Source organism: Streptomyces sp. NPDC096176, from assembly GCF_044763255.1.
GTDB lineage: Bacteria > Actinomycetota > Actinomycetes > Streptomycetales > Streptomycetaceae > Streptomyces.
Genome location: NZ_JBIWFV010000002.1, coordinates 554,040 through 610,590, shown reverse-complemented (window position 1 = coordinate 610,590; position 56,551 = coordinate 554,040). Strand labels below are relative to the sequence as shown.

The window sequence follows — 56,551 nt, the reverse complement described above, 5'->3', positions numbered from 1 at the left end:
TGTACATGAGTACTTCGACGAGTTCCTCCTGGCCGCCGACCCCGCCCTGCTCGGTGACGTGGCCCGGGCCCTGGCTCCCGCGATACCGCCGGGCACCGAGGTGCTGATTGGGCTGGAGCTGGGCGGAGTCCCGCTGACGGTCGCCCTGTCGGCCGCTTCGGGGATCCCTGCGGCCTTTCTGCGCCGCCGCCCGAAGGCGTACGGCACGTTCAAGCAGGTCGAGGGCCAGGCCGTTGCTGGCCGGAACGTCGTGGTCGTGGACGACGTGGTGCGTTCGGGCGGTCAGGCGCTGGAGGCGGCCGCGGTACTGCGCCGACTGGGGGCGACGGTCGGCGGAACGGTGTGCGTGCTCGACCGCGGCCTGGAGGGCAGGGCCCGCTTGGCTGCCGAGCACATCGAACTTCGGTCGCTGCTGCTGGCTCGGGACGCCGGCTTCCAAGAAGTCAGCCTGGCCGTCGTGTGACGGAACCGGACCGGCCTCGGCGTTCCTGGTGCGCTGCCGCACCGGAACGGCCGAGGCCGGTCCCTTGCTTCCGGTCAGGAGCCGACGGCCGCCTGCACAGCACGGACGATGTGCTCCAGAGCATCTGGGATGCCCTGCGGGTCGGTGCCACCGCCCTGGGCGATGTCCCACTTGCCGCCGCCGCCGCCCTTGAGGACCTTGGCGGCGTCACGGACGAGGTCACCGGCCTTCACACCGCGCTGCTTGGCGGGTTCGTTGAGCGCGGCGATGACGAGGGGCTTGTCGTTGGCGAGTGCGGCGACCGCGACGACGGCGGGCCCGCTGAACCGGTTGCGCAGATCGAGTGCGAAGGTCCGCAGCTCGTCCGCGCTGACGTCGTCCGTCACGTGGTGCGTGACCACGTGCACTCCGCTCACCACGACCGACTCCTGCACCAGACGATCAGCCTGGCCTCGCAGCTGGGCAGCCCGCAGTGCGCTCAGCTGCTTCTCGGCGTCACGGAGTTGCTTGATGAGCGTGGAGACCCGGTCCCCCATCTCCTCGACCGACACCTGAAGCATCTCCGACACGGACTGGGCCATTGCCCGCTCCTTGGCAAGGAAGCGGAAGGCGTCCATACCCACGAAGGCCTCGATCCGACGCAGGCCCGAGCCCACGGAGGACTCGCCGACGACCGTCAGCGGGCCGATCTGGGACGAGTGCGACACATGCGTTCCACCGCAGAGCTCGCGAGACCACTCACCGCCGATCTCGACGACCCGCACGACTTCGTCGTAGGTCTCGCCGAAGAGGGCGATGGCGCCCATCTGACGGGCCTCGGACAGCGAGGCGTACAGGGCCTGCACGGGCAGGTCCCTGCGCACGGCGAGGTTCGAGACCTCCTCGATCTCGCTGCGGGTCTCCGCTGACAGGCCCCCGGTCCAGGAGAAGTCGAGGCGCAGGTATCCCGGCTTGTTGTAGGAACCGGACTGAAGGGCGTTGGGGCCGAGTACCTCCCGCAGGGCGGCGTGGACCACGTGCGTACCGGAGTGGGCCTGGCGGGCGCCCAGACGCCACTCGGGGTCGACCTTGGCGAGCACCTTGCGGCCCTCGGTCAGCTCGCCCTGGCGGACGCGTACCCGGTGCACCCACAGCTTGCGGTTCACCTTCTGGACATCCACCACCTCGAGCTCGAGGCCGTCGGCGATGATCACGCCGGCGTCGCTGTCCTGACCGCCGGATTCCGCGTAGAGGGGTGTGCGGTCGAGGACCACCTCGACGATGTCACCCTCTACGGCCGCCTGGACCCGGCTGCCGTCACGGAGGAGACCGCGGACCACGGCCTCGCTCTCCAGCTCGTCGTAGCCGGTGAACTCGGTGGGGCCGGAGGCCAGCAGGTCTCGGTAGGCGCTGCTGTCGGTGTGCCCGCCGGCCTTGCGCAGGGCGCTGTCGGCCTTGGCGCGGGCACGCTGCTCGGCCATCAGCTTGCGGAAACCGTCTTCGTCCACGGACAGCCCGCGCTCCTCGGCCATCTCCAGAGTGAGGTCGATGGGGAAGCCGTAGGTGTCGTGGAGCTGAAAGGCCTTGCTGCCGGGGATGCGGGTGCTCTTCTGCTCCTGCGTCTCCCTGGCGGCCAGGTCAAAGATGGCCGTGCCGGCCTTGAGGGTCTGGAGGAACGTGGACTCCTCGGCGACGGCGATGCGGTCGATCCGGTCGAAGTCACTTGCCAGCTCCGGGTAGTTGGAGCTCATCACATCGACGGTGCGTCGCGTCAGTTCATGTACGACCGCGTCCTGCGATCCCAGGAGCCGGACCATGCGCACGGCCCGCCGCAGCAGTCGGCGCAGGATGTATCCACGGCCCTCGTTGGAGGGCGTGACGCCGTCACCGATCAGCATCACGCTTGCGAGGATGTGATCGGCGACGACACGAAGCGACACGTCGTCCTTGGGGTTCTTGCCGTAGGAGGTGCCGCTGAGTTCGGCGGCCAGGTCCAGGATCCGGCCAGTGGTGTCGATTTCGAAGATCGTCCGGACATCCTGGAGCAGCGCGGCCACGCGCGCCAGACCGAGTCCCGTATCGATGTTCTTCGCTGGCAGCTCACCAAGAATCGGGTAGCCCTCCTTGGCAGGGCCCTCACCTCGGATGTTCTGCATGAACACGAGGTTCCAGATTTCCAGGTACCGCTCGTCATTGGCCATGGGGCCACCGTCGCGGCCGAAATCCGGGCCGCGGTCGAAGCAGATTTCCGAGCTCGGCCCACACGGCCCGGGCACGCCCATGGACCAGTAATTCTCCGACATCCCGAGTCGCTGAATTCGGTCGGCGGACACTCCCACGTCCCGACGCCAGATTTGCTCGGCCTCATCGTCGTCAGTGTACACAGTAACCCATAGCTTGTCCTCGGGGAGCCCGAGTCCACCGTCTGCTACCGAGCTCGTCAAGAATTCCCAGGCAAATGGAATTGCCTGCTCCTTGAAATAATCGCCGAAGGAGAAATTTCCGAACATCTGGAAGAAAGAGCCGTGCCGCGTGGTCTTTCCGACCTCCTCGATGTCCACGGTGCGTACGCACTTCTGGACACTCGCCACCCGCGGGGCGGGAGGGGGGGCCTCGCCCAGGAAATACGGCTTGAACGGTGCCATGCCTGCGTTGATCAGCAGCAGGGTCGGGTCATCCGCGAGCAGGGACGCCGACGGTACAGCCAGGTGCCCCCGCTCCTCGAAAAACCGAAATGCTCGGCTGCTGATTTCTGCCGACTTCATGAGGCGCCTTCCAGATGGTCGCTCGTCTGAGTTACGAACAGCGCAGCGTTGCGCCATACAGACTCAATGGTACGTTGTCGTCCACTCATCGTAGGCAGTGCGGTGCACCGGGCTCCAGGGATTAGCGGGGCGACGAGGGCCCAGCCTACCGTTGCGTGGGCGGCGCCGTGTGCGGCTTTGTCAACAAATCGAGGGATGTGCGATGCGTCCACTTCAACTGGTGGTTCGACCATGCCGCGTGAAGTTCCAGGCGTCTTCGATCATCTCAACCATATCGGTCCGGGCGGGACGCCAGTCCAGGAGTCGATGAGCGCGCTCCGGTGAGGCGACCAGTCGCGCGGGGTCGCCTGGGCGGCGCGCGGTGATCTCCTGGGGTATCGGATGCCCGGTGACCTTACGGGCGGTCTCGACGACCTCATGAACCGAGAAACCCCGTCCGTGCCCGAGGTTGCATATGTCATGGCGGCCGGGGCGGGCGGCCCGGAGCGCGAGTACGTGTGCCTCTGCGAGATCTGCCACGTGAATGTAGTCGCGCACACAAGTTCCGTCCGCGGTCGGATAGTCGTCGCCGTAAATGGTGACGTGGCTCCGGCGATTTTGTGCCACTTGCAGGACGATCGGAATCAAATGCGACTCGGGATTGTGTCGTTCCCCCGTATCGTCCGTAGGCGCCGGCCACATTGAAATAGCGAAGAGAAACGGCTGCCAGGCCATGAGCGCGAGATTGACTCGAGAGCATGTGATCCACTGCAAGTTTGGAGGCGCCGTATGCATTGATCGGCCGGGTGGGTGCATCCTCGCAGATGGGAATCACGTCGGGCTCGCCGTAGACCGCGCACGTGGATGAGAAGATGAAAGTTCCGATCCGGGCTTTCGGGCGGCCTCCAGCAGGGCGCGCGATCCTTCCGTGTTGTTGTACCAGTATTTCTCCGGGGTTCGTACAGACTCCGCGACCTCGGCGAAAGCGGCGAAATGCAGTACGGCGTCGAACGAGGGGTCGAGTACCTCCTCGGCCCGATGGATCGTCCCCTCGACGAATAGCGCGCCGTCAGGCACTGCGTCACGGAACCCGTTGGAGAGGTCGTCCAGCACGGCGACCCGGTAACCGGCCTGCAGGAGATGTGCCGTAGTCACCGAGCCGATGTAACCCGCCCCGCCCGTGACGAGAACCTTTCTTGGGGAGACTTGGTAAGTCATCTCTACCTCCTGGTCCTGGAGTGGTGTCGTCCGCGGGGTGTGCGTCTCGCGTGGATGACTTGCCCAGTTCGCCTCGCTCGGCGGCGCGACGGACCACATACTACTTTCTGTCCTCCAGACTCCGTCGGCGGGCACTCTTGCCGTTTCAGGGTCGGCCGCCGAAGCCGCACGGCCAGGCCGCAAGGTCAAGGATCGCCCAGTAGGCGACTGCCACCGCAACCGTCCATACGCCTGCACTGACAGCATTTCACTGCGCACTACTGCGGCGCGAAGGCGAACTGGCCGTGCTCATTGGCGGCTTCGCCTACACCGTTACGATCCGGCAGGAGTTCCCGCAAGCCACTGAGCTTCTTCGAGTTGGCCACCGATCGGGTGATGGCCGTGAAGCGCAACGAGCGAGGCCCCCGGGCTGTTGATCGAGATGTCTGACGTCTCAATCACGTTGCTCGGGGGTCTCGTTGGTCATCCATCCTGCCGCACTCGACCTGCCGCATGCGCTCGTGGAGTGGGTCACCATGCTGATCATCACTCGTGAGGGCGACCGGCGCTGCAAGCTCCGCCCGTCCCAGCGCGCGATGGTGGCACTGGTGTACCTGCGCGAACACACCACTCTCGCGAAGATCGCCACCGGGTTCGGAATGAGCGAGTCCACCGCCCACGCCTACACCAGCGCGGTCATCGACCTGCTCGCCGCGCGTGCGCCGGGTCTGCTGAAGACACTGCGCGAGCACGAACCCGACTTCGTCCTTCTCGACGGGACCCTCGCCGAGTGTGACCGGGTCGGCGACGGCCGAGCCGACTACTCCCACAAACACCGGCGCCACGGCGTGAACAGGTCGTCACCGACCCCGGCGGCCGGCTGCTGTGGCTCTCGCCCGCCCTGCCGGGCCGCACCCACGACCTGACCGCCGCCCGTACCCACCGGATCATCCGGATCTGCGAGCGCCAGGGCGTTCCCATCGTGGCCGATCTCGCCTACCAGGGCGCAGGCCCGTGGCTGACCACCGGCATCAAGCGCAGGCCCCTGAAGGAACTCACCCCCACCGAAAAGACCCTCAACCGTGCCCTGGCCGCAGCACGAGCACCCGTCGAACGCGGCGTCGCCCGCCTGAAGTCCTGGCGGATCTTCCGCAGATCCCGCTGCAGCCCCAACCGCATGACGTCAATCGCCAAGGCCATCCTCACACTGGAGCTGCAACGCTGAAGAAGCTCACTGATCCGGAGCTCCGAGAAACTCGTGATCGAACTCGGCTACGGCCGGTCCGGCAGGCAGCGCCGCTGGGCTGATTGAAAGCGCTGGGTGCTGGAGGACATCCTGGGTGCTGTGCTCCGGGAGATCGAGACTCGAGCGGTGGAGGACGTCCAGCGCAAGGTTGTACCAGCGGCCGAGAGTTGCACACCTCCTGGACTGCACTGGCATGTCTTTCCCCGCAGCCCGCGCCTGTTGACTCAGCCAGGCACGCCGGGAAGGTGTCGGGCCACTCGGGCAGGTCTCATCCTGATGCCGCTGAGCCCTCGAGGAGTCTCCTGCGCTCCTGTCGTCCCACGACGAGGTGTCCATCGTGGCCGTTAGCATCTTCGCCGTCGTGCTGCTGGGCCTGCTCGTCTTCATCCTCGTCAGGAAGAGCGACCTCCATGTCGCCCATGCCGTCGTCTGCGGGCTGCTCGGTTTCTTCCTTGCCAGCAGTGGTACCGCACCCGGAATCAGGACCGGCGTTCAGAACGCCGTCCATCTGATCGGAAAGATCACCTTCTAGCGCCCCGGCGTCCGTGGTGGCGGGCATCTCGACACCCCGTGCCTCCTCTTCCGTCAAGGGTCGCCCGAGATTGGCCTCGATTTCCGCGTACTGGGTGTGGGTGTGCTCCAACGCAGCCCGCAACTGGGTGAGGGCGTCAGCCACGAGCCGGGTACCGCCTGCGGGAGCGGGGCAACCGCCTTGACCACAACTCCACCCGGTCGCCCCTGATCACCTCGGCGAACGTGGTCGGTCCTTGCTCGGTGTAATCATGAGTCAGCCGTAGCAGCCGGTCGATCGTATGATCCACATGGCCCAGCGTCGCGACCACGTGAAGCTGGCGGTCCGGCAGCCAGGAGCACTCCACGTCGCAAGGGCTCATGGCACGACCCTAGCGGCAGACTTCCCGATGCCCACGGCCATCTGACGGCTCGAGGTACGGGGGGCAGCCACCGTGTCCACGAACTTGGCCGGCTCGTCGAGCACCCCGATCGGGATTTCCGCTGCCCCGTCGGCATGACGCTTCACGAGGGCGCCCCGATCTCGGTGACGAGGTCAAGAGATGGGCCGCTGCCACACCGTCGTCATTGAGGCCGGTGTACTTTCCAGCCTGGCTGGCCGCCATGATCAGGTTCCCCAGGGACTCGACAGGGGCCTGGACGGCGCGGTTGTCGATCCGCACCGGGCGAACCGCATGCGGTGCGGCGGCTCCCTGATACTCCTCGGCCATCGCCTTCATGATGATCTCGGCGACGGCCTCCGGGGTCACCAGCTGGGCGGCTTGCTCGTGGTCCATGCCCACCTGCTGGGCCATGGTCTCGACGAGGTGAGCCTCGACACCCTGCACCGATGTCGACCCCACCACGACTCCGTGGGTCAGGAGCACGGCGCTCGTCTGCGTCACGAGGGTCTTGAACGGGAGGACGTCCATCAGATCTGCCACGACCCCCAGCCTAGAAGCGAGCGTTGGCGTGTTTCCACAAAACCGGTCTGCTCGCCAAGAAGCCTCGCGGGACCGTTCGACGGCGCTTCGGCGACTTCGCTGGAGCACCACTTTGCACAAGCTCTGCGCTCATGCGCTCCCCTCGCGCACCCCTTGGATTCGGTGGCACGAGCCGGGGAACTTCGTCGGCCGACGAAGGGGGGCGAGAAAAACAAAGCCCCAGGTCACGGTGAGTGAGTCCTGAGGCTTCTACAGAGCCGCCTTCGGGATTCGAACCCGAGACCTACGCATTACGAGTCAGCACGTGATCGTCCCGCTCTTGATCAACATGACCTGATTCTCGGGAACGTTGCAGGTCAGGGTGGGTGCGGGTGGCCCCCTCGCTCGGCCTTGCCGCATCGTTCCCGATCCTTCCGTTCCCACCAGGTTCCCATCCGTTCCGTGCGCTGGCCCCAGGAACGTGCTGAGCTGCAGCGTTGCTGGTCGGAGAGGGGGCCGAACTGGGGAGCTTCGCACCGGCATCGAGATGAACGCGGGCTCGCTTCCCCTGCGCCCGAGGTCGAGCCAGTGACCGTTTTCGCAGGTCAGCCGCGCACCGGTAGCTTAGCGTGCGCATACGAGCGTTGTGGCGGGTGCCACAGGAGCCACGTTCGGAGCGGCGACGTCAATGCGCCTCGGAAGGGGCGGCTGCCCGCGAGGGCGCGGGCAGGCGGTGAGACTCACTAGGGTGCTGGCACGCCGGGCACAGTTCGTGGCGGCCTTCCGTGGTGACCACGGTGCCCCATCCGCGGCACTCTTCGCAGTCACGAGTGAGGTCGATGTCCGCTCGTGGGGCTGGGGCGGGATCGATTCCCAGGGGTCAGTGGATGCCCGGGGAGATCCTGCGTCCGGCGACCCGTTTCGATCAGTCCGGTCCGGCGCCTACGCGTCGGTCCCGTAGGTCCCGTACTTCGGAAGGCCCGTCGACTCGTAGACGCGCACCGCAATTCCGCTCGGCGTCGTCTCGTTGTGCAGCAGGCGCAGGCCGGCCGGGGTGCCGCCGTCCGGGAACAGGTGTCGTCCGCTGCCCACGACCACCGGGGCGATCGCGAGCCGCAGCTCGTCGATCAGGCCGGCTGCCGGCAGGGACTGGCCGAGCCGGGCGCTGCCGTGGATCTGGAGCTCGCGGCCGGGCTGGCGCTTCAGTTCGGCGACCTGGGCGGGGATGCCGCCGGAAAGGATCGTGGTCGGCTCCCACCCAACCTTGGTCAGGGTCTGGGAGGCGACGTATTTCGGCGAGCCGTTCAGAATGCGGGCGTTCGGGTGGTCGGTCATCTCCGGCCAGTCCCGAGCGAAGTTCTCGTACGTACGGCGGCCGAACAGGAACGCGTCCGCCTTGCCGAGCGAGGTGGCGGCCACGCGGTCGAATGCCTCGTCCGGGTGCGGCACGAACCAGCCGCCCTGGGCGAACCCGTCGCTGGTGTCCTCGTCCGGGGAGCCGGGCCCCTGGGAGACGCCGTCCAGCGACAGGAACTCCTGCAGCACCAACCTCATTGCGCACCACTTCTCTCTCGGGCAGGGAGGCATCCGTCCCCGCCCTTTCAGACTTCGTGACGTGCGGTAACTCATCGGTCACCCCGCGGCGCATCCTCGGTCGATCAATACGACCGACGACCTGTTGAAGGAGCGTCCGGACCTGGCACCTCGGCGTCCGCCGGTCGGCATCGCACCTCGCCTGATTTTTCGTGGAGTACCACTGCTGAAGCTGACCGGACGGCCGGTGATTAAAATCGTCTCTCATGTCGAAGCCTGACGAACTGCTTGTTGACGTCGCCGCCCTGGTGGAGTCTGGGCACAGCAATCAGATGTCTCTGACAGTGGTCGCCGGTGGTGCTGTCATCACGGGTCGACTGGCTCCCGAAGTCGTCTGGAGGCAGCGGGTGTCGGAGGTTTTGGCGGACTCGGCCCGCCTGAGCGATTTCTCCGCCGTGTTCACCGCTGCGACGCACGGGGAGGGGCCGCCCAGGCATCTGCATTTCCATGTGGCGCGGATTTTGCAGGGTTCGGTGGGGATCCCGGAGACGGGCGGGATGTATCGCGTGGCGATCAAGGACGTCAGTGCCTGGACGATGGGCGACTTCAGCTACTCCGACCACTGACCCATTGCCGCACCGAGAAACCTCGGTACGCGGTGAGGGTCCGACCGGCGCACCCCGGTCGGACCCTCACCGCTGCTTTGACGCCGGCTCGCGCCCGCCCGTCGGTCAAGCGGCCACAGGGGCGCCGAGCATCGCGGAAGCCTGTTGGAGCGGGTCGAGAACGCGGGTGGGTGCGGGGGCCTGGGGAAGTTCGCGGCAGGTGAAGCCGAGCTGGGTCATGGCTCGGAGGACTTCGCCGGCGCTGAAGTCGCGGCGGTCCTGGCGTGTGATGACTTGGCCGACCTGTTTGACGGGGTAGGTGCGGCGGCCGATGATCACGGACTCGCCGGAAGCCTGCTCGGGCTTGATGCCCTTCATGGATTCCAGGACGCCGCTCTTGGTGAGGTCGAACGGGAAGCGGGCGATGACACAGCGCATGATGCCTCACAGGGAGAGGAACGAAGAGGGAGTGGTTCTGCCGCGGTTGAGGCGGTTCAGCGGGCAAGGGCGAGGACGCCCAAGGCGCTGCCGTGTTCGTCGACCACTGGCAGGGCATCGACGTGGCTGTAGCGCATCGCGTGCTCGGCTTCGGCCATGGTGGTCACGGGCGAGGTGAACGGTCCTCGGTCGCCGAGGATGTCCCGCAGCTGGATCCGGTCCGTGTACGTGGAGCCGTCACGGGCTGCGGTGAGCTGAGCCTGGGTGACCAGTCCGATACACAGGCCGCTGTCGTCGCAGACAAGCAGATGCCCGGTGCGGGCGCTTGCCATGACGCACAGGGCCACCTCGACGGTCATGTCGTCACAGACCTGCGGTCCGGCGGTGTTCATGGCGTCGGCCACCGTCCTGTGCACGGGGGTGGCACTCATCGAGCGGGGCTGCATCTGAACCAGCGTCAAAAGGTGCCTCCTGCAGTGGTGGGCCAGTTTCCTGATCACGAAGTTTCTAGGCCGCCGCGTCGAAGGAGGTCTGCCGCGCTGTCACGCGCCGGGCCGCCGAAGCGGGGCTGCGCCGGCCGCGTGAGGCCGCGCTGCGCTTACGCCGCTCGACTACCGGCGCGGTGATCGTCACGGGGATGCCGGAGGGGGCTTGGGCGCCGGTGATGCGGCCGAGTGCCTCTTCGCCGGAGCGGACCTGCGTGGTCTGGGGCACGATGCCGGCCGCGGCCATGAGGCGGGTCATGTCCCGGCGCTGGTTGGGGGTGACCAGGGTGACGACGCTGCCGGACTCCCCGGCCCGCGCGGTGCGGCCGCCGCGGTGCAGGTAGTCCTTGTGGTCGGTCGGCGGGTCGATATTGACGACGAGGTCGAGGTCGTCGACGTGGATGCCGCGGGCGGCGACGTTCGTGGCCACGAGCACGGTGACGTGTCCGGTCTTGAACTGGGTCAGGGTCCGGGTGCGCTGGGGCTGCGACTTGCCGCCGTGCAGCGCGGCGGCCCGCACCCCGCTGTTCAGCAGGTCTTGCGTCAGCCGGTCGACGGCGTGCTTGGTGTCCAGGAACATGATCACCCTGCCTTCGCGGGCCGCGATCTCGGTCGTCGTCCGGTGCTTGTCGGCGCCGTGGACGTGCAGCACGTGATGCTCCATCGTGGTGACCGCACCTGCGGACGGGTCGACGGAGTGGACGACCGGGTCGGTGAGGTAACGGCGGACCAGGCGGTCGACGTTGCGGTCGAGGGTGGCGGAGAACAGCATGCGCTGGCCCTCGGGGCGTACCTGGTCCAGGAGCGCGGTGACCTGGGGCATGAAGCCCATGTCGGCCATCTGATCGGCCTCGTCCAGGACGGTGATCGCTACCTGGTTCAGTCGGCAGTCACCGCGGTCGATGAGGTCCTTGAGCCGGCCCGGCGTCGCAACGACAACCTCGGCGCCGCCCCGCAGCACATTGGCCTGCCTGCCGATCGACATTCCGCCGACGACGGTCGCAAGCCGCAGCTTCACCGAGCGGGCGTAGGGGGTGAGTGCGTCGGTCACCTGCTGGGCAAGCTCACGCGTCGGCACGAGGACCAGGGCCAGCGGCTGGCGGGGCTCGGCGCGCTGCCCGGCGGTGCGGGCCAGCAGGGCCAGGCCGAAGGCGAGGGTCTTGCCGGAGCCGGTGCGCCCGCGTCCCAGGGCGTCGCGGCCCGCGAGAGTGTTGGGCAGGGTCGCACCCTGGATCGGGAACGGGACGCTCACGCCTTGCGCGGTCAGTGTGGCTAGCAGCTGCTTGGGCATGTCGAGGTCGGCGAACGCCTCGACCGCGGGCAGCGCCGGAGTGATCGTCTTCGGCAGGGCGAACTCACCCTGGACCGCGGCGGGCCGCCGGCCGTGGCCACCCGAGCGGCCCGGACCGCCGGAACGGGTCGGGGCGGGCGAGCCGAAGCGGGCGCCCCGCCTCGAACCGGCGCCGGACCCGAAAGCGGGGCCCTCGGTCCGGCGGGGGCGGGAGGAACGGCCGTTCGTACGTGTGGGGTTCATCGAGAACCTTCCTTGATACGGCGCGTATCAAGGAATTCCCGCAGCGAAAGAGCAGCGCGGGGAATCACAAGAACGAACCGAATGGAATGCGAAAAGGAATGTGGCTTGCAGTGAACCCGGTGCAGAATGCAAGCTATGAAATAGGTGACGTCATGTGGACGTGAAATCCCGGACGTCGACCGGTACAGCTCCGAAAAGGCGCGCACCCCTGAGGATGGAGCTGCGGGCAGTGTTGCCCCACAGGTGACACCGCTGTGGGAAATGTCCGTAGCTGGGGCCCGCACCCCGAGGGATGCGGGCCCCAGCTACGAAGTCCGCGTCGGCGTCAGGCGGGAACGATGTTCTCGGCCGTCGGGCCCTTGTGGCCCGCCGCGATGTCGAAGGTGACCTTCTGGCCTTCGAGCAGCTCACGGAAGCCCTCGGCGGCGATGTTCGAGAAGTGGGCGAACACGTCGGCGCCCCCACCGTCCTGCTCGATGAAGCCGAAACCCTTGGCCGCGTTGAACCACTTCACGGTGCCTGACGCCACGTCATATCTCCTTTGGGGCAGTACGCCGGGACCCGCGATGCGCGGATGCCGGGTCGCCGCGATGATGCCCCGTCCGGAAAAAGACCGGCAATACAAAAGCTTCCAATGGCCGGGAAATTCCGGCGAAGGAGCTTGCAAGTTTTTGGGAACCACAACTGCAACTGAGGTCGACGGTAGCACGAGGTAGCGGCCCATGTACGGTAAATAACTCCACTCCGTTGGCTGCCATAAAAACACTCCCCGCACTGCGGGTTAAACCCTCATCTCGCGGTCATAGATATTGCCCCACCCGGACCGTAGCGTTTCAGGAAAGGCGGGCGCTGCTCACGGCTCGGAGGGCACAACTGTCCCGGTGGCACCATCTCGCCCGGCGTCCGCCCGTGTAGCCGATCTCGACACAGATCGGGGGCGCGGTCAGGAGATGGCCAGAAAGATGGCGATGTAGTGCGCGGTGAAGGCTGCCACGGTCAGCGCGTGGAACACCTCGTGAAAGCCGAACCAGCGGGGTGAGGGGTCGGGGCGCTTCAGGGCGTAGACGACTGCGCCCGCGCTGTAGAGGAGACCGCCGGCCACGATCAGGGTGAGTACGGCCGCTCCGCCGGTATGCAGGAAGTCGGGCAGGTAGCGCACCGGTGCCCACCCCAGGGCCAGGTAGCACGGGGTGTACAACCAGCGCGGAGCTCCGACCCACAGGACCCGGAACGCGATGCCGGCCAATGCGCCCGTCCATACGATCCACAGCAGCATGGACCTCTGGTCCGGCGGCAGGAGAAGCACGGCCAGGGGGGTGCAGGTGCCGGCGATGATCAGGAAAATGTTGGCGTGGTCCAGACGTCGCAGAAGAGCCTCGCCGAGCGGCCCCCGGGTGCCGCGGTGGTAGAGGGCGCTCGTTGCGAACAGCAGCCAGGCGGTGACCGCGTACACGGCGCAGGCCCAGGCCGCCTGCGGGGTGCCGGCCAGGCAGATGAGTACGATGCCTGCGATCAGCGCGGTGGGGACCATTCCGGCATGGAGCCAGCCACGCAACCTCGGCTTGATCGGTTCTACCAGGTCGGCCGCCTGCTCCACCAGAGCGGCAACCGAGTGACCCTTTTCTCCTGCATCGTCACATTGTGGCCCGGGGGCCAGTCCGACTTCGCGGTGTTCTCCACACTCTGAGGCGACGTGGCCACATTCGACCTCAGCGGCGTCACGGCACATGGCTTCCCGTCCTCCCCCGGACTCCTGGGCGTCGCTGGCAATCATGCGCTCATGCTAAGAGACCTCACAGGACAGCCCCTTCGAGAGGTCGGCCTGAAATCCAGGCCCAAGACGCCGGGCCTGGGCTGTTTCTCCGCCGTGTGTACTCCGGTCTTCTTGGTCCCGCCGATGGGCCCCCGAGGCTGAGTAGATCGGCCGATCGTGGGAAAGATCAGGGCTTCCGAACGGGCACCACTGCTCGCCTAGCCGCAAGGATCGCCGATGCTTCCTGAAGTCCGCCCACACGTATCCGCCCCCCTCACAGACCAGTTGGAACTCCAGTTGGGTCTGGCTCCAGACCTCGAAGCCAGCCACCTCGATGTGGAGCGCGTCGCCGGCATCGCAGTCGTCGCAGCTGCTCACTCCGGTGGCTACGCGGCCATCGGTCATCTCCTCGGGCTGCTGGCCGCGCTCCCTGCTCCCACCGAGGCAGGCGAACGCTTCTGGTTGGACCTGTGGAGGTCTTCGGGTGCCGCCTACCTGCTACCCGCCAACATCAAGGCTGAGGTGCTTCAATCCCTGGCAGGCGAAGGAACCGCCCTGGCCCGACAGATCCTCTCGGCTGTCGATGAGATGACCCCGCCCCAACGCGTCGCGGCCGGGGAGGTGATCGGTCAAGCCCTCGCCGAGTCCGACCACCTTCCCGACCTCAAGACACAGGTCATCGGAGAACTATGGCTCCGAGATCTCGAACTCACCGCCTGGCGCGTGCTGCACGCCGACGGCAGGTCGGACGACCCCGCTGGACGCAAAGCCTTCCTCGAAGCCTGGAAGAGTGTCTGAACGTCTGCTCCGCCGTCCTGCGGGATGGAGCTGAAGCTCTTCTCCGCGTTGAACCCCTTCACGGTTCCCGTAGCCATGTCTCATGCCGTCCAGCCGGTGTACGCCTCCCGCACCGTGCGGGAGGCGGAGGTGATCGCCTTGGTTCCTGTGGCACGGACAGCAGAACGCCCACGCCGTAGACGTGGGCGAAGGGGACCTTCCGAACCATGACAGCCAGCCCGGACGGGACATGTCCGCACCCTGCCACCATGGGAGACGACCCTGCGTCACACCCTGACACGTGTGTGCGAGGACCCGCCGGTACCCGGCGGGCGCGCTGCCTCAAGCCACGGGCGGTCCCGCCGATTCGGCGGTGCGGCGGTATTCGGCGTTGATGCGCTGGGCTTCCTCGAGTTGGTCTTCGAGGATGACGATGCGGCAGGCGGCCTCGATGGGGGTGCCCTGGTCGACGAGTTCGCGGGCTCGGGCGGCGATGCGCAGTTGGTAGCGGGAGTAGCGGCGGTGGCCGCCTTCGGAGCGCAGTGGGGTGATCAGGCGGGCTTCGCCGACGGCGCGGAGGAAGCCCTGGGTGGTGCCGAGCATCTCGGCGGCCCGGCCCATCGTGTAGGCGGGGTAGTCGTCGTCATCGAGACGGCTGAATGAATCGTCTGCTGTCATTGCACCTCTCTGTGGAACGCGTGGAGGGGCCTTGGTGCCGTACTGGCACCAAGGCCCCGAAGGAACTGCTACACCATCTGCCGGCCCTAGTGCCGCGCCGGCCTTCTGTGTCCGCACGCCCACCCGGGAGAGGGCAGGGAATGCGGGGATCGCGGTTGCTTGACCGGAGACCACCTCACTATCGATGTCCTGCGGTACCCGGACTCAAGACTTCCGCCCGGGCGATCCTGATGGCGCCTGGCTCCTCCGTTCTTCCCTCGGTGATCAACTACTTACCAAGCAGGGGACTGCGTACTGCTGGTACTGCTCTACTGCGAACTGCTGGTGATGCGAACTACCCAGTGGCCTGCGACAGCGCCACTCTTCGGCAGCCAGCCCCGTCGCCCGTCCTGCGTCTGCTCTGGCTTAGAACCCCACTGCCGAACTTCCCGGTACGCGCGCCCGCAGCCGACGCCTTTACCGAGGTGCTGCTCACTGACTTCACTGCTGGGTACTGCGCACTGCACTTACGGGTACTGCACTTGCGTTAACTGCGGTACTGCTCACGGCGGCCCCTGATCACTGCGGGCCACCCGGTCCGGCCGTCAGTCCCGTCGCCGTCCTGCAACAACCCTGGCTTCGGAACTCCACCACCGCACCGTCCTGCGAACTGCAACTACGTACTGCTGCCCGGCAGTTCGTCTCTGCCAGGCCCTGCTGTCTCTCTGGGCTACGAGAGAAACCATAACCACACCGCCGCCCAATGTCTACTCCGGCCGACATAGATTTCCGCGAGTTCGGCAGGGAGGTAATCGACCTCGAACAGCGACGAGGGCAGGCGCGAGGCCGTCACTGCCGACGGGTTAACCGGCCGCAGGCCGGGGCACAAGCCCAGGCAGACTGGACCGGGCATTGACGACAGAGACCAGGGTGACCTGATGGACACGATGAGCGTCAGCGTCGCAACCGTCCGCTCCGCCACATCCGTCGCCGGGCGAACGCCGCAAACGCGGCCTCGGACCGGAAGCGGCCCGGGTGCGACCAGCTCACCAGGATCTGACCCGCGCTGATCGGACCCACGCCGGGCAACCGCAGCAGCTTGGGCGCCATCGCCTCGACCAGTACGACGATCTCGGCCTCCAGCTCCTCCGCCTCCGCTCACAACGCCTGGACCCGAACGGCGGTGGACCGCCACGCGCGGTCATCCGGGGCTCGATGGTCTGGATCTGCCGCTCCCGGAGCTTGGCGCAGTGCTATATCACCGCCTTGCGGCCCTCGCCGCGCAGCTCGGCCCGCAGGTCCTCGGGCGCGGACACGATCAGCGCCTTGAGGTGATTGATCGCCGTCGCGCACGAGGTGACGGCGCCCTGACGGGTGGCCAGCAGGACCCGCAGCGCCTCGCGTTCGCCGCGGCGACGCGGGTGAATCAGGCGCTCGGCGGTCAACGCCTCCAGTCGGCATCAGGCTACCCTCGGCCCGTCTTCGACTAGCAAGAATCCAGACATAGAAGACTTATCGGAGAATCGCCGCTCCCAGGGCGTTCCCATCTGGGCGCAGAAAAAGCCCCCCACGATCTTCGCGGGGGGCTTTCAAGGCTCTGACCTGGGCTTTCTTGAGCCGCCTTCGGGATTCGAACCCGAGACCTACGCATTACGAGTGCGTTGCTCTGGCCAACTGAGCTAAGGCGGCAAGCTGCGGATGCACGCGTCCTCGCGAGACACGCTCTCATCAGCAGCGGCGCCAAGTCTACAGGGTTCTTCAGGGTGCCCCGAACCACCTCCCGCGGCACCCTCCGGCACTCGTCAGCAGCGCTTGCCGTCCTCGGGGGCCTTGCCCTCCAGGAGGTAGGTGTTGATCGCCGTATCGATGCAGTCGCTGCCCCGGCCGTAGGCGGTGTGGCCGTCGCCGTCGTATGTCAGCAGCCTGCCCGACGACAGCTGGTCCGCCAGGCTCTGCGCCCACTTGTACGGGGTCGCCGGGTCGCGGGTGGTGCCGACGACCACGATCGGGGCCGCGCCCTTCGCCTCGATGCGGTGGGCCTTGCCCGTGGGCGGAGTGGGCCATTGCGAGCAGTTCATGGCGGCCCAGGCGAAGCCGCGGCCGAAGACCGGGGACGCCTTCTCGAAGTCGGCGATGCCGGCGCGCACCTCGGCAGGGGCGGTGAAGGCGGGTGGGAGATCGAGGCAGTTCACGGCCGCGTTGGCGAACATCAGGTTCGCGTACGAGCCGTCCGTCTGGCGCTCGTAGTAGCTGTCGGCCATGGCCAGGAGCGCGGCGCCGTCGCCGTTCTGCGCGGCGCCCAGGGCCGAGCGCAGCTGGGACCACGCGCCGTCGTCGTACATCGCGGCGATCACACCCGTCGTGGCCAGCGACTCGCCGAGTTCGCGTTCCTCTCCCGTCGGCACGGGCGACGCGTCCAGCTTCGCGAAGAAGTCCTTGAGGCGGGCCGTCGCGTCGGCGACCGACTCCTGGCCGAGGGGGCAGTCCGCCCGCTTGATGCAGTCTGCGGCGAAGGACTTGAACGCGGTCTCGAAACCGGCCGTCTGGTCACGGTTGAGCTCGCGGGCGGGGAGAGCCGGATCCATCGCTCCGTCGAGTACGAGGCGACCGACCCGCTCGGGGAACAGCTCGGCATAGGTCGCGCCGAGGAAGGTGCCGTACGAGGCGCCGACGTATGTCAGCTTCTCGTCGCCCAGCACCCCCCGCAGGACGTCCATGTCACGGGCGGCCTCTGTGGTCGAGACATGCGGCAGGACCTTGCCGGAGCGCTTCTGGCAGCCGGCGGCGAAGTCCTTGAAGGCCTTCTCCAGCGCGCCCGCCTCCGCGGCATCGTCGGGGGTCTGGTCGACCTGGGTGTAGGCGTCCATTTCGGGGCCGGTCAGGCATTCGACCGGTTCGCTGCGGGCGACGCCGCGCGGGTCGACGGCGACCAGGTCGTACTGGGCGCGGACCGAGGCGGGGTAGCCGATGCCCGCGTACCCCTGGAGATAGCCGATGGCGGAGCCGCCGGGACCACCCGGGTTCAAGAGCAGGGAGCCGAGACGCTTGCCCGGGCCGGTGGCCTTCACGCGGGCCACAGCGAGCTTGATCGCTTCGCCGTCCGGCTTCGCGTAGTCCAGCGGAGCCTTCATGGTGGCGCACTCGAAGCCGGGCACGCCACATGCCCGCCACTTCAGCTTCTGGCCGTAGTACGGCTCGAGGGCAGCGGCAGGAACAGGTCCGCCGGCTGCTCCCGCGGCGTCGGAGGCAGGCCCATCGGGCGACAGGCTTCCGCCGCTGCAGCCGGAGAGAAGCAGGCCGGCAGCGGCCAGCGGGATGGCGAAGGTGTGGAGCAGGCGCCTGGTGTCCATGCAACGGAGCGTAACGGCAGCAGGCTGTCGATGCCGGTAACCGCTCGTACGGGTGAGCCGGTCAATCCGATCGTGATCACGGTCGCGCCGGATGCGTCAACCCGACAGCCCGAGCGTGACCGCCGTCGCGCCGGATACGCCAACCAGGCAGCCCGGGCGTGACCGCCGTCGCGCCGGATACCTCAACCGGCCCGGAGTGCGACCGCCATCGCCTCGACCGCGAGCAGCGGCGCGACGTTGCGCTCCAGTGCCTCCCGGCAGGCGACAACGGACTCTATGCGGCGCAGCGTCGCCTCCGGCGTGGAGCTTCGGGCGATGCGGTCCAGCGAATCCCGTACGTCGTCGTTGGCGAGCGCGACCTGCGACCCCATCTGAAGTGCCAGCACATCCCGGTAGAAGGCGGTCAGGTCGGTGAGGGCCAGATCCAGGGTGTCGCGCTGCGTCCGGGTCTTGCGGCGCTTCTGCCTGTCCTCGAGCTCCTTCATCGCGCCGGCCGTCCCCCGCGGCATCCGGCCGCCCGGGGCTGCGCCGAGAGCAGCCTTGAGGTCGTCGGTCTCCTTGACGTCCACGTCGTCGGAGACCTGCTTGGCGTCCTCGGCGGCCGCGTCGACCAGCTCCTGGGCAGCCCTGAGGCAGCCGCCGATGTCCTCCACGCGCAACGGCAGTTTGAGAACGGCGGCCCGCCGGTCCCGCGCACGCTCGTCGGTGGCGAGCCGACGCGCACGGCCGATGTGGCCCTGTGTCGCACGGGCGACGGATGTCGCGAGGTCCGGCTCGATGCCGTCCCTCCTGATCAGCACGTCGGCCACGGCGGCCGCCGGAGGAGTGCGGAGCGTCAGGTGGCGGCAGCGGGACCGGATGGTGGGCAGCACGTCCTCGATGGACGGCGCGCACAGCAGCCAGACGGTACGGGGAGCCGGTTCCTCCACGGCCTTCAGGACGGCGTTGGCCGACTTCTCGTTCAGCCGCTCGGCGTCCTCGACGAGGATCACCTGCCAGCGCCCGTTCGCCGGCGAGGTGAAGGACTTCCGCACGGTGTCACGCATGTCGTCGACGAGGATCTGCGTGCCCACGGCGGCGATCGAGCTCACGTCGGCGTGGGTGCCGATCAACGCCGTGTGGCAGCCGTCGCAGAAGCCGCACCCGGGCACGCCGCCCAGAGCGCGGTCCGGGCTGGTGCACTGCAAGGCCGCCGCGAAGGCACGCGCGGCGGTGACTGTGCCGGATCCCGGAGGCCCGGTGAACAGCCAAGCGTGCGTCATCTTCGAAGCGGCGGGAACGGGCTCCCCCTGTGCATGGGCGGTGACATGCGCGTCGGCGTCACGAGCGGCGGCGGCCAGCTGCTCCTGCACTCGCTCCTGGCCGACCAGGTCGTCCCACACGGCCATGTGCCGTCACCGCCCTTTCGTGCTGCGATCTCCCATTGTGGGGGAGGCCACTGACAGCGCGGCCCGCGCCGGCCTTCCCGGTCTTCTCCGGAGTCGGGAGCCGGGCCCGACCGGCCCGGCACTGCAGCGCCCGCAGAGTCGCCGCCGAGGGGCCGGAGCCTCGCACCGTGCCGGTCGTCACCGACGACCGGCACTCCGGAACCGCGCCGCCCGAGTGTCAGCCGCGTCGGCCGCCCCGCCCGTCGCCTCGCTCGTCGTCCTCGTGCGGGCCGAAGAGTTCGTCCGCCAGAGTCGGCAGATCGTCGAGCGGCGTCTCCTCCGCCCAGTCGGAGCGGTGGCGACGGCGGTCCGCGGCAGGGTCGACCTGCGGGAGCTCCGCCGTACGCTCGTTGCGGCTCTCACCCGTCCCGCGCCCCGCGTGACGCGGCTCCTCGCGCTCGTCGCGGAAGATCCCCCGCGGCACCCGGTCCGTCGGAGCGGACGGCCCCGCGTCCCGTACCGGAGGCATGACCGCCGTCTCGTCTGCCGCACGGGCGTCCCGCACCGGCGGCAGCGTGGTGGTCTCGGCCTCGTCCGGAACCTTCGGGAGCACGCTCGTGGCATCGGACGACCCGCCCGGCATCGGGACCTCCTGCGTGATGTCGTCCGGCTTCACGACCGGGGTCGGCACCGTGATCTCGGACGCGGAAGCCGCCGACGCGGCGGCAGCAGACGCCGCGGCCGCCTCCGCCGCTGCCCGGCGGGCCTCCTCGGCGCGCAGCAGTGCCTCCTCGGCCTTGCGCTGCTTCTCCAGACGGCGTTCCTCCGCCTCGGCGCGCAGCCGGGCCTCTTCCTCGGCCTGCTTGCGGAGTCGTTCCTGCTCCGCCTGGCGCACCTTCTCCTCGGCCTCGCGGCGCAGCCGCTCCTCTTCGGCCCGTCGGCGTGCCTCCTCGGCGCGCTGCCTGGCCTCCTCGGCCTGCCGCTCGGCCTCGCGCTGCCGCGCCTCCTCCAGCTCGCGGCGTTTGCGCTCCTCCTCCTCGGCGCGGAGCTTGGCGAGCTGCTCCTGGCGCTCGCGCTCGAGGCGCTCCTCCTCGGCCTTGCGCGCGGCCTCTTCCTCGACCTTGCGGCGGGCTTCCTCCTCGGCCGCCTTGCGTGCCTCCTCCCGGGCCTTGATCTCGGCTTCGGACAGGGGCAGCAGCTGGTCGAGCCGGTGCCGTACAACGGTGGCGACGGATTCGGGCTCCTGGCCGGCGTCCACGACCAGGTAGCGGCCCGGGTCGGCAGCTGCCAGCGTCAGGAAGCCGGAGCGCACCCGCTGATGGAACTCCGCAGGCTCCGACTCCAAACGGTCGGGCGCCTCCGTGAAGCGTTCCCGCGCGGTCTCGGGCGAGACGTCGAGGAGCACGGTCAAATTCGGCACGAGACCGCCCGTCGCCCACCGGGAGATCCTGGCGATCTCGGTCGGCGACAGGTCGCGGCCGGCGCCCTGGTAGGCGACGGACGAGTCGATGTAACGGTCGGAGATGACGATGGCGCCGCGCTCGAGCGCCGGGCGGATCACCGAGTCGACGTGCTCCGCGCGGTCCGCCGCGTACAGCAGCGCCTCCGCGCGGTTGGACAGGCCGGCGCTCGACACGTCGAGCAGGATCGAGCGCAGTCGCTTGCCGACCGGTGTTGCGCCCGGTTCGCGGGTGACGACCACGTCGTGGCCCTTGGCGCGGATCCACTCGGCGAGGGCCTCGACCTGGGTGGACTTGCCGGCGCCGTCGCCGCCCTCGATGGCGATGAAGAAGCCGTTCGCGGCCGGGGTCTGCGCCGGGTCGGCTCCGCCGCGCAGGGCGTCGCCGAGGTCACGCCGCAGCGGTACACCGGACCGGTCGTCCGTCTTGGCGAGGACGATCGCGGCGACCGGCAGCAGCAGCGCGCCGACGAGCATCAGCGTGAACGCCGCACCGCCGTGCGCGAAGACGAAGTCGCCGCTGGCGAGCCGGTGCGGGCCGATCGCGGCGGCGAGCAGCGGGGCGGCGACAGCGGCCAGTGCGATCGACACGCGGACGACCGCTTGGAGGTGCGAGGTGATCCTGGGCCGCCGGAAGTCCTCGGTCTCCTGGTCGATGAGGGCGTGGCCGGTGTTCGCGGCGACACCCGCCGCGAGGCCGGCAACCGCCGCGATGAACAGCACGGTGGCCGTGTCCGGCACGAGGCCCATCGCGAGCAGCGCGACTCCGGTGACGGCCAGCGCGAGGACGAGCAGACGGCGGCGGGACAGCGAGGGCAGTACGGCTCCGGCTCCGCGGATGCCGACGCCCGTGCCACCGATGAGCGCGAGGATCAGCAGGGCGAAGGCCGCGGGTCCGGCGTTGAGGTCGACTGCATGCAGGACGGCGACGGCCGCAGCGGAGGCGATGGCGCCGGTGACCGCCGCGCAGGCAATGACGAAGAGAGGTATGGCGCCGGTGCGGCCCTTGTCCAGGCCATTGCCGGCGGACGGCCTGCGCAGGCCCTCGAGCGGCGAACGCGGCCTGGGTGTCTGCGAGCCGGGCAGTTCCACGAAGTACAGCGTCGAGACGGACGCGGCGAACAGCCCCGCCGCGAGGTAGGACCCGAGGGCCGCCTGGTGCAGCGAGAACCACTCGATCCCGGAGCCCAGCAGGTTACCGATGAGCGTGGTGACGAGCAGCACGGCGGCCGCGGCCGGAATGACGGCGAAGCCGGTGCGCAGCCACAGCCTGCGCAGCGCGTCGAGGTGGTCGGGGAGCGGCCGCACCGCCGCGCCCTCCAGCGGCGGGGCAGGCAGCAGGGCGGGTGCCGCGCCCTCGCGGGCGACGGTCCAGAAGCGCTCGGCGACGCCGGTGAGGAAGACGGTGACGAGCAGCACGGCGAGCGCGTTGTCGGGCGTCCAGTCGATCCACAAGGGTGCGACGACAAGAAGGGCCAGTCGCAGCCCGTCGGCACCGATCATGGTCCAACGCCGGTCGAACGGGCCGTTCGGCGCCGTGAGCGATGTCATCGGACCGAGGAGCACGGCCCCGAAGATCAGGGTGGACAGGACGCGGGCGCCGAACACGGCGGCGACCGCGAAGGCCGCCCCCCGGTATCCGCTCCCGAACGAACCCGATTCCACCGCCGCCTGCAACGACAGCAGCAGAAGCACAAGGACGGCGAGCGCGTCGCCGATGCCGCCGATCACCTGTGCGTTCCACAGGCGCCTCAGCGGTGGGTGGCGCAGCAGGGAGCGCACGGCCCGCTCACGTGAGTCCGCGGCAAGTGCGTCGGAATCCGATGCGTCTGAGGCAGTCTCTGAAGCGGTGCTCATGACCGCCTGCTGCTCGGCTGGCTGCTCGGCTCGCGTCATTCGGCCAGCCTATCCGGAGCGGAGTGCTCCTCGGAGGGGTGTCCGAACATACGGGCGCTTTGTGGCAAGGGTGTGAAGGTCCCCTGCCGCAAAGCGCCCGTGTGACAACCGGTCCCGCAGGCCCGTTCCCGGGCCCCGGTGGCTACTCCTCGGCCGACGCGGCCGTCTTCTTCGCCGCCGTCTTCGCAGTCGTCTTCTTGGCCGCGGTCTTGGCGGTCGTCTTCTTGGCCGTCGTCTTCTTGGCCGTCGTCTTCTTCGCGGCGGTCTTCTTCGCCGCCGTCTTCTTCGCCGGAGCCTTCTTCGCCGTCTTCTTGGCAGGTCCCTTGGCGCGCTTCTCGGCGAGCAGCTCGTAACCGCGCTCCGGCGTGATGTCGTCCACGCTGTCGCCGGTCCGCAGCGTGGCGTTCGTCTCGCCGTCCGTCACATACGGGCCGAAGCGGCCGTCCTTGACGACGACAGGACGCTCGCTGACCGGGTCCGTGCCCAGCTCCTTCAAGGGCGGCTTGGCGGCGGCGCGGCCACGCTGCTTGGGCTGGGCGTAGATCGCCAGCGCCTCTTCGAGCGTGATGTTGAAGAGCTGCTCCTCGTTCTCCAGGGAGCGCGAGTCCGTGCCCTTCTTCAGATACGGGCCGTAGCGGCCGTTCTGCGCCGTGATCTCGACACCCTCGGCGTCGGTGCCCACCACCCGCGGCAGGGACATCAGCTTCAGCGCGTCCTCGAGGGTGACCGTGTCCAGGGACATGCTCTTCAAGAGCGACGCCGTACGCGGCTTCACCGCGTTCTTGCCGGTCTTCGGGGTGCCCTCGGGCAGTACCTCGGTGACGTAGGGGCCGTACCGCCCGTCCTTGGCGATGATCTGGTTGCCGGTGACCGGGTCGGCGCCGAGCTCGAAGTCGCCGCTCGGCTTGGCGAGCAGTTCCTCCGCGTGCTCGACGGTGAGCTCGTCGGGAGCGAGGTCCTCAGGGACGTCGGCGCGCTGGTGGCCCTCCGCGTCCTTCTCGCCACGCTCGACGTACGGGCCGTAGCGGCCGACGCGCAGCACGATGCCGCTGCCGACGGGGAAGCTGGAGATCTCCCGGGCGTCGATGGCGCCCAGGTCGGTGACCAGTTCCTTGAGGCCACCGAGGTGGTCGCCGTCGCCGTTGCCGGCCTCCGAGGCGACGCCCGCGGCGTCGCCCTCACCGAAGTAGAACCGCCGCAGCCACGGCACGGCCTGCGCCTCGCCCCGGGCGATGCGGTCGAGGTCGTCCTCCATCCGCGCGGTGAAGTCGTAGTCGACGAGTCGGCCGAAGTGCTTCTCCAGCAGGTTGACCACGGCGAAGGACAGGAACGACGGGACGAGCGCCGTCCCCTTCTTGAAGACGTAGCCGCGGTCGAGGATGGTGCCGATGATCGAGGCGTATGTCGACGGGCGGCCGATCTCCCGCTCCTCGAGCTCCTTGACCAGCGAGGCCTCGGTGTAACGCGCCGGCGGCTTGGTGGCGTGGCCGTCGACCGAGATCTCCTGAGCGGACAGCGCGTCGCCCTCGGCCACCTGCGGGAGGCGCCTCTCGCGGTCGTCGAGTTCCGCGTTCGGGTCGTCGGCGCCCTCGACGTAGGCCTTCATGAAGCCGTGGAAGGTGATCGTCTTGCCGGACGCGGTGAACTCGGCGTCACGGCCGTCGGTGCCCCGGCCGCCGATCTTGACCGTGACGGAGTTTCCGACCGCGTCCTTCATCTGGGAGGCGACGGTCCGCTTCCAGATCAGCTCGTAGAGCCGGAACTGGTCGCCGGTCAGTCCGGTCTCGGCGGGCGTGCGGAAACGATCGCCCGAAGGCCGGATCGCCTCGTGCGCCTCCTGCGCGTTCTTGACCTTTCCGGCGTAGGTGCGCGGCTTGTCGGGCAGGTAGTCGGCACCGTAGAGCTGCGTGACCTGCGCACGGGCCGCCGCGACGGCCGTGTCGGACAGCGTGGTGGAGTCCGTACGCATGTAGGTGATGAAGCCGTTCTCGTACAGCTTCTGCGCGACCTGCATGGTCGCCTTGGCCCCGAAGCCGAGCTTGCGGGACGCCTCCTGCTGCAGCGTCGTCGTACGGAACGGCGCGTACGGCGAGCGGCGGTACGGCTTGGACTCGACCGAGCGGACGGCGAACGAGGCGCCCTCGAGCGCGGTGGCCAAGGACCGGGCGTTCGCCTCGTCGAGGTGGAGCACCTGGTCGGACTTGAGCCGGCCGTCGGAACCGAAGTCACGGCCCTGGGCGACGCGCTGCCCGTCGACCGTGTTCAGGCGGGCCGTCAGGGTGGAGGGATCGGAGGCGTCTCCGGCCCGGCCGGTCGAGAACGTGCCGGTCAGGTCCCAGTACTCGGCGGAGCGGAACGCGATGCGCTCACGCTCGCGCTCGACGACGAGCCGGGTCGCGACGGACTGCACACGGCCGGCGGACAGCCGCGGCATGACCTTCTTCCACAGGACCGGCGAGACCTCGTAGCCGTAGAGACGGTCGAGGATGCGGCGGGTCTCCTGGGCGTCGACCATGCGCTTGTTGAGCTCACGCGGGTTCGCGACGGCGTCACGGATGGCGTCCTTGGTGATCTCGTGGAAGACCATGCGGTGGACGGGAACCTTGGGCTTCAGGACCTCGAGGAGGTGCCACGCGATGGCTTCGCCCTCGCGGTCCTCATCGGTTGCGAGGTAGAGCTCGTCGGATTCGGCGAGCTGCTCCTTGAGCTTCCTGACCTGGGCCTTCTTGTCCGCGTTGACGACATAGATCGGCTGGAAGTCGTGTTCGACGTCGACGCCGAGGCGCCGCACCTCACCGGTGTACTTCTCCGGCACCTCGGCGGCGCCGTTCGGCAGGTCGCGGATGTGCCCGACGCTCGCCTCGACGACATAGCCGGGGCCCAGATAGCCCTTGATCGTCTTCGCCTTGGCAGGCGACTCGACGATCACGAGTCGGCGGCCGCCCTGTGCGGTCTCGCTGGTCGGGGACAACTTCGCTCTTCTCTCCGGTCGACGCTCGGTGTGCGCTCACGGTAGTGCGGCAGGCGGTGGTCCAAGCCTCGCCGTGCAGCCGTGACGCTGCTGTCGCTGCGGAGTGTGACGGTACAACCCGCCCCCGTGTCAAACGGCAAAAGCCCGCAACGGCCACTCGAACGGTAACCCGACTCCAGACATTCCTGCCGCCCGGACCCGGCAGGTCGCCATGCGGGCGCCGCGTCACAGGCGGCCGAAGCACCAGACCGCGAGGGTGAGGAACGCCGCGCCGAAGATCGTCCCGAAAGCGACGGCCGTGGCCGGGCTCACTCCGTGGGCGACGGGCTCGCGATGCATCAGGCGCATCCAGGTCCATGCCAGCAGCCCGCCCCCGAACAGTGCGAATGCCGCTCCGGCGAAGATCGCAGGCCCGCTCTCCATGCCCGTACCCGGTCCTTCCTGGTGCCGATGTCCCCCGTGCAGGGCGAGGCTGGCACCCCCGGGCGTCGTCGGCACGAACTCCGGGTGAACGCCGCATACGGTTCACCCGCGCGGTCGCCGGAAACGGGTCGCAAATCGAACATTGGCCGGATTTCGGTGCCGAATCCCGTCACCGTCCCGTTCACCGAGGGGTCGGCTCGAGGAAGCCCTCCTCCACCAACAGCCGTAGGGCCTGCGGCGTGCGGTCACGCAGCAGGACCGGGTCCTCCTCGATCAACTGGGCGATGGCGTCGAGAATCTGCCCCGCGCTCAGCCGGCCGTCGCACGCCCCCGAGAAGCCGGCGCCGACCGTGTCCACCTTGGTGGCGCGACGCATGCCTCGGTTCTGACGCAGGACCACATGCTCGGGGTCCTCGGCGCCGGGCAGGCCGACCTGCTCCTGCATGACCTCGTCGGCCAGCACGAAGTGGTCGGCGAGCAACGCCGCGTCGTCGTGCGAGCGCAGATACTCCTGCCGATCGAAATGCGCGACGACGCTCTCGCCGAGCGGCTGCTCGACGGGGTGCGGCCATTCCTCGGCGACGACCGAGGGGCGATCGGACCCGGACTTCCTCAGCGTGATCCACCCGAAGCCGACGGCCTTGGCCTTGCGCGCCTCGAACTCGTCCAGCCACGCGTCATACCGGGCGGCGTACTGTGCGGGATCGACGCGATGGTCCCCGCTGTCGCGCAGCCACAGCTCGGCGTACTGCGTCACGTCCTGCATCTCACGCTGCACGATCCAGGCGTCACAGCCGCGCGGCACCCAGGAACGCAGCCGCTCCTGCCAGTCCTCCCCCTCCACGTGCAGCCAGTTGGCGAGGAACTGGGCGTATCCCCCGTCGTTGAGCCTGTCCCCCGCCTGCTGAACGAGCGAGCGGCACAGATCGTCCCCGCTCATCCCGCCGTCCCGGTAGGTCAGCCGGGCTCCGGGAGAGATGACGAACGGCGGGTTCGACACGATCAGGTCGAACGTGTCGGAGCCGACGGGCTCGAACAACGAGCCCGCGCGCAGATCGGCCTCCCTCGCACCGGACAGGGCGAGCGTGAGCCGAGTGAAGTGCAGGGCCCGCGGATTCAGATCGGTGGCCGTCACGCGGGTCGCGTGCTGAGCGGCATGCAGCGCCTGGATGCCGGAGCCGGTACCCAGGTCGAGCGCGGACTCCACCGGCGTACGGACCGTGATCCCGGCCAGCGTCGTGGACGCACCGCCGACGCCGAGGACGACCCCCTCGCCCCGACCGCTCGCGCCGCCCGCTCCGCCGACCGCACACCCGAGGTCGGACACGATGAACCAGTCCTGGCCCTCCGGCCCGCCGTACGGACGGACGTCGACAGCGGCACGCACCTCGTCCCCGTCGTGTACCACCCAGCCGTCGGCAAGGCACTCCTCCAGGGGCAGCGCGGCTCTCGCCTGCTCCTGGGGGACGGCGCACTGGAGCAGGAACAGCCGCACCAGCGCCTCCAGGGCGCTGTCCCCGCGAGTGGCGCGCAGGGCGGGCACGGTCTCGCTGCGGGCGAGCGCCGCGTAGGCGGGCGCGCCGAGCAGATCGAGCAGCCCGTCGGCGGTGAACGCGGCGGCGAGAAACGCCTCGCGGAGCCGGGGCGAGTGGTCGGGCACGGGAAGGCTGGTCGTACTCACCCGCCCATTGTGGCCGCCGCCACTGACAATCGCCGCACGACCCGGGCTCGTAAGCCCTGCCCGTCGGCTGCCGGGCGGCTTGCGGCGTTCGGGCTTGCGAAGCGTCCCGCCGGTCAAGTCTCGCCGGAACCGGTCAGGCGTTGCCGTCGGACGCGGACGCACCACCGGCGGGGTTCGACGTCTTGGCCCGCTGGCAGCCGGGCTGCTTGGCCATGGCCTGGCCCAACTCACCGGACTGCAGCTTCGCCAGAGCCGCCTGGTCCATGCGCTCGATCTTCTTCAGCCCGTCCGCCACGGTCTGCAGACCGTCCGCGAACTTCTGCTGGTTCTTCGGGTCGAGGTCGTCGACCTTCTTCTTCAGGTCGAGGTAGGCGGCAGCGGTGGAGTCGAGCTCCTTGACCGCGTCCTGTTGGAGCTTCTCCCCGTTCTCGACCGGCGGCACGCCCGCGTCCCTGACCGCCTTGGCGAGCGCCTTGTCCGCTGCGGCGATGTCGGCGAACGCCTTGGAGTCGGCGGCCTGGATGTCGGCCGGCTTGCCGTCCGCCGCCGTCGAGATGATGGTCTGCTGGGCGTCGGCTCTCTTCTTGATCTGCGGCTGCGCCTGGTCGCAGACCTCCTTCGCCCAGGCGTTCACCTTCTCCTCGCCGTCGTCACCGCAGCCCGACAGCGCCAGTACCAGTACCGCACCGCCGGACAGTGCGGCTGCAAGCTTCTTGTTCACCGGATTGGTCCCTTCCAAGGCTCTCGGCCCCGGAACATACACGCCAACTGGGCGACATCCGCGTGTCGTGCGACCCATTCATGGGGTATTGAATCCATTTGTACCAAGGGAGACAAGGCTCACCCGCGCCCCCGGAACACACACGGACGGGCGGGCGACGCATCAATGTGCGCCGCCCGCCCGTCCGTTGATCCTGTGTCAGGAAACCACCGCCGGATCGGCCGGCTTCGCGTTGCGCTCAGCGGTTCCGCTTTCGTCGTCGACAGCGATGCCGCGCCGCTTCGAGATGTACACGGAACCGACGATCACGAGGATCGCCAGCACCGCGATCACGGCCCGCACTCCCGGGTTGGAATCGTCCCCGTAGCTGAACTGGATGATCGCGGGCGCGATGAGCAGCGCCACCAGGTTCATCACCTTCAGCAGGGGGTTGATGGCCGGGCCCGCGGTGTCCTTGAACGGGTCGCCGACGGTGTCGCCGATGACGGTCGCGGAATGGGCCTCGCTGCCCTTGCCGCCGTGGTGGCCGTCCTCGACGAGCTTCTTGGCGTTGTCCCACGCACCACCGGAGTTGGCGAGGAAGACGGCCATCAGGGTGCCGGTGCCGATCGCTCCCGCGAGGAACGAACCGAGAGCGCCGACGCCGAGTGAGAAGCCGACCGCGATGGGGGTCATCACGGCGAGCAGCCCCGGTGTGGTCAGCTCCCGCAGAGCGTCCTTGGTGCAGATGTCGACGACGCGTCCGTACTCCGGCTTCTCCGTGTAGTCCATGATCCCGGGGTGCTCGCGGAACTGCCGCCGCACCTCGTAGACCACCGCACCCGCAGAGCGGGAGACGGCGTTGATGGCCAGTCCGGAGAAGAGGAAGACGACCGCGGCACCGAGGACGAGGCCCACCAGGTTGTTGGGCTGCGAAATGTCCATCACCAGGTTCATCGGCGCGCTGTCGCCCAGCTTCTGGCCCACCTCGGCCGCGGCTGTCGAGATGGCGTCGCGGTACGAGCCGAAGAGCGCCGCGGCGGCGAGCACGGCCGTGGCGATCGCGATGCCCTTGGTGATCGCCTTGGTGGTGTTGCCCACGGCGTCCAGGTCGGTCAGGACCTGGGCGCCGGCGCCGGTGACATCACCGGACATCTCGGCGATGCCCTGGGCGTTGTCGGAGACCGGACCGAAGGTGTCCATCGCCACGATCACGCCGACGGTGGTGAGCAGACCCGTGCCTGCCAGTGCCACCGCGAACAGCGCCAGCATGATCGACGTACCGCCGAGCAGGAAGGCCCCGTACACGCCGAGACCGATCAACAAAGCGGTGTAGACGGCCGATTCGAGACCGATGGAGATACCGGCCAGGACCACGGTGGCGGGGCCGGTCAGGGACGACTTGCCGATGTCCCGCACGGGGCGCCGGTTGGTCTCCGTGAAGTACCCGGTCAGCTGCTGGATCAGCGCCGCCAGAACGATACCGATGGCGACGGCGACAAGTGCCAGGACCCGCGGGTCCCCGTCGTGCGCCCGGACGGCAGCGTCACCGACGCCGTCCAACTCGGCGTACGAGCCGGGCAGGTAGGCGAAGGCGGCGATGGCCACCAGCGCGAGCGAGATCAGCGCGGAGATGAAGAAGCCGCGGTTGATCGCGGTCATCCCGCTGCGGTCGGCGCGCCGCGGGGCGACCGCGAAGATGCCGATCATCGCGGTGACCACGCCGATCGCCGGGACGATGAGCGGGAAGGCGAGTCCGGCGTCACCGAACGCCGCCATGCCGAGGATGAGGGCCGCGACGAGGGTGACGGCGTACGACTCGAAAAGGTCGGCCGCCATGCCCGCGCAGTCACCGACGTTGTCGCCCACGTTGTCGGCGATGGTGGCGGCGTTGCGTGGGTCGTCCTCGGGGATGCCCTGCTCGACCTTGCCGACGAGGTCGGCGCCGACGTCGGCCGCCTTGGTGAAGATGCCGCCGCCGACACGCATGAACATGGCGATGAGGGCCGCTCCGAGGCCGAAGCCCTCGAGCACCTTCGGCGCGTCCGCCGCGTAGACGAGTACGACGCAGGAGGCACCCAGCAGGCCGAGGCCCACCGTGAACATGCCGACCACGCCTCCCGTGCGGAAAGCGATCTTCATTGCCTTGTGCGCGACGGCTGTCAGGTCCTTTTCCGGCTCGCCTTCCGCCGGTGTGGCCTCACGCGCGGCCGCGGCCACACGCACATTGGCCCTTACGGCAAGACGCATGCCGATGTATCCGGTGGCCGCCGAGAAAAGCGCACCCACCAGGAAGAACACCGAGCGCCCGGCCCGCTGCGCCCAGTCGTCGGCCGGGAGCAGCATCAGCAGGAAGAACACCACTACGGCGAAGATGCCGAGAGTGCGCAGCTGCCGAGCCAGATAGGCATTCGCACCTTCCTGTACGGCGGCCGCGATCTTCTTCATGGAATCGGTGCCCTCGCCTGCGCTCAGCACCTGGCGCACCAGGAGCTGGGCCACGACGAGCGCCGCCAGGGCGACGACCGCGATCACAATCACGATCAGTCGGTTGTCATCCGTGAGTACCGCGGCTGCGAGAGAAGTGGGGTGATCGATCAGTTCTGGAGTGAAGAGCCCCGCCATTCGTCCTCCTTGACGTTCAGAGCTCAAGATGTGGACGGATTGTAGGGAGCGGAACCTGATCAAAACAGGGCGCGGAAAATGTAATTGACCTTGACTTGCTACTCAGCAAATGATCGCGCCAATAAATCGGCCCCGAAAGCGGTAACGGGACAAAGGCATTGACGCCGGTTCGATGATCTAGAAAATAACAAAGAGGCCCTGCTCAGCAGGGCCTCTTTGCGACAAAATGATCAGAGCATGAAAAGATCGATTCCCGGGGCGGTCGGGCCCGTCAGCAGGATGCGTCCGGGACGCCGGCCCCCAAGACTGTCCGGTCCGGCACCGGTCCGGAACCGCCCGGACAAACCGGCGCGGGGGCTCAGGACGCGGTGAGCACCGACGACGGCCAGCTCATCCGGATCACCCCGCCGTCCTCGGTGGAGGAGACCTCCACGTCGTCGACGAGGCCGCTGATGACGGCGAGACCCATCTCGTCCTCGCCCTCCGCGTCGAAGTCCTCCGGCGCGTCGCCACCGTTGCCGGAGAGCGCCGCGGAGCCGGCGCCCGACGTCGGCACCTCGTCTCCGACCTCGATGGAGAAGGTCTTTTCCTCCTCCGACAGCACCACCCGTACGGGCGCGGTGATGCCGTGGCTGCGATGCAGCCCGACGGCCCGGCTGCAGGCCTCGCCCACGGCGAGGCGGACCTCGTCCAGCACTGCCTCCTCGACCCCGGCACGGCGAGCCACGGCAGCGGCGACCAATCGGGCCGTCCTGACGTGCTCGGGCTGGGCGCTGAAGCGGAGCTCAACGATGGCCATGCGGTCCCCCTCGGACGTACGGGCAGGCGTGCCTCTCAGGGGCCCGGGCTGGATGCCCGGTGCCCCTCTCTGCTTCCGGCAGTCTCCGGCCGACGTCAGTCGGTTGCGGCGACGGCTTCGTCGACCGTGGTGTGAATCGGGAACACCTTGGTCAGACCCGTGATCCGGAAGATCTTGAGAATGCGCTCCTGGTTGCAGACCAGGCGTAGGGAGCCCTCGTGCGCACGGACACGCTTGAGGCCACCCACGAGCACGCCGAGGCCGGTGGAGTCGAGGAAGTCCACGCCCTCCATGTCGACAACCAGGTGGTAGCTGCCGTCGTTCACCAACTCGACCAACTGCTCGCGCAGCTTGGGCGCGGTATACACATCAATCTCGCCACCGACCTCGACGACCGTACGGTCGCCACCAGGGCCGGACACATTGCGAGTCGACAGGGACAGGTCCACGGATCCTCCAGCACCTTGCTATCGAGCGGCCGCCCCCTGAGGTCTCCCCGACGGAGCCGGAGGACGATCGCCAGCCGCGATGGCATTCAATCACTTACCGGCAGCCATGCACGACGCCTTGGGACCATTGTCCGTCACGCCAGTGACACACTCGGTGCCGATGGCCAAGAAACACCGTCCCAGTCGACCGCCCGAGAGCGGGGAAAACCGCCCCTCTCCCGGCACGATTCTCGACCGGCTCGCCGCAGGTGCAAGCCGGGCTGCGCGCATCACTCATACGGAGCACCTGCCCCCTCGACCGGGCAGGCATGCCCTCTGGCCGGACCGCATCCGCACAGAAGTGATCAGCGCTGTCCGGCATGCCGGGATCGACCACCCCTGGGCCCACCAGGCGGCCGCCGCCGAGCACGCCTTGGACGGCGAGTCCGTGGTCATTGCGACGGGCACCGCGTCGGGCAAGTCCCTCGCGTACCTCGCGCCCGTTCTCAGCACCCTGCTCGACGGTGCCGAGGCGGCCAACGGCCGTGGAACCACCGCGCTGTACCTGGCACCCACCAAAGCGCTCGCCGCCGACCAGTGCCGCGCCGTCAAGGAACTGGCCGCCCCGCTGGGCAACCGCATCCGCCCGGCGGTCTACGACGGCGACACGCCCGTCGAAGAACGCGAATGGGTCCGCCAGTACGCCAACTACGTCCTCACCAACCCCGACATGCTGCACCGCGGGATACTTCCCTCCCACCCCCGCTGGTCCTCCTTCCTGCGCTCCCTGCGTTACGTCGTGATCGACGAGTGCCACACCTACCGGGGCGTGTTCGGCTCCCACGTCGCCCAGGTGCTGCGCCGTCTTCGCCGTGTATGCGCCCGCTACGGTGCGAATCCGGTCTTCCTGCTCGCCTCCGCCACCGCCGCGGAACCGGCCGTCGCCGCGGGCCGGCTCACCGGCCTGCCCGTCCACGAGGTCGCCGACGACGCCTCGCCTCGCGGCGAGCTGGTCTTCGCCCTGTGGGAACCGCCCCTCACCGAGCTCCACGGCGAGAAGGGCGCGCCGGTACGCCGCACGGCGACCGCCGAGGCCGCCGACCTCCTGACCGACCTGACGGTCCAGGGCGTGCGCAGCGTGGCCTTCGTACGCTCCCGCCGCGGCGCCGAACTGATCTCCGTGATCGCCAAGGAACGCCTCGCAGAAGTGGACCGCTCCCTGCCCGGGCGTGTCGCCGCCTACCGGGGTGGCTATCTGCCCGAGGAGCGCCGGGCCCTCGAGCGGGCCCTCCATTCCGGCGAGCTCCTCGGCCTGGCCGCCACCACGGCCCTCGAGCTCGGCGTCGACGTCGCCGGCCTGGACGCCGTTGTCATCGCGGGATACCCCGGCACGCGGGCCTCCCTGTGGCAGCAGGCCGGCCGGGCGGGGCGCTCCGGCCAGGGCGCCCTCGCGGTCCTCGTGGCCCGCGACGACCCGCTGGACACCTTCCTCGTCCACCACCCCGAGGCATTGTTCGACCGACCGGTGGAGTCCACGGTTCTCGACCCCGACAATCCCTACGTGCTCGCCCCGCATCTGTGCGCGGCCGCCGCCGAAATGCCCCTTACCGAGGCCGACCTCGAACTCTTCGGCTCCGCCACGGCCGACCTCATGCCGCAGCTCGAAGCGGCCAGGCTGCTCCGTCGGCGCGCCTCCGGCTGGCACTGGACCCGCCGCGAACGGGCCGCGGACCTCACCGACATCCGCGGCGAGGGCGGCCGGCCGGTCCAGATCGTCGAGGCCGCCACCGGCCGGCTGCTCGGCACGGTCGACGAAGGCGCCGCCCACACCGCGGTCCACGACGGCGCAGTTCACCTGCACCAGGGCCGCACCTATCTCGTCGAGCGACTGGACCTGGACGACTCCGTCGCCCTGGTCGCCGAGGCCAACCCGCCCTACTCGACCACCGCCCGTGACACCACCTCCATCTCCGTGCTCGAAACCGAGACCGAGATCCCCTGGGGCGACGGTCGCCTCTGCTACGGCTCCGTCGAGGTCACCAACCAGGTCGTCTCCTTCCTGCGTCGCCGTCTCATCACCGGGGAGGTACTCGGCGAGACGAAGCTCGACCTGCCTCCGCGGACCCTGCGCACCCGAGCCGTGTGGTGGACGGTCACCGAGAACCAGCTGGACTCCGCCCGCATCAACCCGGAGCAGCTGGGCGGGGCACTGCACGCCGCCGAACACGCCTCCATCGGGATGCTTCCACTCTTCGCCACCTGTGACCGCTGGGACATCGGAGGAGTCTCCGTACCGCTCCATCCGGACACCCTGCTGCCGACCGTCTTCGTGTACGACGGGCACCCGGGCGGGGCCGGCTTCGCCGAACGGGCCTTCCACACTGCGCGCGAGTGGCTCACCGCCACCCGAGAGGCGATCGCCTCGTGCGAGTGCGAAGCGGGCTGCCCGTCGTGCATCCAGTCGCCCAAGTGCGGCAACGGCAACGATCCGCTGCACAAGAGGGGCGCGGTCCGGTTGCTCACGGAGCTTCTCCGGGCGGCCCCGGCGGCTCCTTAAGACAGCTGCGGCCCCGCCCGCGCCCTGACCGCCGGGGCGTACGGGCCGAAACGGGCCCGGGCCGTGATGTCGGCGATCTCTCCTGTCACGGCGCAGCGCACCACCTCCGTGTTCTGCGCCCGGGCCACCTCGGCCGCCTTGGCGCAGGCCTCGGCCGTGCCCCGTAGGGCGTTGTCGGCCGCTGCGAGCGCCGCGAGGTCGGCGGCGGCTCCGGCGCGGTGCCGGGCGACCACTGCCTGGCCCATCGCCAGGACGATCGCGAAGACCGCGCACAGCACGGTGGTCGCCATGGCCACCCAAACGGTCGCCGAGCCGCGGTCCCCCTTCACGGCCCCATTCCCTTGTCGCCCACCGGGGCGGCGGATGAGCGGTCGCTCGGCAGAACCCTCATCGCTGCGCCGACGCCCCGTTCGGCCAACCGGGCCACCCCGGCGACGCTGACGCGCCCCGCCCGGTCCGCGCGGTACGCCGGCCCCGCCCGGTCCGCGCGCACGAGGAGTCTCACGCCCTCCTGGTTCTCTCCCCGGGTCGCCCGGTACTCGGCGGACCCGGGCTCCTGTCCCGTGGTGTCCTCGGCGAGCGCCGCCGCGTCGGCGCTCAGGGTCAGCGCCATGGCAGCCGGCCCGGGGGTGTCTGCCTCGACGCGTACGCGCCAGAAGTTCCCGGTGCGGGCCAATGTGACCGCGGCGCCGCTCGGCGCCGCGGATCGGGCGGCGGCGAGAGCAGCCGCCCGTGGCTCCGACCTGGCCGCGGCGCGAGCACCGGCGCGCGCTGCGTCCACGCACTGGATCTGCGCGGCGGCGGCCATCAATGCCCAGACGAGCGCCATGGTGAAGACCACGAGGGCCGGCACCGCGACCGCCGCCTCCGCCGTCACAGAGCCCTTGTCGCGACCCTTGGCGCCCTGCGGCTGCTCAGAACTGCGCATCGAGCGCCTTCCCGATCACCGCTTCCAGCGCTCCCGAGACGGTGCCGCTGGTGACGATCTTGTAGAGCACGGCCGCGAAGGCACAGGCGGCGATCGTTATCTTGAGGAACCAATCTCCCTCTGGCACATGAGTTCTGAGTGCCAGTCATTGTGTTCCTGAAAGGTATCTACTAGGTGTCTGGCACGTCTGGTACGTTCGCTGTCATGCCTTCTACGTACACGGCAGAACGCGCCGTCTCGCCCCGCGATGAGTCCGTTTCGTGGGTGGTCATCTCCTCCGAGTACGAGCTGCACATGGAGGCGTGTGCCTTCTCGGCGAGCCTTCGGATGGCGGACCGGTCGGTCAACACGGAGCGTTTGTACGCTGGCCGCGTCGCTCTGTACTTGTCGTACTGCGCCGACCATGGTCTGGACTGGAAGAAGCCGGGGCTGCCAGGGCTGGCCCGGTTCTTGCACTGGCTCGTTGATGAGCCGCTCCCGCCGCGGGCCCGGAAGAAGCCGGTCAAGGTGCGCTTCCGTGAGAAGAAGACCGCGAATCAGATCATGACGACGGTCTGCCAGTTCCTGCGGTTCAGCGGCCTGCAGGGGTGGGTGGATGCGGAGACGGTCAACCAGCTGTCGGAGCAGAAGTACCTGGCCTATCTGCCGGAGGGCTTCAATCCTGGTGAGGACGGGCAGTTCCGCACGGTCCGGGCGAAGGCGATCAAGTTCGAGGTGGCAGTAGAGGGCTACGAATGGCTGAATCCTGAGCAGTTCGCACGGATCCTCGGTCTGACCCGGCGGGCTCGGGACCGCTTCTTGGTCGCGCTGCTGGCAGGCACAGGCATGCGGATCGGCGAGGCCCTTGGCCTGCGACGGGAGGACATGCATCTGCTTTCGAACTCATCCGCGCTGGGCTGCCAGGTCGCGGGGCCACATGTGCATGTGCGGCGACGGCAGAACTCCAACGGAGCCCTGGCCAAGGCCAGAATGCCGCGCTCGATTCCGGTAACGGCCGAGCTGGTGACTCTTTACGCCGACTACTGCTTCGAGCGGGACCAGGTGGCCGAGGCCGCTGATGTCGACATGGTGTTCGTCAATCTGTTCCGGGCGCCGCTGGGCCGGGCGATGACCTATCACAACGCCAAGGACCTGTTCGATCGGCTGGCGAAGCAGGCGGGCTTCGAGGCCAGGCCGCACATGCTGCGCCACACCGCGGCGACCACATGGATCCGCAACAAGGTCCCGCGCGATGTGGTGAAGGACCTCATGGGGCATGTGGCGGATTCGTCGATGGCTCCGTATGTGCACGCCACGGACGAGGACAAACGCGAGGCCGTGGAGCGCGTCGCGGCGATCAGGAACGGTCAGGTGCAGGCATGAGCGGGAATCTCGCGGCGGTCCTCGAGATCGCGGAGAAGTCCAGTCGTGACCATGATCTGTGGGTGGCCTGGCTGCGCACTCAGCTGGTGGAGGACTGGCGGCCGGGTGAGTGGGATCCCGACACGCTGCTGTTCAGGGGCGACGTCAACAATCCGCAGACGGCCGCCATGCGGTGCAGCACCGAAGGGTGTGAGATCGTCACCAAATCTCGCGGCCGGTGCACTGCCTGCGCCAAGGAGTTCCGGGCCAGCGGGCTGAGCGAGGAAGAGTTCAACGCGACCGTCCGGCCGGCGGCGAACCGCCGCTATCTGGAACCGGGCACGTGCACGGTGGAGCGGGACGGCCTGGGGTGTCAGCGCGAGTTCCATTCCCGAGGACTGTGCCGGGCCCACAGCCTTCAGTGGATCAAGGCGACTCGTGCGGCGAGCAAACGGAAGCCGTTCCAGGGAACGCTTGAGGAATGGATGCGCAGTGTCGCTGTCCCCCACGACGCTTTGGCTGAATGCCGCGTGGCTGGTTGTTCCCTTGAGCAGGTGACGTTGCACGAGGGGTTGTGCCGTGTTCACGACCGGCGGTGGAAGGACCTTCGGAAATCCCTCGATTACGTTCCGGTTCTTGATCGCTGGGTCGAGCACGAGACTCCCTACATGGCCGTGCACCATTTCTCGCTGGCGCCGCTGAGCGAGGTGGGCCGCCTGGAGATGCTTTACGCCCTGCAGCAGCGCGACCTGCGCCATCAGAAGATAGAGCCCTCGGCGATCCGCGCTGTCGTCAAGGGGCTGGAGGGGGTCGAGTGCCTGCTGGTAGCTGGACCCGGCGTGTTCGACACATCGAATTTCAGCGGGGCCGCGAACGTCGTGGCCCTGGTGAAGGAAGTGGCCTGGTCCATACAGCAGGGGCATGATCGCTTCCTGGGGATCGAACCCATGGACAAGCTGGTCTGGGACATGAAGGCAGTGATCTACGCGTCGGGCCGCACCGAGAAACGGGCGCCTGGGACCCGCACGGCCCTCGTCGATTTCAACACCGTGACACAACCGTGGCTGAGAGAGGCCGTGATGGAGTGGGCACGCTCCACTCGCCCGGCCAACACACGCTTCCGCAGGCATGTGGCGGCCTGCGTCGTCGCCTCGACCGTGCTCGCGCGGCTGCCGGGGGGCGGGATGGACCCCACCAGCGTCAGGTTCGCCGAGATGACCCTGGTCGCGGACGCCTTCCGGAAGCAGACCAAGCGCGACGGCGACCTGCAGACCAGCAAGCACCGTGCTGATTCGCTGGCCGCGTTCTACACGATCCTGGACTTCGGCCGCAGTGCCGGACTGCTGAATGAGCTGCACGGCACGTTCGCCCGTCACAGCCAGCATCGCATCATCCGCGAGGACTCCAACGAAGACGAGATCGGCAAGGCGATACCGGAGTCGGTGATACGCCAGCTCGATGCTCACCTCGACCACTTCGGGGACGAGTTTCCCTATCGCGGCTACCCGCCGGAAGACATCTCGGCCATGCTTCGGGCCATCTACCAGGTGCTGCGGGACACCGGCCGGCGTCCGCGTGAAGTCTTGAGCTTGAAGCGGGACTGTCTGGAGTTCGACGGCAACGACTGCCTCCTGATCTGGAACAACTACAAGGGCAAGCGCATGCGTCGGCGACTGCCGATCTCTCGGGAGACTGCCGAGCACATCCAGGCATGGGCCAAGCACCGCGAGGGGCTGGTCACGCCGTCGCGAAGCCGGTCGTATCTGTTCCCGGCGGTCAGCGAGGCCAGCGAGTTCGCCCACATGAGTACCCAGTACCTGTCTCGGGCGATGCGGTTGTGGGTGACGTCCATCGACGAGATCCACTCCGAGGGCACAGGCCGTGACGGACGTCCGGTTCCGTTCGACCGGGACAAGATCTACCCCTACGCCTTCCGGCACTCCTACGCCCAGCGGCACGCAGACGCCGAGGTTCCAATCGACGTTCTGAAAGACCTTATGGATCACCGGAGTACAGATACGACGGCCCGGTACTACAAGGTGTCGCTCAAGCGGAAACAGGAGGCGGTGAAGAAGATGCGGCTCCATGTCGTGGACCGGCACGGCAACCCCGCTCCGATGGCCTCGAACAAGGCTTACGAGCTCAGGTCCGTGGCGGTGCCGTTCGGGGGCTGCACCGAGCCGTCCAACGTCAAGGCGGGCGGGCATGCATGCCCGATCCGGTTCCAGTGCGCCGGCTGTGGTTTCTACCGCCCCGACCCGTCCTACCTGGCGGCGATCGAGGACCAGATCCGGGACTTGAAGGCGGACAAGGAGACCGCTCTGGCGATGGGCACGGATGAGTACGTGATCCGCAACTTCCAGGATCAGATCGACTCGTTCAAGAAGGTCGCCAAGAACATGCACGAGCAGATCGACCAGCTGCCCGAGGATGAGCGAGAGGAACTGATGGAGTCTGTCAAGGTCTTGAGGAGGTCCCGGGCCGCCAGGGGCCGCATGCTGCCCCTCACCGTGATCAAGCGCGGGGAGTCCAGCGCGTGAGTGCCAAGCGCAAGCCGAGCGAGGTGCTGGCGGAGTCGCGTCGCCGGGACAGCCGCGCGAAGCGGGAGAAGGTCCTGGCGGTGGTCGATGAGATGGCTGCCCGCGGCGATGCGGTCACCTTTGCGGCGGTCGCGAAGACGGCCAGGGTGTCGAACTGGCTCGTCTATGCGGAAGGCGTCCGTGAGCACATCGAGGCCGCCCGCAAGAAGCAGGCGGGCCAGCCCCGGCGGGAGGCTCAGGCCGGGCTGTCATCGAGTACGGCAAGCCTGCAGACCGACCTGGAGCTGTCCAAGCAGCAGATCACTGCCCTGCGGACGGAGCGGGACCAGCTCAAGGCCGCGCTGCAGAGGCAGCTCGGCCAGCAACTCGATCAGGTCGGGGCGGCCGACCTGGTGGCCCGGGTGGACGAGCTGACCCGCCAGCACGAAGAACTGACCGCCGAGCGGGACACACTGCGGCGGGAGAAGAAAGAGCTGGAGGAACGGCTGGCCGAGACCGAGGAGGACCTGGCCGCCGCCCGCTCCAGCCTCCGACGGATGATCCGGGCCGAGAACGCTGGCCCGGCCTGAGACCGAGATCCGTCCGTACGCAACTGGGCACGTTCGGCCGTACTTCCCCCTCGAGGAGGGGGAAGTATGGGGATACGTTCTCAGGCGGCGGTTTCCAGCGCGGTCTGGGCGGCGGCGACGGCCCGCAACCGCTCGGCCAGGACGGCGGGGCCGAGCGTTGCCAGGGCCCACAGGGCACTGATCTGTCGGCCGGAGGGCCAGATATTGGTCGTCGGCGGCCGGAACGGGACGACGGTGATCGCCTGGGCCGCGAATGGGGTCTCGTCCAGGTATTTCATGCCGCCGGTCCCGCACAGATACTGGCGGGCGCCGGCTGCGGCGGTGAGGTCGGCGAGCCTCTGGGACCGGCAGGGCCGGGCGGGTAGTTCGCTGCTGCGGAGGATCTGGCCCTTCCAGCCGAGCAGGTCCAGCAGGATCCGGGCGGAGGTCTCGGCGACGGTCGCGGTCCTCCCGGTGCCGAACGCGGCCGCCACCGGCTCCATGGCCTGAGCGAGGACGGCCCAGTGCAGGCTGGCTCCGTAGTACTGCCTCAGCATGGCCGTGGTCCGGCGCCGGGCCAGGGCAGGATCGGCGATCAGGGCGTCCTGGATGGCGGTCTGGCGGCCTTGGGGCAGGTGGGTGGGAATAGACATCCACCGCGATGTCTGCGGGTCTCCCAGGGACGCGAGGCGGGTGCGGTGCTGGTAGTCGCGGCGGGTGAACTGGACGTCGTCGAGGATGATCCAGGTGTCCGCCGCGAACAGCTTGGCCAGCGTCGTCAGCCGGGGAAACAGGTTCGGCTGGTGGATCGCACACAGCCCGCCCGGCGCCGGGAGGTCAGGAGATGAGGCGGCTGGTGAAGCCGTCGCTGATGAGGGACTCGTATGCGGCATGCACGTCCTCCGGGACGTCCTGGGCGATGGCGAACCCGAGCTTCGGATACTCGATCACCCGCTGGAGGTCGCCGACGAGCATGTCCAGGACGAGCTTCTCGTCGCCGATGCTCTTGAGGTAGTCGTCCAGTTCCAGCGGCTCCGAGGCACAGAGGATCTCGACCTCGGGCCACAGCTTGCGGGCGGTGGCGAAGGACCGCCTTTCCATATAGGGCTTGGAGACCAGCAGCACGGTCTTCGGGACGATGCCGTTGGCGGCCAGCAGATCGCGGGAGAGCGTGATGTTCTGCCCGGTGTTGGCGGCGTTCGGCTCCACGAGGATCGCTTCGTCGGGGACGCCGAGTTCGAGGGCGTGCTTGCGGAAGTGGACGGCTTCACCGCGCGGGAAGACCTTGGCGGTGGTGGGGCTGTTGCCGCCGGTGAAGACCAGGGTCGGGAAGAGCCCGGAGTGATACAGGTCGGCGGAGGCCGCGGCGACGCCGAGGTCGTGGCTGCCCAGGCCGATCGCGACGTCGGCCGGCGCGAGGTCGTGGCCCATCTGGTGGTAGTCCCAGATCAGCTTGGCCTTGCGCCACTGGTCCTCGGTGATCGTCTGCTGGTTGTCACTCACGCGATCTTCTCCCTGGTCACCGTCGCCGGGGCCCGGTGGGCCCCTCGCTCATGGCCTTGATGTTCTCGATGCTGGCGAGCTGGTGGCTCAGGCCGAACTGCCCGGCCAGTCGCGCGGCTTCGTCGAGGACGTGAAGGCCATCATCGCGGGTTGCGGGATCGGTCAGCAGGACGTGACCGTGGGCGGTTTCCAGACGGACCCGCTGCATCGGCGCGTCCGTGGAGGCGGTGCTGCGGGCAATTCCAATGAAGTGCAGGGCCGAGGCCAGGTCACCGGCCCCTCGGTGGGCCAGGGCGATCTTCTGGTGGGCCACCGACCAGTCCTCGGGCTCGGAGAGGTCTTCGAACTCTCTGGTCGCCGCCGCCATGACCCGGGTCGCATAGTCGTGCTGGCCGTCCTTGCTCAGCGCGGTCCCCACCCACAGCCGGGCTCTTGCCCGGTCGCGGCGGGAGAGCCGGTCATCGGCGGCAAGGTGTTCGTACTGGTGGGCGGCGATCTCCAGCTTCCCGGACATCTCCGTGACCACGGCCAGGGACAGGTCAAGCTGGGCGACGCGGCGGGGGATGTCTAACTGGGTGAACAGGGACCTGGCTGCCGAATAGGAGTGCTGGGCCGACAGCGGTCCGATCACGGCGCCCTGGTCACGCTGGAGATCGCCGAGGAGGGCCGTTGAGCGGGCGAACAGGTACAGGCCCTTGTCATCGAGGCTGACCGGCTTGAACCGGGTGGTCCAGCGGCCAATCAGGCTCTCGGCGAAGGTGAAGTCCTGCCGGGCCAGGGCCACCACGGCCCGGTCCAGGTCGTCCGTCCACGTCTCGTATTCCCAGGCTAGCGGCCCGCTGGCGGTGACCCTGCGGCCACCGCCAGGGCCGGCGGTTCTCCCGGCTTCGGACAGGAACGTCTCGAACCGGAGATGGACGGCGGCGTCCGCGCGGGCCAGTGCGGTGTCGAGGATCGCCTGGGTGTCTGGGCGGGGTTCAGTGCCGCCGAGGAGCTTCTCCCACTTGGAGATCGTCCGCACGCCGACGCCGAGGTGATCGGCGAAAGCGCGGACGCTCAGCCGCAGCGCAAGACGCAGGGCCTTGGCCTCCAGGCCGGTCCAGTGGTGCACGGTCGCCACACGTCGCTCCCTTCCCGCCGTCATCGAAGCACGGCCCGGACGGGTGGGGGGACACAAGTGCAACGGAAGTACAACAGGCGGTCATTCCCCCGCGGTTGGGGCGGGTTCAGGCTGACCGGTGACACCAGTTGCCGGACTTCTTGGATGGTCACGAAGATGGAACCCCTCACCGAGCATCGCGGCGTTCGCGGCCCGGTCGTCTATGGCTTCCTGCGGCTGGTGCGGGTCTCCGCCGCCCGGCACGAGGCTCTGCACGCCGCCCTGGCCGAGTACTGCCGCCAGCATGAGCTCGCTCTGTCCGGGGTCTTCACCGAACGCACGGCGAATGCGGAGAGGTCGGCGGCGTTCACCGGTCTGCTGGACGTCCTGGAACTGCCGGACACCTACGGCGTTGTCCTGCCCGCCGCATCGCACCTGGGCCCCAAGGCGATAGCCGCCCCACGGCAGGCGCGGATCACCTCCGCCGGAGCCCGGCTGCTGCTGGTCCGCGGCCCCCGCGACGGCCATCCGGCCGGCCCGGGGCCAGCCCGGGCGGCCCCTGCACGTCTCCGCCGCCGCAGTCCCGGTCCCGCCCCCGCTCTGGACACCGATACGTGAGGCTCCGATGCCTGATGCGAAGCAGAAGTTCTTCGACCCGCGGCCCGAGTCGGTCGGCCTCGCCCGAGACTTCGCCGTCACGACCCTGACCTCCTGGGGCCTTCACGCCCCCGCCGAGGACATCCGGCTCTGCGTCTCCGAGCTGGCCTCGAATGCCCTGACCCACGGGAGCGAGCCCGGACACGGCTTCCTGGTGAGGCTGGACGCCGAAGGCGACTTCGTCCGCCTGGAAGTACACGACAGCCGCCCCCGCCACCGCCGCCAGCCCGCCATCGCACACCCGGCCGAGACCGACACCGCCGGCCGCGGCCTGCAGATCGTCGCCGAGCTCGCCGACAGCTGGGGCGTCGAGGAACGCAAACCCCGCGGCAAGATCGTCTGGACGCTGTTCAAGACGGGCCAGCCGGCCGGACTGGTCCGAGCATGCTGACCCGCAACGTCCCCACCCTCACCGGCCCCGACACCGGGCTGCTGACTTCACTCGGAGCCTGGACCTGGCCCGGCACCGCCCCCGACGGCAAGCAGGTCGCCCACATCCTCCTCGCCCACCGGCTCGGACGGACCAGCCACGACACCCCCGCGGCGATCGAGGCCCGGATGCGGCACCTCGCAGAGGTCCTCGGCGGCCTCGCCCAGGCCCAGGACTCCGTCCCCGACACCCAGGGCACCCTCGTGACCATCGGCCCCCGGTCCCTGCTGAAGTTCCCCGGCGCCCGCTGGGGCCTGAGACTGCCCGCCCACCACCAGTGGACCCGCCTGGCCCAGGACAGCGGCCGGGCCGCCCTGATCGTCGGCCTCGACCCGCTCGCCCAGTCCGCCGACGCCGTCCGCGTCGACGCCTACCTCGACGCCGCCCTGGCCGCCGACAGGCTGCTGTTCGGCTTCGCCCGAACCTCCCGCACCGCCTGAACCACCCAGCCCCCCATGCACGGCCCCCATCTCGCCACGAGAGGTCACTGCCATGGAAACCCACGAACGCGCACGGCTGGACGCCTACTTCGCCAACGTCGCCGCCCAGTTCACCCCGGACGAGCCGCCCGCATCGTTTCTGGTCACACACCTGCTGCCCGAGCGGCCCGCATTCGTCCGCGCGGTCGCCGCGATGACCGCCCTGAAGGCCGTGCTGCCCAAGCCCAAGTCGATCAGCATGGCCGCCCAGCGCGAGGTCGAGCACACCGCCCCGGTCGACGCACTGACCCGCGAACTGTTCACCGACCCCGACACCGCCCTGGACTACCTCGAGTCCCGGGCCGGAGGCGAGGCCCTCGCCCTGCTGGACGTCGGCGGCTACTTCGCCCCCACCCTCGAGGAAGTACACAGCCGCTTCACCGGCCAGCTCGCCGGGGTCATCGAGGACACCGAGAACGGCCACCGCCGCTACGAAGACCTCGACAAACTGCCCTGCCCCGTGATCTCCGTCGCCCGATCACCTCTGAAGGACCCCGAGGACTTCCTCGTCGGCCAGTCCGTCGTCTTCTCCACCGAGGCCGTCATGCGCGGCCGCGGCGACATCCTCCACGGCCGCCCCGCCCTCGTGATCGGCTTCGGCAAGCTCGGCTCCTCCATCGCCCGGCTCCTGCACGCCAAGGGAGTACAGGTCACCGTCTTCGACATCGACCCCGTCCGCCGCACCCAGGCCCTCTCCCAGGGCTTCACCGTCGCCCGCGACCGCGAAGCCGCCCTGACCGGCGCCGGCCTGGTCCTCTGCGCAACCGGCGCGATCTCCCTGCGGGGCGAGGACTTCGCCCACCTCCGCAACGGCACCTACGTCGCCACCGTCACCAGCAGCGAAGACGAACTAGACCTGAACGGACTCCCGGACGTCTACACCCGCACCACCGTCGGCGAACACGTCACCCGCTACCAGACCACCGGCCACTACTTCTATCTGGCGAACGGCGGCAACGCCGTCAACTTCATCCACGGCGCCAGCGTTGGGCCGTTCATCTTCCTGGTCCAGGCCGAGATCCTCGCCGCGATCAGGATGCTCACCCGCGGGGAGCTCGCCCCCGGGATCCACGAGGTCCCCGCGGCCGACCGCGCCGCTATTGCGGCGACCTGGCTCAACTACTTCAACAGGTGATCACCATGGCCATCACGGCAGACCACATCCGCACCACCCTGACCGCCTACCTCGACCAGCACCCCGAGGACAAGCGCGAGCTCGGCGTCGTCCTCGGCCTCCTCGACGACGGCGACGACCTCACCAGCCGCACGACCTTGCCTGGCCACGTCACCGCCGGAGCGATCCTCGTCGGCCCCGACAGCCGCATCCTGCACATTCTCCACAATGCGACCCAGAAGTGGCTCCTGCCTGGCGGCCACCTCGAAGCCTCCGACGCCACCCTTCTCCAGGCCGCCGGACGCGAGCTCGCCGAGGAGACCGGCATCCCACCCCACGTCGTCACCCCGCACGGAGAGATCCCGCTCCACATCGACACCCACCCCATCGACGCCAACCCCGCCAAGGACGAGCCCGCCCACCAGCACTTCGACTTCCGCTTCCTCTTCCGCACCACCGCCGACATCGGCGAACTCCAGACCGAAGAGGTCTCGGGCGCCACCTGGCGCAACCTCGAGGAGCTGTCCGATGCCCAGCTGCGGCAGCGGATCACAGAGACCCTTCGTTGAGCACCGCGACATAGTCGGCCTGGACGGCGGCTGCACATGCAGCCCTGACACGAAGCCCCGGCGGCCACTGACCTCGGCCGCCGGGGCTGAGGCGCTGAGGCGTGGCATGATCCCCTCACCGTTACGAAGTGTGGGGGTGGCCATGCGCTTGACGAGGGAAGTGCGCCAGCAACTGCTGGACCAGAACGAGGGCTTTGAGAAGCGGACCAGCTCCTCGGGAAAGAACTTCACCGAATACCGGCACTACCGGATCACGGGCGGGCAGTTGCTTATCCGCGCCAGCGGTAAGACGTCCTGGGCAGACAGTCGCTTCGACACCGGATACGTCGGCGCCACCGACGATCAGACACGCCGGTTCCTGCGGGAGTACCTGGCTGAACTGAACACCGACGGGCTGTAGGGGGACCCAAGCCAAACGCGCAACGCCCCTGTGGCGAAGTCCGGTGCCGAGGCACTGCCGGCCGCTCCCCGGACCGGGGGACGCCGTTGCGATGGCCTACTGGGCGGAGCGACTCGCGTCTTCCATGCACCGGTCGCCAGCGCACCGCATCGCTCGTCCGACGGCCGCGGGCTACTGGTACGGGCGCTGCTTCGGCGGCACGGTTGGCGAGGGCGGGCGCAGGTAGCCCCAGGGCCACGCCACTGGTGGTGATGAGATGCGAGGCGGCTGCGTCCAGGATGCCCAAGGGCTAAGCGCGGGCGGCCCAGCGCCCCATCAGCCGTTCATCGCGGCTACGGCGCTTCGCCAGTATTCTCCTCACTAAGATCGTGCGCTGCGTCCCTCAGCAGCCTGAAGGCTGCGGCGTGATCCCTATCGGCCAAGAGACCCAGCGCCGTTTCCACCGTGCTGCGGTCGGTCGTGCTGTGCCTCAGAGCGTTCAAGATCTGCCGAAACTGTACGGACGAGTCTGAGAGGTCGCCAGCACGCGCTGCCTCCAACAAGGCTGTTAGCTCTTCAGTCTCGACGATGACCGGAACGTTAGGGACGTCGTCGATGCTGACAGGGCTAGGACGCTTCGAGTCGAGAATTGTCAAGCCGCTGTCCGAGGCTGTTGGGCTCAGCATGATGCGCGTCTGCCAAGCGTAGGCGACCCTGTCGCACTCCCTGCCGAACCGACGGACTTGATAACCGTCTTCCGCGATCAGCCAGCGCACGGACGCAGTGAACCATTTGTGCCCGTCGATCTCGCGGGCGCTGACCTCCGACACAGTGTCGAGAGCAACTGCTCGCGGGTCCCATCCACGAGCGCTTCTTACGGTCCCGCGCATTCCGTCCTCGTACAGCAGGGATCCATTGACCATCCGGAAGCGCCGGCTCGCACCCCGGGCAGCTGCCAGGACCATCGCATGGCTCTCCTCGGTGCCCAGGAGCGCCTGGACGTCCTCGACCTCTGCGTCAACTTCGGTGGCGAACTTCTGCAGGACGCCGTCGAGCGAGGTGAAGAGGAAGAACCGGTTCTCCAAGCCCCGGAGGTCCTTGTCCATGGGCGAGGGGAAGGACGTGCCGTCACCGAAGTCTTCCGTATTGTTGCTAACGAAGTAGACGGTCTCCTTCGGGTGTCGCCTGGCGTACTCGACGGCCGTCAGCCAGATAGCGGCATCTCGGGCACCCGTCTTGTTCTTGCCGCTGTTGACGGTCTTGCACGGGGCCAGGAGGTTCGTCTCGCGGAACATCGCCATCTGGTAGGCGGACGCAGACGTCTCGATGACATCCGCGATCTCCGAGTACCGGGCCCGCCAGTGCTTGCGCACGTGCTCGTCGTCGAACCGCTTAGGGTGCACGATGTCTGCCCAAGGGGTGGCCTTGCGCAGGGTCTCCACTGCCTCCAGGGCCGCCTCATGCTTCGCCTGGTAGCTGAGGACCTGCTGAGCCGCGATTTCCTCCATGACAATCCAAGGAGCCGCCACCCGCTCCACCTTCGCGGCCCGAATCGCGCGGAGCATGTCGGCGGCGGGACTCCGCAGCGAGGTCGACTTGAGGATGTTCGCGTCCAGAATGATCAAGGCGGGTGGCTCCGTCTCCCTCGGATCCGAGTCGTACAGCCACACTCTCTCAACTTCTGATCACTGAGTGGAGGTGCATTCTTGTCCCAACGCTCTGACGTGGCTGGAGTCGACGACCGCTCTCAGCCAGTCGAGGCGGGTGGCAGCGTTCAGTTCGGCCAGCAGCACCTCATGCACCCACTTTCCAGACTCCGACCTCGTTCCAGTCCCGCAGCCGTCACCAGCACGCCATACCGGACCCGCAACCGAGCTCCTGGGAAGGTGTTCCCACTGGAGGCTGACGTGCAGCACAAACAGATCTCGTGCAGCATCTGCCCGTCCAGGACCGGCTTGTGACCCTGGCACGTGACCCTCCTCTCTCGCTTCAGCAACAGCGGCTCAATCCGCCCCGTACGAAGTGCGCGTCCACAGTCGCTTATGTCTCTTTCGTTCAGGCGCCACCGCGTACGGACTTACGTACCGAATCGTCCGTGCGATCAGCGTCTGCGGCCGTCACGACGGGCGGTTGATGACCCGCCTCATGATTCTCAACGCTTCGCGGGGAGCGATCAGGTAGTCCTGGGTCTCCTGCAAGGCACCTTGCAGGACCCGCCCGTCAGCCTCCGACGCGGCCAGCCGCGCCTCTAACTTGTTGTTGGCCGCCTAGAGCTCGTTGACACGGCCGCGAGTTCCCTCGCGGAGGGGGGAGTAGGAGGCGCGCGCCTAGGACTGTGCGAGGAGTTGCCCGACCGCCGGATACTCGGTGGACACCGTCACTACGGTGGATCCATGACTTGGTCGTTGGGCTACTCGCCTCCCCGCGAGCCGGATCTACTGGACGCGCTGTTTCTTTCGGCCGGACGTTCACTTCACATCGCTAACGCGTTTGAAGGAAAGTGTCGTTGGATGGTCCGATGCATCAACCTGGTGGAAGTGCACCAAAACGCTGACCCGGTCGCGACGTTCGAGGAGATCATCGCTGCGCTGCCAGCCGACAAGATGCTCGGACCGACGCTGCACCAGCTGACCGGCTGCATGCCGTGCTCCACCGAGACAATGGATGTGCTGCGGCGGGCCAGGAAGGCGCGAAACTTCATCGCGCACGAGGGCGCTGACGTTGGTGACATCAGCACCGCTCGGGAGAAGCGCATCCTCGCGCACGCGGGCCGCCTGCGCTCCGCGGTTTCAGACCTGGCAGCCGGCGACAACATCGTCTCGCAGTGGGGATTCCACTTTGAGGAGCCGGACTGGTCTCTACCGCGAGACCTGATTGATGCCTACCCCAGGATGATCGACGAGTGGGTCTTCGGGCATTTCGGGAAGCTCCTCGACGAGGTTGCGGCCTCGGCGGCCACAGAGGCCGCCGGGCCAGCACAACAGTCGTCTTAGCCGGCCGGCTCGAGCCTAAGCGTCCTCGTCCAGTTCGCTGCCGGGCGGAAGCTGGGACTGCTGGCCAGCAACCTCGATGAGCCGGTATCGGCGCTGGCTGCGCTTGCCTGCAGCAGAGCGCAGCACGAAGCTCTCTAGCGCCACCTCTACCTGCTCATCAAGGTGATCCTTCACCACGCTGACGAGCGACTCATCCACGAAGCCGTGAATCTCGGCCCCTGCCGGAGTCTCGAAATAGAAGATCTGCCTCCGGGTCCGCAGGCCGTCGAGGCGCCCCTGCATCCGGATGATCTCACGCTCTTCACGGATGATGTTGAGTCGGTCACGCAGCGACTCCGCCTGGACCGCCGACAGGGAAGACACGATGCGCTCGCCTGTCCCGCGCTGCACAGCCAGGTTGATGTCGAGGCGAGGGTTCGGCAGCTTGAAGATCAGGTCAGCCACCGCCCGGCGCACCACAGGCGAGGCGCTGAACAGCGAATCCATCGACTCTTCGTCCTCAGGACCTTCCGGAAGAGCCCGAACCAGTTCCACTGCGCCGATCTCAGCCCAGGAGACGCCGCCGCGGGGAAGCTCGCCGGGCTCTCCCTTGACCACCGAAGAGTGAGGTTGCAAATCGACAATGATGGAGCCAGCAGCAGAGGCAGCTACGTCGAGGCGAGCGAGTTCGAAGTCCAACGGCAGCAACTTGACAACATCTGCGAGACGGGCGCGACGGGCCTTTGCGAGACGAGCAACCGCCTTCTGCACACGCTGCAGGAAGTCGCCCACTTCGTTGGCTGCGATCAGGCCGCCGTTGGCCGGATCGGCGAGCCGGAAGTTGAGGCCAGGGCCAGCAGCAGTCTCTTGCAGACCCAGACCGCTGAACTTCATAGCTGAAGCTTGGAGGCCAGCTCGGGCGAGACGGGACAGTGGATCGCCGCCTTCGGTCGTCTGAAGGGCGCGAACGTACTTGTCGCGAAGATCGTTGCTCACCAGCTCACCTCCAGATATCCCTTCACGGCTCCAGTGATCAGCTCCCCATCGGGCCCCTTCACCTTGGACCAGGTCGCATCCCAATACTCCTCCTGCTCGGGGATGCCGGCGACCACGGGGAAGCTGTCGATCAAGCCCCCCATGGGTTGCACTCGGTTAGCCCACACCTGCGGCTGCCCTGCCTGCACTCCTTGACGCGCGAGCCCTCTCGGCACGGAATCGCTCGGCCAGCCGCGACACCGGCTCCGCCGCCGGCGCTCCGGTGGAATCGGCCCGCTCCAGGCATCGGGCCAGAGGCTCGGCGCCCGGTATCTCGCCGAACCAGCCCCAGGTGGGTACCGCTTCCGCTCCGAGCCGGAGTTGAGCGGCGGTCCGCGCAAGGCGGGCGCCGACCGGGCCACCCAGAGACTCGCCGACCGCCTCGGCGGCTTCACGCGGACCCGCGCCGGCCGAGATGCAGGCCGCGAGCAGGTCTGCCGCCAGGGGCAGTTGGCGTGCCGTATCCCTCAGGGCGTCGCTCTCGGCCGCGTCTGCACCCGTCCGTTCACGGCCGCGTTGCCAGCGCCGCACGCCGTACGCCCCGGCAGCCCCCACCACGCCACCCGCCACCCCGCCGATCAGGGCGCAGCAGAGGGCGACGACCCCGAGAGGCGCGGACCATCGCCTCACAAAGGCTCCGATGTCCACTCGCCCGCGCCACGGCTCGCCGCGGGCGATCGACAGGAACGCCTGTCCTCTGGCTCGCGTTCTCTTCTCGCTTCGCCGCGCGGCGATCGAGGAGGCCAGGCAGGCCACCGTGGAGAGGGCCGCCGTCATTACCCCCAGCCTGTGGACAACTTCACCGTTCACGACTTCTCTCCGGCGCGCACGATCCGGCCGGCCCACCAGAGCCCCGCTGCCTCGAGAAGGCCTCCGAGCACCAGGCAGGCGATACCCGCAGGGGTGTGGAACAGGACGCGCAGCGGATCCGCGCCCAGCGCCCATCCCATGGCCAGGCCGGCCATCGGGAGCAGCGCGAGGAGCACGATGGTCGACCACGCTCCGGCCAACTGCGACTTCAGTTCCGCGCGCTGGTCCCTCTCGGCCTGCAGGGCCGCTTCCAGGCGATCCAGTCCGGCGGCCAGACCCGCGCCGCCGTCCACGGCCACCCGCCAGCAGGCAGCCACCCCGGCCAGCCCCTCCGCGCCCGGCTGCCGTGCCGCCTCCCTCAGCGCCCCGGGCACGTCTCCGCCGAACCTCGCCGCAGCCAGCACCGAAGCCTCCGCTTCACCGAGCACATCCGTCGATCGGGCCGCGTACAGCAGCGCCTGTCCCGGCTGCAGCCCGGCCCTCAACTCACCCGCAGTCGCTCCGCACAGACCGATGACCCCCTCGGCCCGTCGCTCCTCGTCCTTGCCGCGCTCCCTGGCACGCAACCAGCGTCGAACCAAAGGCACGGCGACGGCTCCGGCGATCAGCGGCAACGGGGACTCGCCGGCAATCGCCGGCACCAGCGCCACCGGCAGGCACAGCCACTCCCTCCGCAGCCTGATCACCGGCAGCAGCCGCTCCCACGACCACCACGGGGGCAGTACCGCCCCACTCCCGTCCGCGAACAGCAGCCGTGCCCGTTTCGACCCCTGCCCCTGGCCCCCGGAGATCAGCCATGCCGCCGCCCCCAGGCACGTCGCCGCAGCACACATCGACTGGACAGCGGTCACAGCGCATCACCGACCAGGGCTCGCAGGCGTCCCCACCCGGGCTCGGACACGAACGCGCTCTCGCCCCACCTCAGCGCCGGAACGGTGACCACCCACCCGGCGGCGTCGCGCTCCAGCACATGGATCTCGGCAACCCGGCGGCGGCCGGCCCCGTCGCGCACCAGATGGATCACTACCGCGAGCGCCGCCGCCAGCTGGCTGTGCAGAGCCGCCCGGTCGAGTCCTGCCGCCGTACCCAGCGCCTCGAGACGCGCCGGCACATCCGACGCAGCATTGGCGTGCACCGTGCCTTCTCTGAACTAGCTTGGGTAACCCCCTCGTGGGGTGCGGTGCGAGCTGGCAGACTTCCAGCCATGCCGAATCTGCTCATTAAAGACCTTCGGGTGATCTCCAGAGGTTTCTCTAACGACGTCAAGGAATGGCCGAACATTCCGTGCCCCACTTGCGGGCGGGGAAATCTAACTCCGGCGGCCGACACCTTCGTCTACGAAGAGGCCGAGATGAGCAAACAGGCACAGTATGACCCCGAATCCGGCTGGGAGCCCGACTGGAGTTATGGCGGGTTCCACTGCATCCTGCGATGCGGGAGAAGTACCTGCGACTTGGTCAGGGTCGTGGGAAATATGAGTGTTGTCGAGGATCTCGACGAGCGCGGCCGCTGGTATGGAAAGTGGCTGGTCCGACTCACTCCCACCTTCTTCCACCCGTCGCTGCCCCTTGTACAAAGCCATGAGGCAGCCCCACGGCCCGTCCTACAGCGTCTTGAAGCTGGCGCCGCCGTGGTCTGGGTTGACCCGAGCTCTGCAGCGAATCGCCTTAGGTCAGCTGCGGAAGCCCTACTTGACGATCAAGGGATTCCTCGGAGAGGCCACTCAAGCAAAGGCCCATATGACATCAAACTCCATCAGCGGATCGAGAACTTCAAGAAGGCCAAGCCGGAGTATTCGGATGCCGCAGACGCACTCCTAGCCACAAAATGGATCGGCAACGTCGGCAGCCATGAAGACGCCCTGAAGATCTCCGATGTCCTGGATGGGGCAGAGATGATCGACTTCGCGCTCATGGAGATATACGACACGAGCAGGGAAGCCGTGAAGAAGATGGCAGCGGAGATAACGGCAAGGAAGGGTGTACCCGCTCGCAAGTTCCAAGGAGCCGTATCCCCGGGGGGAGAGGTCAGTTTGTTCGGGCAGCAATCCGGCTGAGGACTTCGCGAACTGACACGCATCGGCCACGTTGGACACGCAATGACTCGAATCCGAGCTGCGGGGTGATCACCCGCTTCCCGGTGTGCTGCATTATGAGATAGGGGAGTAATCGTGAGCTTTAAGAAGCGAACTGTAATGCAGCTGGCCGACATGATTTGCGGCAACACTCCTGACGGCAGGTCTCACGAGGAGAACTACTTCAAGTACCGAAGCAGCATGTACCTGACGGAGTTCTTTGCAGATATTGAGACAGATTTTCAGCACGATGGATCAACGCGCAAGATCTGGGTAGCGGAGACCCTGGAGAAGATCCTCGCAGAACCGCATTCGAGCGCTCACACTGTGCCGGAGACATTCGCGCGCGTCATCATGCGACTGATGGATCCGGACGACGCGAATAATGAGGGAGACACACGGAGCAATGCCCTCGCAGATCTGAACCGCACGCTCGCCCGAGAAGGGATGGAAGCTTTCTATGCGGACGATAAGCAGTGCTACTTGCGAAACTCTAGTACGAACACAATTCTGATGCCCTCACCTAATCCTCACCGCCCTTTCTCCACGGCGGAGATGGAGAGGCGTGAGAAGTTGGCCGCCTATCTCGACTCAGCTTCCGAAGACGAACTGATCGAGGAAGTGCTTCTCCCCTTGTTTCGGCAGCTCGGATACCACCGCATCACTGCCGCAGGGCACAGGGACAAGGCCCTGGAATACGGCAAAGACGTATGGATGCGATACACCCTCCCGTCGCAACACGTGATCTATTTCGGCCTTCAGGCAAAAAAGGGGAAACTCGACGCGTCCGGAGTATCCAAGGCAACCAATGTCAATATGGCCGAGATTTACAACCAGGCCCTAATGATGCTTGGGCATGAGATTTTCGATCCAGAAATCGGGAAGCGAGTTCTGGTCGATCACGCGTTCATCGTAGCGGGCGGGGACATCACAAAGGCGGCTCGGAACTGGCTGGGCAACAAGTTGGATGCTTCGAAGCGCAGCCAGATTCTATTTATGGATCGGGAAGACATCCTCAACTTGTTCGTCGTGACGAATCTTCCACTGCCGAATGCCGCGTGGCCGAGGGTGACGCCGTATCCCCAAGAGCCACCGTTCTAGTTCTCAGCCAGGTTCCCTAGGGCCGGCATCAGTTCGCGGCGCGATCTGGTCGAAGGAAGGCACCCCCAAGAACACTTGTGTCGACCTGCGAGCCTGCCGTGCATCAAGCTGGGAGATCTTCTCTTCGGCAGCGGCAAGACTGACTGAAAGTCCCTCCGCCTCACCGAGCCATCCCTCTCGTTCTGCCTCCGCAATACGATCCGTTAGGTTCTGACGAATCTCGCTGAGTCGAGGGCGCTCATCGGGGCCGACAATGAGTACGGGACAGCGTACGCATGCGTGCTCGTGAGCGCAATCAGTCCCATAAGCCCGCCCGCAATCTCCAAGCGCGAGCTTCCTTCTTTCGAAGTGCCCAAGGAATTCCTCCCACTCCTCTGAAGTAACGGCCCTGTATTCTTCCGGCGGCCTCAGGGCTCGCCGGCGAGCAATGAAAGACCGATGTGCTTCAATTGCAGCTCCGGGATAGATCGCGTTATAGCCCATCGTAGTGCTGATGTTTTCATGCCCGGCGATGACCTGAGCGATATGCGGAGGGAGTCCGTTCAAAATCGCGTCGGTGATGAAGATTCGCCTAAAGTCATGCGGCTGATACCGCAGTGGTTCGCCATCTTTCCCTTTTAGCCCGCTGGCTTCGATCACCTTGTCCAACCCACGAACGATGGTGTTCTTTGAGATCGCACGGCTTTCGCCGCTGACGCTCCACTGATAGAGCAAGGGCATGGGCGGGTTCCAGATATTCTCGTGCGGGTCGTAGCGACGGACGAGGGGAACGATGCCGTCTGATCCCCGCACTCTCGAGACCACAGCGCTCAGCACGTCTGCAAGCTCTGGACTGATCAGCAGGAGTCTTTCCTGGTCTGTCTTGGATGGTGCGATCTGCAGGAGGGGAACGATCTCGCCGGTCGTAGGCATTGTGTAGCGGATGATGCTGTGATGGCTCAGCTCCTGAAGTTCCTCGATCCGGATTCCCGTGTGTCGAAGAATCTCGATTGCTGCCCAGGCCCAGAAGGACTGCTTCTCTTCGGGCCGGAAACGCTGCCTCTTGCCGCCGATCTCGTATGCCGTGTCTGTTTGGCCCTGGAGACGCGATGAGGCGCCGGCCTTGACATAGGTCTTGCCAAGTACAGTGAACGCTGAGCCGAGCGGTGCGGCCAGAACTGCATTTAGCCGTTCACGGGCCTCATTTAGACGTCGCTCCGCCGTACTCACAAGCACCGGAAGGTAGGGAAGCCTTTCACGAGTCCGCTGATCCGCTCTAGACTTTTGCTGTCTCTCAAGTTTCTGAACATTTGTATCCGTGGTCGAAATCGGGCAAGGGACAGCCCAGTTCCCCCATCTTCCTGGTTCATCAAGCGCCCATTGGGCGAGATCCAAATAGAAAGCCCGGATGATCTGAAGGATCGCGGGCGCACTGATCCGGGGTTCTGTGACCTCGATGTGCGTCCCATCTGGGCGACGTTGACGGACGATTTTTGTCGCCATGCGTGCCTTGAACTGCGTGCGGACATCAGTAGGCAGGTCAATGGATGAAATTCCTGGATGATGATGTTCGAGATCAGCCCAGAAGTTCTTTCCAAGCACAGTCGACAGACGCTCAAGGCTGTTGTAATCGAGACCTGGTTGCCGCTCGGTCAAATAGTCAATGATGAGATCTCGTACCGGCTGACACTGTAGACGGTATCGATCGACCAGTTGGGCCGGGGTCGCCTGCAGACCGCGGCTCTGCAGGTGAAAGAGGGTTCCTGGTGCGTCGGGCGGGAACTGCCCCAAATTGCGCAGCCATCCATAGGCGAGTTGAATCGGCCGGCTGCGGTGCCTCGAACTACTAACCCGGAGGGCAAGAAGGTCTCCCACACGAATGTCCTGGAGGCA

48 protein-coding genes, 1 tRNA gene and 5 pseudogenes (2 of these 54 only partly in view) are annotated in these 56,551 nt (G+C 67.7%); 18 read left to right on the top strand and 36 right to left on the bottom strand.

Going from position 1 to position 56,551, the window contains the following annotated elements; translation table 11 throughout:
* Nucleotides 1-463, top strand: partial view of an orotate phosphoribosyltransferase gene (locus ACIQ7Q_RS08020; RefSeq protein ID WP_403857743.1) — the 3' portion only. 80 nt of this gene lie to the left of the window's left edge; only the last 463 of its 543 coding nucleotides appear in the window; the start codon falls outside the window, past its left edge; its stop codon occupies nt 461-463.
* 74 nt (nt 464-537) lie between these two features.
* Here ACIQ7Q_RS08020 and alaS read toward each other — a convergent pair whose 3' ends face one another.
* Both alaS and galE read right to left on the bottom strand, forming a co-directional pair.
* Entirely contained in the window at nt 538-3,207 is a 2,670-nt protein-coding gene (gene alaS / locus ACIQ7Q_RS08015) for an alanine--tRNA ligase (protein ID WP_403857741.1), read from the bottom strand.
* 213 nt (nt 3,208-3,420) lie between these two features.
* Nucleotides 3,421-4,404 (bottom strand): annotated as a pseudogene (gene galE / locus ACIQ7Q_RS08010) (UDP-glucose 4-epimerase GalE).
* Nucleotides 4,405-4,862: 458 nt separating this feature from the next.
* Here galE and ACIQ7Q_RS08005 point away from each other — a divergent pair.
* Together ACIQ7Q_RS08005 and ACIQ7Q_RS08000 are read left to right on the top strand one after the other, a co-directional pair.
* Nucleotides 4,863-5,608: pseudogene (locus ACIQ7Q_RS08005) on the top strand (transposase family protein).
* A 358-nt stretch (nt 5,609-5,966) separates the two neighbouring features.
* Complete coding sequence (locus ACIQ7Q_RS08000; protein WP_403857739.1) at nt 5,967-6,161, top strand: hypothetical protein; 195 nt, start codon at nt 5,967-5,969, stop codon at nt 6,159-6,161.
* A 370-nt stretch (nt 6,162-6,531) separates the two neighbouring features.
* Here ACIQ7Q_RS08000 and ACIQ7Q_RS07995 read toward each other — a convergent pair whose 3' ends face one another.
* Both ACIQ7Q_RS07995 and ACIQ7Q_RS07990 read right to left on the bottom strand, forming a co-directional pair.
* Nucleotides 6,532-7,083, bottom strand: coding sequence for a hypothetical protein (locus ACIQ7Q_RS07995; RefSeq protein ID WP_403857736.1), 552 nt, complete (start codon nt 7,081-7,083; stop codon nt 6,532-6,534).
* Nucleotides 7,084-8,004: 921 nt separating this feature from the next.
* Nucleotides 8,005-8,616, bottom strand: coding sequence for a dihydrofolate reductase family protein (locus tag ACIQ7Q_RS07990; protein WP_403857733.1), 612 nt, complete (start codon nt 8,614-8,616; stop codon nt 8,005-8,007).
* Nucleotides 8,617-8,861: 245 nt separating this feature from the next.
* Between ACIQ7Q_RS07990 and ACIQ7Q_RS07985 the strand changes: the two genes are divergently transcribed.
* Nucleotides 8,862-9,221, top strand: coding sequence for a hypothetical protein (locus ACIQ7Q_RS07985; RefSeq protein ID WP_403857730.1), 360 nt, complete (start codon nt 8,862-8,864; stop codon nt 9,219-9,221).
* A 105-nt stretch (nt 9,222-9,326) separates the two neighbouring features.
* Here the strand turns inward: ACIQ7Q_RS07985 and ACIQ7Q_RS07980 are convergent, their stop codons facing one another.
* From ACIQ7Q_RS07980 to ACIQ7Q_RS07960, 5 genes are all read right to left on the bottom strand, one after another.
* Nucleotides 9,327-9,638: an SCO5918 family protein gene (locus ACIQ7Q_RS07980; protein ID WP_403857727.1), complete on the bottom strand. Its 312-nt coding sequence runs from the start codon at nt 9,636-9,638 to the stop codon at nt 9,327-9,329.
* A 56-nt stretch (nt 9,639-9,694) separates the two neighbouring features.
* Entirely contained in the window at nt 9,695-10,099 is a 405-nt protein-coding gene (locus ACIQ7Q_RS07975) for a CBS domain-containing protein (protein ID WP_403857724.1), read from the bottom strand.
* A 46-nt stretch (nt 10,100-10,145) separates the two neighbouring features.
* The gene (locus ACIQ7Q_RS07970) at nt 10,146-11,657 is read right to left on the bottom strand and encodes a DEAD/DEAH box helicase (RefSeq protein ID WP_403857721.1); all 1,512 of its coding nucleotides are present in this window, start codon (nt 11,655-11,657) and stop codon (nt 10,146-10,148) included.
* 325 nt (nt 11,658-11,982) lie between these two features.
* Nucleotides 11,983-12,186, bottom strand: a complete 204-nt coding sequence (locus tag ACIQ7Q_RS07965; RefSeq protein ID WP_403857718.1) for a cold-shock protein — start codon at nt 12,184-12,186, stop codon at nt 11,983-11,985.
* A gap of 414 nt (nt 12,187-12,600) precedes the next feature.
* Nucleotides 12,601-13,386, bottom strand: a complete 786-nt coding sequence (locus tag ACIQ7Q_RS07960; RefSeq protein WP_403858011.1) for a hemolysin III family protein — start codon at nt 13,384-13,386, stop codon at nt 12,601-12,603.
* Nucleotides 13,387-13,647: 261 nt separating this feature from the next.
* Between ACIQ7Q_RS07960 and ACIQ7Q_RS07955 the strand changes: the two genes are divergently transcribed.
* Nucleotides 13,648-14,208, top strand: coding sequence for a hypothetical protein (locus tag ACIQ7Q_RS07955; protein WP_403857715.1), 561 nt, complete (start codon nt 13,648-13,650; stop codon nt 14,206-14,208).
* A 321-nt stretch (nt 14,209-14,529) separates the two neighbouring features.
* Here the strand turns inward: ACIQ7Q_RS07955 and ACIQ7Q_RS07950 are convergent, their stop codons facing one another.
* From ACIQ7Q_RS07950 to ACIQ7Q_RS07885, 14 genes are all read right to left on the bottom strand, one after another.
* Complete coding sequence (locus ACIQ7Q_RS07950; RefSeq protein WP_403857712.1) at nt 14,530-14,865, bottom strand: MerR family transcriptional regulator; 336 nt, start codon at nt 14,863-14,865, stop codon at nt 14,530-14,532.
* Between the two features lie 933 nt (nt 14,866-15,798).
* The gene (locus ACIQ7Q_RS07945; protein ID WP_403857709.1) at nt 15,799-15,954 is read right to left on the bottom strand and encodes a transposase; all 156 of its coding nucleotides are present in this window, start codon (nt 15,952-15,954) and stop codon (nt 15,799-15,801) included.
* Between the two features lie 143 nt (nt 15,955-16,097).
* On the bottom strand, nt 16,098-16,289 hold the full coding sequence (locus tag ACIQ7Q_RS07940) for a hypothetical protein (RefSeq protein ID WP_403857707.1): 192 nt from the start codon (nt 16,287-16,289) through the stop codon (nt 16,098-16,100).
* A 170-nt stretch (nt 16,290-16,459) separates the two neighbouring features.
* Nucleotides 16,460-16,533, bottom strand: a tRNA-Thr gene (locus ACIQ7Q_RS07935).
* 113 nt (nt 16,534-16,646) lie between these two features.
* Entirely contained in the window at nt 16,647-18,194 is a 1,548-nt protein-coding gene (locus tag ACIQ7Q_RS07930) for an alpha/beta hydrolase (protein WP_403857704.1), read from the bottom strand.
* Nucleotides 18,195-18,376: 182 nt separating this feature from the next.
* Complete coding sequence (locus tag ACIQ7Q_RS07925) at nt 18,377-19,582, bottom strand: DNA polymerase III subunit delta' (RefSeq protein WP_403857701.1); 1,206 nt, start codon at nt 19,580-19,582, stop codon at nt 18,377-18,379.
* Nucleotides 19,583-19,799: 217 nt separating this feature from the next.
* Nucleotides 19,800-22,916, bottom strand: coding sequence for a dTMP kinase (tmk, locus tag ACIQ7Q_RS07920; RefSeq protein ID WP_403857697.1), 3,117 nt, complete (start codon nt 22,914-22,916; stop codon nt 19,800-19,802).
* Nucleotides 22,917-23,058: 142 nt separating this feature from the next.
* Nucleotides 23,059-25,887 (bottom strand): type I DNA topoisomerase, encoded by a 2,829-nt coding sequence (gene topA, locus ACIQ7Q_RS07915; protein ID WP_403857693.1) that lies wholly within the window; start codon nt 25,885-25,887, stop codon nt 23,059-23,061.
* Between the two features lie 225 nt (nt 25,888-26,112).
* On the bottom strand, nt 26,113-26,310 hold the full coding sequence (locus tag ACIQ7Q_RS07910; protein ID WP_403857690.1) for a hypothetical protein: 198 nt from the start codon (nt 26,308-26,310) through the stop codon (nt 26,113-26,115).
* Between the two features lie 181 nt (nt 26,311-26,491).
* Nucleotides 26,492-27,991, bottom strand: a complete 1,500-nt coding sequence (locus tag ACIQ7Q_RS07905) for a methyltransferase (protein WP_403857687.1) — start codon at nt 27,989-27,991, stop codon at nt 26,492-26,494.
* 133 nt (nt 27,992-28,124) lie between these two features.
* A complete protein-coding gene (locus ACIQ7Q_RS07900) occupies nt 28,125-28,712 on the bottom strand; it encodes a small secreted protein (RefSeq protein ID WP_403857684.1) in 588 nt (195 codons plus the stop codon).
* 198 nt (nt 28,713-28,910) lie between these two features.
* A complete protein-coding gene (locus ACIQ7Q_RS07895; RefSeq protein ID WP_403857681.1) occupies nt 28,911-31,316 on the bottom strand; it encodes a sodium-translocating pyrophosphatase in 2,406 nt (801 codons plus the stop codon).
* Nucleotides 31,317-31,674: 358 nt separating this feature from the next.
* Complete coding sequence (locus ACIQ7Q_RS07890; protein ID WP_403857678.1) at nt 31,675-32,115, bottom strand: ATP-binding protein; 441 nt, start codon at nt 32,113-32,115, stop codon at nt 31,675-31,677.
* Nucleotides 32,116-32,210: 95 nt separating this feature from the next.
* Entirely contained in the window at nt 32,211-32,564 is a 354-nt protein-coding gene (locus ACIQ7Q_RS07885; RefSeq protein ID WP_003967428.1) for an STAS domain-containing protein, read from the bottom strand.
* Nucleotides 32,565-32,643: 79 nt separating this feature from the next.
* Here ACIQ7Q_RS07885 and ACIQ7Q_RS07880 point away from each other — a divergent pair, with 79 nt between their 5' ends.
* Entirely contained in the window at nt 32,644-35,100 is a 2,457-nt protein-coding gene (locus tag ACIQ7Q_RS07880; RefSeq protein ID WP_403857675.1) for a DEAD/DEAH box helicase, read from the top strand.
* Here the strand turns inward: ACIQ7Q_RS07880 and ACIQ7Q_RS07875 are convergent.
* From ACIQ7Q_RS07875 to ACIQ7Q_RS07865, 3 genes and pseudogenes are all read right to left on the bottom strand, one after another.
* Nucleotides 35,097-35,429 carry an Rv3654c family TadE-like protein gene (locus ACIQ7Q_RS07875; RefSeq protein ID WP_403857672.1) on the bottom strand — a complete coding sequence of 111 codons (333 nt, stop codon included), beginning with the start codon at nt 35,427-35,429 and terminating at the stop codon, nt 35,097-35,099. The two genes, ACIQ7Q_RS07880 and ACIQ7Q_RS07875, sit on opposite strands and share 4 nt — an antisense overlap.
* A gap of 230 nt (nt 35,430-35,659) precedes the next feature.
* Nucleotides 35,660-36,028: pseudogene (locus tag ACIQ7Q_RS07870) on the bottom strand (TadE family type IV pilus minor pilin); the annotation flags it as partial.
* Nucleotides 36,015-36,125 (bottom strand): annotated as a pseudogene (locus tag ACIQ7Q_RS07865) (DUF4244 domain-containing protein); the annotation flags it as partial. The pseudogenes ACIQ7Q_RS07870 and ACIQ7Q_RS07865, both read right to left, overlap by 14 nt.
* Nucleotides 36,126-36,355: 230 nt before the next feature.
* On the opposite strand from ACIQ7Q_RS07865, the gene ACIQ7Q_RS07860 reads away from it, so the two are divergent.
* Genes ACIQ7Q_RS07860 through ACIQ7Q_RS07850 form a run of 3 tightly spaced genes read left to right on the top strand, consistent with a single transcriptional unit; the run spans nt 36,356 to nt 40,478 of the window.
* A complete protein-coding gene (locus ACIQ7Q_RS07860; RefSeq protein ID WP_403857669.1) occupies nt 36,356-37,390 on the top strand; it encodes a tyrosine-type recombinase/integrase in 1,035 nt (344 codons plus the stop codon).
* On the top strand, nt 37,387-39,909 hold the full coding sequence (locus tag ACIQ7Q_RS07855) for a tyrosine-type recombinase/integrase (protein ID WP_403857666.1): 2,523 nt from the start codon (nt 37,387-37,389) through the stop codon (nt 39,907-39,909). The genes ACIQ7Q_RS07860 and ACIQ7Q_RS07855 overlap by 4 nt, the downstream gene beginning before the upstream one ends.
* Entirely contained in the window at nt 39,906-40,478 is a 573-nt protein-coding gene (locus tag ACIQ7Q_RS07850; protein WP_403857663.1) for a DUF6262 family protein, read from the top strand. The genes ACIQ7Q_RS07855 and ACIQ7Q_RS07850 overlap by 4 nt, the downstream gene beginning before the upstream one ends.
* A gap of 80 nt (nt 40,479-40,558) precedes the next feature.
* Here ACIQ7Q_RS07850 and ACIQ7Q_RS07845 read toward each other — a convergent pair whose 3' ends face one another.
* Genes ACIQ7Q_RS07845 through ACIQ7Q_RS07835 form a run of 3 tightly spaced genes read right to left on the bottom strand, consistent with a single transcriptional unit; the run spans nt 40,559 to nt 43,080 of the window.
* Nucleotides 40,559-41,350, bottom strand: a complete 792-nt coding sequence (locus tag ACIQ7Q_RS07845; protein ID WP_403857660.1) for a WbqC family protein — start codon at nt 41,348-41,350, stop codon at nt 40,559-40,561.
* Nucleotides 41,295-41,960, bottom strand: a complete 666-nt coding sequence (locus ACIQ7Q_RS07840; protein WP_403857657.1) for a YdcF family protein — start codon at nt 41,958-41,960, stop codon at nt 41,295-41,297. The genes ACIQ7Q_RS07845 and ACIQ7Q_RS07840 overlap by 56 nt, the downstream gene beginning before the upstream one ends.
* 16 nt (nt 41,961-41,976) lie before the next feature.
* Entirely contained in the window at nt 41,977-43,080 is a 1,104-nt protein-coding gene (locus ACIQ7Q_RS07835) for a helix-turn-helix domain-containing protein (protein ID WP_403857654.1), read from the bottom strand.
* Nucleotides 43,081-43,236: 156 nt separating this feature from the next.
* Here ACIQ7Q_RS07835 and ACIQ7Q_RS07830 point away from each other — a divergent pair, with 156 nt between their 5' ends.
* From ACIQ7Q_RS07830 to ACIQ7Q_RS07805, 6 genes are all read left to right on the top strand, one after another.
* Nucleotides 43,237-43,677: a hypothetical protein gene (locus ACIQ7Q_RS07830; RefSeq protein WP_403858009.1), complete on the top strand. Its 441-nt coding sequence runs from the start codon at nt 43,237-43,239 to the stop codon at nt 43,675-43,677.
* 7 nt (nt 43,678-43,684) lie between these two features.
* Nucleotides 43,685-44,107, top strand: a complete 423-nt coding sequence (locus ACIQ7Q_RS07825; protein WP_403857652.1) for an ATP-binding protein — start codon at nt 43,685-43,687, stop codon at nt 44,105-44,107.
* Nucleotides 44,101-44,586 carry a DUF5949 family protein gene (locus tag ACIQ7Q_RS07820; protein WP_403857649.1) on the top strand — a complete coding sequence of 162 codons (486 nt, stop codon included), beginning with the start codon at nt 44,101-44,103 and terminating at the stop codon, nt 44,584-44,586. Before ACIQ7Q_RS07825 ends, ACIQ7Q_RS07820 begins: the two co-directional genes overlap by 7 nt.
* Nucleotides 44,587-44,638: 52 nt before the next feature.
* Entirely contained in the window at nt 44,639-45,760 is a 1,122-nt protein-coding gene (locus tag ACIQ7Q_RS07815; protein ID WP_403857646.1) for an adenosylhomocysteinase, read from the top strand.
* A 5-nt stretch (nt 45,761-45,765) separates the two neighbouring features.
* Complete coding sequence (locus ACIQ7Q_RS07810; protein ID WP_403857643.1) at nt 45,766-46,308, top strand: NUDIX hydrolase; 543 nt, start codon at nt 45,766-45,768, stop codon at nt 46,306-46,308.
* 142 nt (nt 46,309-46,450) lie between these two features.
* Nucleotides 46,451-46,708, top strand: coding sequence for a hypothetical protein (locus tag ACIQ7Q_RS07805; RefSeq protein ID WP_403857640.1), 258 nt, complete (start codon nt 46,451-46,453; stop codon nt 46,706-46,708).
* A gap of 332 nt (nt 46,709-47,040) precedes the next feature.
* Here the strand turns inward: ACIQ7Q_RS07805 and ACIQ7Q_RS07800 are convergent, their stop codons facing one another.
* Nucleotides 47,041-48,312: a PIN domain-containing protein gene (locus ACIQ7Q_RS07800; protein WP_403857637.1), complete on the bottom strand. Its 1,272-nt coding sequence runs from the start codon at nt 48,310-48,312 to the stop codon at nt 47,041-47,043.
* A gap of 768 nt (nt 48,313-49,080) precedes the next feature.
* Here ACIQ7Q_RS07800 and ACIQ7Q_RS07795 point away from each other — a divergent pair.
* Entirely contained in the window at nt 49,081-49,680 is a 600-nt protein-coding gene (locus ACIQ7Q_RS07795) for a hypothetical protein (protein WP_403857634.1), read from the top strand.
* Nucleotides 49,681-49,695: 15 nt separating this feature from the next.
* On the opposite strand, the gene ACIQ7Q_RS07790 is transcribed toward ACIQ7Q_RS07795, so the two are convergent.
* From ACIQ7Q_RS07790 to ACIQ7Q_RS07770, 5 genes and pseudogenes are all read right to left on the bottom strand, one after another.
* Nucleotides 49,696-50,655: a hypothetical protein gene (locus ACIQ7Q_RS07790; RefSeq protein WP_403857631.1), complete on the bottom strand. Its 960-nt coding sequence runs from the start codon at nt 50,653-50,655 to the stop codon at nt 49,696-49,698.
* Nucleotides 50,652-50,798, bottom strand: a complete 147-nt coding sequence (locus ACIQ7Q_RS07785) for a hypothetical protein (protein ID WP_403857628.1) — start codon at nt 50,796-50,798, stop codon at nt 50,652-50,654. Before ACIQ7Q_RS07785 ends, ACIQ7Q_RS07790 begins: the two co-directional genes overlap by 4 nt.
* 13 nt (nt 50,799-50,811) lie before the next feature.
* Complete coding sequence (locus tag ACIQ7Q_RS07780; protein ID WP_403857626.1) at nt 50,812-51,471, bottom strand: type II secretion system F family protein; 660 nt, start codon at nt 51,469-51,471, stop codon at nt 50,812-50,814.
* A gap of 29 nt (nt 51,472-51,500) precedes the next feature.
* Nucleotides 51,501-52,337, bottom strand: a complete 837-nt coding sequence (locus ACIQ7Q_RS07775) for a type II secretion system F family protein (RefSeq protein WP_403858007.1) — start codon at nt 52,335-52,337, stop codon at nt 51,501-51,503.
* A 14-nt stretch (nt 52,338-52,351) separates the two neighbouring features.
* Nucleotides 52,352-52,645: pseudogene (locus tag ACIQ7Q_RS07770) on the bottom strand (hypothetical protein); the annotation flags it as partial.
* 63 nt (nt 52,646-52,708) lie between these two features.
* On the opposite strand from ACIQ7Q_RS07770, the gene ACIQ7Q_RS07765 reads away from it, so the two are divergent.
* Together ACIQ7Q_RS07765 and ACIQ7Q_RS07760 are read left to right on the top strand one after the other, a co-directional pair.
* Nucleotides 52,709-53,560, top strand: coding sequence for a DUF4145 domain-containing protein (locus tag ACIQ7Q_RS07765; RefSeq protein WP_403857623.1), 852 nt, complete (start codon nt 52,709-52,711; stop codon nt 53,558-53,560).
* Nucleotides 53,561-53,674: 114 nt separating this feature from the next.
* On the top strand, nt 53,675-54,679 hold the full coding sequence (locus ACIQ7Q_RS07760) for a hypothetical protein (protein WP_403857620.1): 1,005 nt from the start codon (nt 53,675-53,677) through the stop codon (nt 54,677-54,679).
* 3 nt (nt 54,680-54,682) lie between these two features.
* Here ACIQ7Q_RS07760 and ACIQ7Q_RS07755 read toward each other — a convergent pair whose 3' ends face one another.
* Nucleotides 54,683-56,551 carry the 3' portion of a tyrosine-type recombinase/integrase gene (locus ACIQ7Q_RS07755; protein WP_403857618.1) on the bottom strand. It continues 591 nt past the right edge of the window, so the window shows 1,869 of its 2,460 coding nt (coding positions 592-2,460); its start codon lies off the right edge, out of view; the stop codon is at nt 54,683-54,685.

What these genes read in the sequence shown, in the direction of transcription:
- ACIQ7Q_RS07855 (WP_403857666.1), top strand. Translation starts at nt 37,387, where the DNA reads ATGAGCGGGAATCTCGCGGCGGTCCTCGAGATCGCGGAGAAGTCCAGT.
- ACIQ7Q_RS07990 (WP_403857733.1), bottom strand. Translation starts at nt 8,616, where the DNA reads ATGAGGTTGGTGCTGCAGGAGTTCCTGTCGCTGGACGGCGTCTCCCAG.
- ACIQ7Q_RS07820 (WP_403857649.1), top strand. Translation starts at nt 44,101, where the DNA reads ATGCTGACCCGCAACGTCCCCACCCTCACCGGCCCCGACACCGGGCTG.
- ACIQ7Q_RS07785 (WP_403857628.1), bottom strand. Translation starts at nt 50,798, where the DNA reads ATGGGGGGCTTGATCGACAGCTTCCCCGTGGTCGCCGGCATCCCCGAG.
- ACIQ7Q_RS07845 (WP_403857660.1), bottom strand. Translation starts at nt 41,350, where the DNA reads ATGCCGCATACGAGTCCCTCATCAGCGACGGCTTCACCAGCCGCCTCA.
- ACIQ7Q_RS07815 (WP_403857646.1), top strand. Translation starts at nt 44,639, where the DNA reads ATGGAAACCCACGAACGCGCACGGCTGGACGCCTACTTCGCCAACGTC.
- ACIQ7Q_RS07960 (WP_403858011.1), bottom strand. Translation starts at nt 13,386, where the DNA reads ATGTGCCGTGACGCCGCTGAGGTCGAATGTGGCCACGTCGCCTCAGAG.
- ACIQ7Q_RS07810 (WP_403857643.1), top strand. Translation starts at nt 45,766, where the DNA reads ATGGCCATCACGGCAGACCACATCCGCACCACCCTGACCGCCTACCTC.
- ACIQ7Q_RS07860 (WP_403857669.1), top strand. Translation starts at nt 36,356, where the DNA reads ATGGCGGACCGGTCGGTCAACACGGAGCGTTTGTACGCTGGCCGCGTC.
- ACIQ7Q_RS07830 (WP_403858009.1), top strand. Translation starts at nt 43,237, where the DNA reads ATGGAACCCCTCACCGAGCATCGCGGCGTTCGCGGCCCGGTCGTCTAT.
- ACIQ7Q_RS07805 (WP_403857640.1), top strand. Translation starts at nt 46,451, where the DNA reads ATGCGCTTGACGAGGGAAGTGCGCCAGCAACTGCTGGACCAGAACGAG.
- ACIQ7Q_RS07765 (WP_403857623.1), top strand. Translation starts at nt 52,709, where the DNA reads ATGCCGAATCTGCTCATTAAAGACCTTCGGGTGATCTCCAGAGGTTTC.
- ACIQ7Q_RS07880 (WP_403857675.1), top strand. Translation starts at nt 32,644, where the DNA reads ATGGCATTCAATCACTTACCGGCAGCCATGCACGACGCCTTGGGACCA.
- ACIQ7Q_RS07970 (WP_403857721.1), bottom strand. Translation starts at nt 11,657, where the DNA reads ATGAACCCCACACGTACGAACGGCCGTTCCTCCCGCCCCCGCCGGACC.
- ACIQ7Q_RS07945 (WP_403857709.1), bottom strand. Translation starts at nt 15,954, where the DNA reads ATGGCGCCCAAGCTGCTGCGGTTGCCCGGCGTGGGTCCGATCAGCGCG.
- ACIQ7Q_RS07895 (WP_403857681.1), bottom strand. Translation starts at nt 31,316, where the DNA reads ATGGCGGGGCTCTTCACTCCAGAACTGATCGATCACCCCACTTCTCTC.
- ACIQ7Q_RS07985 (WP_403857730.1), top strand. Translation starts at nt 8,862, where the DNA reads ATGTCGAAGCCTGACGAACTGCTTGTTGACGTCGCCGCCCTGGTGGAG.
- ACIQ7Q_RS07825 (WP_403857652.1), top strand. Translation starts at nt 43,685, where the DNA reads ATGCCTGATGCGAAGCAGAAGTTCTTCGACCCGCGGCCCGAGTCGGTC.
- alaS (WP_403857741.1), bottom strand. Translation starts at nt 3,207, where the DNA reads ATGAAGTCGGCAGAAATCAGCAGCCGAGCATTTCGGTTTTTCGAGGAG.
- ACIQ7Q_RS07955 (WP_403857715.1), top strand. Translation starts at nt 13,648, where the DNA reads ATGCTTCCTGAAGTCCGCCCACACGTATCCGCCCCCCTCACAGACCAG.
- ACIQ7Q_RS07890 (WP_403857678.1), bottom strand. Translation starts at nt 32,115, where the DNA reads ATGGCCATCGTTGAGCTCCGCTTCAGCGCCCAGCCCGAGCACGTCAGG.
- ACIQ7Q_RS07780 (WP_403857626.1), bottom strand. Translation starts at nt 51,471, where the DNA reads ATGACGGCGGCCCTCTCCACGGTGGCCTGCCTGGCCTCCTCGATCGCC.
- ACIQ7Q_RS07795 (WP_403857634.1), top strand. Translation starts at nt 49,081, where the DNA reads ATGACTTGGTCGTTGGGCTACTCGCCTCCCCGCGAGCCGGATCTACTG.
- ACIQ7Q_RS07950 (WP_403857712.1), bottom strand. Translation starts at nt 14,865, where the DNA reads ATGACAGCAGACGATTCATTCAGCCGTCTCGATGACGACGACTACCCC.
- ACIQ7Q_RS07925 (WP_403857701.1), bottom strand. Translation starts at nt 19,582, where the DNA reads ATGGCCGTGTGGGACGACCTGGTCGGCCAGGAGCGAGTGCAGGAGCAG.
- ACIQ7Q_RS07980 (WP_403857727.1), bottom strand. Translation starts at nt 9,638, where the DNA reads ATGCGCTGTGTCATCGCCCGCTTCCCGTTCGACCTCACCAAGAGCGGC.
- ACIQ7Q_RS07910 (WP_403857690.1), bottom strand. Translation starts at nt 26,310, where the DNA reads ATGGAGAGCGGGCCTGCGATCTTCGCCGGAGCGGCATTCGCACTGTTC.
- ACIQ7Q_RS07930 (WP_403857704.1), bottom strand. Translation starts at nt 18,194, where the DNA reads ATGGACACCAGGCGCCTGCTCCACACCTTCGCCATCCCGCTGGCCGCT.
- tmk (WP_403857697.1), bottom strand. Translation starts at nt 22,916, where the DNA reads ATGACGCGAGCCGAGCAGCCAGCCGAGCAGCAGGCGGTCATGAGCACC.
- ACIQ7Q_RS07775 (WP_403858007.1), bottom strand. Translation starts at nt 52,337, where the DNA reads ATGTGTGCTGCGGCGACGTGCCTGGGGGCGGCGGCATGGCTGATCTCC.